The organism is Collinsella sp. AF05-9 (assembly GCF_003465595.1).
Taxonomy (GTDB): Bacteria; Actinomycetota; Coriobacteriia; order Coriobacteriales; family Coriobacteriaceae; genus Collinsella.
Genome location: NZ_QSBB01000017.1, coordinates 1 through 44397, shown reverse-complemented (window position 1 = coordinate 44397; position 44397 = coordinate 1). Strand labels below are relative to the sequence as shown.

The following is a 44397-nucleotide window of genomic DNA, read 5'->3' as shown; positions in this document are numbered from 1 at the left end:
ACCGCCTCGCGGTGACATCGTTTTTATGTCAACCTTGGTCTAACAGAGCCAAACAAAAAAGCCCCCGTTTTCGGGAGCTTTCTCAACCAAAATGGCGGAGGAGGAGGGATTCGAACCCTCGTGACCTTATACAGGCCAAACGGTTTTCGAGACCGCCGCATTCAACCACTCTGCCACCCCTCCGCGTGGGGTAAAAACAAAGCAGGCTCGAAGGCCTGCTTTGGAATTAACTGGCGGAGAGTCAGGGATTTGAACCCTGGAGACGCTTTTGACGCCTACACGATTTCCAATCGTGCTCCTTCGGCCACTCGGACAACTCTCCGTTAAATGCGAAAGTCAGTATACACGAGGAATCGCAAAGTGCAAACAGAAAAGTTGGCATTTTTTAAAACGCTTGGCCGTGCTTGGCGCTGCAGTGGGGCTTGAGGTCCCAAAAAACGGCTTCCGACCAGCGTGGTTGATCAACTCAATTGTTCAAAAAAGGGTATTCATAAGCGACTTGGCAATGAATTTAAAAATCTTTGGGTGGTGCTGTGGGCCACTGGTATGCATTTTGCGACCACAGCCTTGTGCCCGCTGACCTGCGGCTTGGCTCAGCTTGTCCCCACGGCACCGTATCTTGAACACAGATCCGTCAAGCATTTGGTCAGCATTTGGTTGGAATGCGCATGAAGTGCCGTGTGAGCATGGACATATGTGGAGGTCATGAGGTTGTAGCTGCATATTCTTGCAGCCTAGGAGGTTGAAAGATATTATTACCAAGTCTTTTCCTGCTTCAGGCGCACCTTCACGACCTGAAGCCACATTTGCCCAGAGGAGGTGACAATATGAAGGCTTATGAACTGCTGTTCTTTGTTGACCCGTCGCTCGACCCCGAGACTCGTCTCGCTGTTATGAAGCGTATCGATACCACGATCGCTGAGGGCGCTGGCAAGGTCGACTCCGTTGACGAGTGGGGCAAGCGCAAGCTCGCCTACGAGATCAACGACCTCACCGATGGTGACTACACCCTCATCAACTTCCACGCAGATCCTACCCAGATCGCCGAGCTTGATCGCGTCCTGCGCATCACCGACGCTGTGGTCCGCCACATGATCGTCCGTCGCGACGACCAGGAGTAAGACTGTCGTTTTGGACTGGGCTTGTGCCCCAAGAGGAAGTAGTGAGTTATGAGCATCAATCGAGTGAACATCACCGGTAACCTCACCCGCGATCCCGAGCTGCGCGCCACCGCCGGCGGAACCCAGGTTCTGTCCTTTGGCGTCGCCGTGAACGATCGTCGCCGCAACGCGCAGACTGGCGAGTGGGAGGACTATCCCAACTTTGTCGACTGCACCATGTTCGGCACCCGCGCCGAGGCCGTGAGCCGTTTCCTGGCAAAGGGAAACAAGGTCGCGATCGAGGGCAAGCTGCGCTACAGCTCTTGGGAGCGCGACGGCCAGCGCCGGAGCAAGCTTGAGGTCATCGTCGATGAGATCGAGTTTATGAGCTCCCGTGGTGGCCAGGGTGGCTACGACCAGGGCGGTTACGCCCCCGCAGCTCCCGCGCCCGCAGCACGTCCTGCCGCACCGGTGGCTACGCCGCCCGCGGTCGACGTCTACGATGAGGACATCCCGTTCTAAGGGTTGTTCACCTATTTTTGAGTGAGAGGCGGCTTCGGTTCGCCGAAGTTGCCAAACGAAAGGTATTTTGACATGGCTAATGATTTTTCTGCACGTCAGCCGCGTCGTAAGTACTGCCAGTTCTGCAAGGAGAACACTGAGTTCATCGACTATAAGGACACTCAGCTTCTCCGTAAGTACATGACCGACCGTGGCAAGATTAAGCCCCGTCGCGTCACTGGCGCTTGCACGCAGCATCAGCATGACATCGCCAACGCCATCAAGCGCGCCCGCGAGATGGCTCTCCTGCCGTACACCGTCCCCGTGGTTTCCTCTCGTGGCAACCGCGACCGCGGCTAAGAAGGGAGACGCATCATGAAGGTTATTCTTCTCGATGAGATCAAGGGCAAGGGCGGCGAGGGTGACGTCGTAGAGGTCGCTCAGGGTTACGCTGAGAACTTCCTGTTCCCCAAGAAGCTCGCTGTTGCCGCCACCAAGGGCAACCTCAAGCAGCTTGACGAGCGTCGCAACAACATCGCCAAGCGCGAGGCCGTCCGTCTGGCTACCGCCAACGAGACCAAGGCTGCCTTCGAGGGCAAGACGGTCACCGTTGACGTCAAGGTCGGCGACGAGGGCATCCTCTTTGGCTCCGTTACCGCCGCTATGATCGCTGACGCCATCAAGGCTCAGCTCGGTATGGACATCGACCGCAAGCGCGTCGAGCTCGGTAAGCCCATCAAGGTTGCCGGTGCCCACACCGTTGCCATCTCGCTGTACCGCGAGATCAAGGCCGAGGTTGTCGTTCTCGTCGGCGTTACCGCCGAGGAGCTCGCTGCCGAGGCTGAGGTCGAGGAGGCCGCTGAGGTCGCCGAGGCCGAGACCGCCGAGGTCGAGACTGAGGCTGCTGCCGAGTAGCATTTGCTGCAACGCAACAATCTTGTTCTAAGAAGGGCGCTCTGGGAAACCAGGGCGCCCTTTTGTTTTTTGCGCTGAGTGAGTGTCATGGTGAACGTTGCGTCGAAGTCCTATATACAGGACCGTTCATCCGTTTGGTTCGGTGATGATTGGCGGCGCGCGGCGCGTTTTGGGACCGTGGCTGATACTATGGATGCTCGCAAGCGATATGAATGAGGATGCTCATGGCATATGACGATAGGGAGACCGGGCTGACGGTTGAGGACCGCGGCCCCAAGTTGGGTCTTCCCCAAAACCAAGATGCAGAGGCCAATGTACTGGCCGCTATGCTGCTATCGCCCGAGGTGGTCGAAGAGGCCCAGGTCGAGCTGCAGCCCGATGACTTCTACCGGCCCATTCATAAGACCATCTATACCGCGATGGTCGATATGTACAACAGCCGCATTCCCATCGACTCCATCTCGCTGATCGATTACCTGCGAAGCATCAACAAGCTTGATGCCGTGGGCGGCGAGGCCTACATTTTGGAGTTGATGGGTCAGACCCTATCGCTCGTGAACTGGCAGCATCATGCCGCCATCGTTCGCCGCGATTCGATGCTGCGTGAGCTGATCGGCGCCACCAACGAGATCAACGCGCTGGCATATAACGCCCCCACCGATACCAAAGAGGTTGTCGAGCTGGCCGAGAGTAAGCTGCTCAAGGTCACGGCACGCGAGGTCAAGTCGAGCTACAAGACGCTGACCGAGTTTATGGTCGAGGCCTATAACGAGGCCGAGGAAGTGTGCCAGGCCGGTGGCCAGGCTGCGGGCGTGCCCACGGGCTTCCCGTCGCTCGACCGCATGCTCATGGGTTTTCGCGAGGGCCAGCTCATCATTATCGGCGCCCGTCCTGCTGTAGGTAAGACGTCGTTCGCCCTGAATCTGGCGCTCAACGCTGCCGCTGCTGGTTATACCGTCGGCTTCTTCTCTCTGGAGATGTCGGGCAAGGAAATTGCCCAGCGTCTGATTTGCGCCTACGCCATGATCTCGATCAGTGACTTCCGCATGGGCCGCATTAGCCCCGAGCAGTGGGCCAATATCAACGAGGCCACGCAGACCTTGTCCAAGCTCGATATTCTGATTGACGATACGCCCGGCACCACAGTGACCGAGATTCGCGCCAAGAGCCGCCGCATGCTCCACAACAAGGAGAAGGCCATCATCATCCTGGACTACCTGCAGCTGGTGAGTCCTCCGCCGGGACGCCGCTCCGAGAGCCGTACCGTCGAGGTCTCCGAGATGTCGCGTGGTCTGAAGATCATGGCCAAGGAGCTCAAGATCCCGCTCATCGCGCTGTCGCAGCTCTCGCGTCAGGTCGAATCCCGTACCGGCAAGCGTCCGCAGCTTTCCGACCTTCGTGAATCGGGCTCCATCGAGCAAGACGCCGATATCGTTATGTTCTTGGACCGCTCCGCCGACGAGGCCGAGGCCTCGCGCGACGATCGACCCGACGAGGGCGTTACGCGTATCGTCGTGGCCAAGAACCGTTCGGGCCCGATCGGCGACGTCGACCTGATGTTCCTGCCGGCATCCACCAAGTTCTATGAGCTTGATGGGGCACATGCCGAGGAGTAGGACAGGCGCCCGTTGCACGGGTATACTGGGAATGTTTTGTGCTTCTGCGTGCCGGCGTGGCGCGTAGACAGTCCATGAATGTAAGGAGTAAACATGCCGTCAACCGTTTTGGTCGGTGCCCAGTGGGGCGATGAGGGCAAGGGTAAGATTTGCGACCTGGTCGCCGGCGACTTCGATGCCGTCGTGCGCTACTCGGGCGGCAATAACGCCGGCCACACCATCGTCGTCAACGGCAAGAAGTACGGCCTGCACCAGGTGCCCTCCGGCATCATGTATTCCGACCACGTGTCGGTGATCGGTAACGGCTGCGTCGTCAACCCCAAGGTTGTCCTTGAGGAGATCGACATGTTCGAGGCCGACGGCATCACCACCAAGAACCTCAAGATTAGCGGCAACGCGCATGTCATCATGCCGTACCACATCGACCTGGATGGCGCCTTTGAGCAGAAGCTCGGCAAGAAGAACATCGGTACCACCAAGCGCGGTATCGGTCCGTGCTATCAGGACAAGATGGCCCGCATTGGCCTGCGCATGCAGGATATGCTGGACGAGGCGCTGTTCCGCGACAAGCTGGAGACCGCTCTCGCCCGCGTGAACCCCGAGCTTGAGCTCATCTACAACCTGCCCACCTACACCGTGGACCAGATTTGCGACGAGTACCTGCCCATGGCCGAGCGCCTGCGTCCCTACATCACCGAGACGAGCCTGCTGCTCAACAACATGATCGATGAGGGCAAGGACCTGCTGTTTGAGGGCGCCCAGGCGACGCTGCTCGACATCGACCACGGCACCTATCCGTACGTGACGTCTTCCAACTGCACCGCCGGCGGCGCCATTACCGGCTCCGGCGTCGGCATGAAGAACGTCGATCGCGTGCTGGGCGTCATGAAGGCCTATATCACCCGCGTCGGTTCGGGCCCCATGCCCACCGAGCTTTCCTATGAGTCCGAGGCTGGCCACACGCTGACCGAGGAGGGCTATGAGTACGGCGTGACCACCGGTCGCCGTCGTCGTTGCGGCTGGTTTGACGGCCCTATCGCCAACTATGCCTCGTGCGTCAACGGCCTCACCGACATCGCCGTGACCAAGCTCGACGTGCTTTCGGCCTTCGACACCATCAAGGTGTGCGTGGCCTACGACGTCGATGGCGAGCGCTACACCAGCGTGCCCGAGCATCAGGTGCGCTTTGAGCATGCCAAGCCCATCTACGAGGAGCTCCCTGGCTGGAAGTGCGACATCACCGGTTGTCGCAGCTTTGACGAGCTGCCGCAGGAGGCTCAGGGCTACGTGGCGTTTATCGAGGATCTGGCACACACCCGCGTGACGTTCATTGGCGTTGGCGCTGGTCGCGAGCAGATTATCAACCGATTCTGGAAGTAATCGGGACTATTTGGTTATTGCGATATACCCCTTTGCAGCCCGGGTGGGCGGCCGAGGGGTATATTTGCTTGCAAGGGGCTCGCGCGGAGCGGGCCATTCATCCATAGAGGAGGCACCCTTGAAGGCGGACACTCAAACCATCGACATCCTGTTGTTGGGCAGCGGCGGCCGTGAGCATGCTTTGGCAGCCAAGCTCGCAGCATCACCGCGCGCCGGCAAGCTCTACATCGCGCCGGGCAACGGCGGCACCGCGAGCTGCGGCGAGAACGTTGTTCTCGACGACTGCGATCCTGCGGCCGTGGCGGCGTTTGCGCAGAGCCACGGATGCGGACTCGTGGTAATTGGCCCCGAGGCTCCGCTCGTGGCGGGCGTGGCCGACGCCGTGCGCGCGGCGGGTATTCCCTGCTTTGGCCCGGGTGCCGAGGGCGCCCAGATGGAGGGCTCCAAGCTGTTCTCCAAGCAGCTCATGGAGCGTGCGGGCATTCCGACGGCAGCCTACGGCTCGTTTACCGACGAGGCTTCGGCTCTCGCCTACGTACGCGAGCAAGGCGCCCCGCTGGTCGTCAAGGCCGACGGCCTTGCCGCAGGCAAGGGCGTTATCGTGGCGACCGAACTTGAGCAGGCCGAGGAGGCCGTGCGCGAGTGCTTTGGCGGCACCTTTGGCGATGCCGGCAACACCGTGGTTATCGAGGAGATGCTCGTTGGTCCCGAGTGCTCGCTGTTGGCCTTTACCGACGGCAAGACCGTGCGCCCCATGGCCACCTCGCAGGACCACAAGCGCGCGCTTGAGGGCGACCTTGGTCCCAACACCGGCGGCATGGGCGTCTACAGCCCGGTGCCCATCGTGACTGACGAGGAGCACGCCACCATGGTGAAGGTCATGGAGCAGACCGTGGCCGAGCTCGCTGCCGAGGGTATCGACTACCGCGGCTGCCTGTACGGCGGCTTTATGCTCACGCCTGCCGGCCCCAAGGTGCTGGAGTTCAATGCCCGCTTTGGCGACCCCGAGACGCAGGTCGTTCTGCCGCGCCTTAAGAACGACCTGGTCGAGGTCATGCTCGCCTGCGCCAACTGCGAGCTCGATCAGATTGAACTCGACTGGCGCGACGAGTGGGCCGTGGCCGTTGTCCTGACGAGTGCGGGTTATCCCGGCAGCTACGAGAAAGGCAAGGTCATTACCGGTATCGCCGATGCCGAGGCCATGGAGAACGTGACCGTGTACCACGCGGGCACTGCCGTGGTGGACGGCCAGCTCGTGACCAATGGTGGCCGCGTGCTTGCCGTGACCGCGCTGGGCGATACGTTTGAGAACGCCCGCAACCTTGCCTACGAGGCCTGCGAGAAGATTGATTTTGAGGGCAAGACCCTGCGTCACGACATCGGCCTGCGCGCGCTGCGCGGCCGCGACGCCTGGGATGCCTAAAATCCGAGAGGAATGAGACGGATGGACGAGAAGAACGAAGAGCTCGTGGACGCGCAGATCGTCGAAGAGGACAGCCGCGTGTATGGGCACGCCGAGGGCGAGCCTGGTGGCGAGGTCGCTGACGAGCCGGCGCTGGTGCTGGGCGATGACGACCCGCACGATGCCGAGCTGCACGAGAAGATTCTTTCGGAGGAGTGCGCCTGGAAGGGCAAGATCCTCGACGTCCACCGTCTTGAGGTTGAGCTGCCCAACGGTCGCCGCAGCGCCCGCGATATCGTTCGCCATCCGGGTGCGGCGGCTGTTGTGGCACTGACCGAGAGCGGCAAGATCGTACTGGTGCGTCAGTACCGCACCGCCATCGACCGCGTGACGGTCGAGATTCCCGCCGGCAAGCTCGATCCAGGCGAGGACCCGCTCGATTGCGCCAAGCGCGAGCTGCATGAGGAGACGGGCTTTAGGGCTGGTCGCATTCGCTTTTTGACGTCGATTGTCACGTCCTGTGGTTTTTGCGATGAGATTATCCACATCTACTTGGCTACCAAGCTCGAGTTTGATGCGCCCAACCCCGATGATGACGAGTTTGTCAACGTGGACCTGGTGCCGCTGCATGAGCTGATCGACGCCGTACTCGACGGCAAGATCGAAGACGCCAAGACCGTCGTGGGCGCCTTGGCCTGCGACAGCATCGCACACCGCCTTGGGGGCACGGAGCTTTAACGAGTGGGGATAGCCCTGGGACAAGTACTACTGATTGCTTTGTCCCAGGGCCTTACGTTGCTGATATTTCTTTGAGGATCACATGCTGAAGAGGTTTCTTTCGTATTACGAGCCCCAGATGGGGCTTTTTGTTGCTGATACTGTTTGTGCTCTGGTGCTTGCCGCCATTGACCTTGCTTTTCCTATTATTCTGCGTAATTTGACCGGTGGGCTATTTACTCAGGGTCAGGCTGCCATTATGCAGGCGCTCGGCATGATCGCGGTGGGCTTGGTGCTGATGTATGCCGTCCGCTGCGCCTGCCGCTACTTTGTGAGCTATTGGGGCCACGTGATGGGCGCGCGCATGGAGTCCAAAATGCGCGAGGACCTGTTCGACCAGTATGAGCGCTTTAGCTTTGCGTACTTCGACCGCAACAGCTCGGGTGACATGATGAGCCGCGTGGTCAACGACCTGTTCGATATCTGCGAGGCGGCGCATCACGTACCCGAGTGGATCATCATCTGCGGCATCGAGATTATCGGCTCGTTTGTGATCCTCTTTACCATCGCCCCGGTGCTCGCGCTCGCCATGGCCGTGGTGACGGCGGCGTTTGCGGTCGTCATGTTTTGGCAGAACATGCGCATGCGCGAGGTTTTTAGCGACAACCGCAAAAAGATCAGCGGCATCAATGCGCAGCTGCAGGATTCGCTGGCGGGCATGCGCGTGGTCAAGAGCTTTGCCAATGAGGAGACCGAACGCTTCAAGTTCCGCGCCTCCAACAATCGCTATCTTTCGTCCAAGGAGAACATGTATCACGCCATGGGCGTCTATACCGCGACGTATGGCCTGCTCTCGGGTGTGCTCTATGTGATCGTGGTGCTGCTGGGCGGCTGGCTGGTCGCCCAGGGACAGCTGCAGGCGGTCGATATGGCGACCTTTGCACTCTATATTTCGCTGTTCTGCACGCCGCTCGAGACGCTCGTCAATTCGGCCGAAACGTATCAGAAGGCCATCGCCGGCTTTAAGCGTATGGACGAGGTACTCTCGACTGCCCCGGATATCCAGGACAAGCCGGGCGCCACGGATCTGCGGGTGACCGCCGGCGCCGTGGAGTATCACGACGTGTGCTTTAGCTACGAGGATGTTGAGTTGGGCGAGGGCGGCGCCGACGGACGCCCTGTTATCGACCATATGAATCTGTCCATCAAGCCCGGCCAGACCATCGCGCTGGTTGGACCCTCGGGCGGCGGCAAGTCCACGACCTGTTCGCTGCTGCCGCGCTTTTATGACGTGGCTGCCGGATCCATTAGCATCGACGGTCAGGACGTGCGCGATGTGACGCAGCAGAGCCTGCGCCGCGCCATCGGCCTGGTGCAGCAGGATGTCTATCTGTTTGACGGTACGATTGGCGAGAACATCGCCTACGGCAAGCCGGGCGCTACGGCGGAAGAGATCGCCGAGGCCGCCCGTCGCGCCAACATCGATGCCTTTATCGAGTCGCTTCCACAGGGCTATGACACGGTCGTGGGCGAGCGCGGCAGCCGTCTTTCGGGCGGACAGAAGCAGCGTGTTGCCATCGCGCGCGTGTTTCTCAAGAATCCCAAGATCCTGATTTTAGACGAGGCGACGAGTGCTTTGGATAACGAGAGCGAGGAGGCGGTGCAGGAGTCGCTCGAAGAGCTGGCACGCGGCCGCACCACGATTATCATCGCCCACCGTCTTTCGACCATTAAGCATGCCGATGAGATTGCGACCGTTGAGCATGGTCGCGTTGTGGAGCGTGGCACGCACGAGGAGCTTCTCGCCCGTGGCGGCACCTATGCCCGTTACTATCGAATGCAGTTCGAAGGTGCGCGTGCGCACGAGCTCGACTGATTGATATGACAGGAAGTTTATGGCTGACAAGAACCCTTTGACTCCGGAAGAAGTGACGGAGTTATTCTCCGAAATCGATGCATCCGGCGTCTTGGATCCTACGCTCGCCAAAAAGCGTACCGAGCGCATGCGCGAGAAAGAGGCCGCCGTCAAGCGCGGTGACAAAGCGGCGCTAGCGCAGCTGCGCAGCGAGGACCGCGCGAGCCAGGCAAAACATATCGACCCGCTGTCCGAGGACGATCCTTCGGGCTCGCAGGTGAGCCATACCATTACGAAGACCGCGATGGCCGTGGTCATCGGTATTTTGGTGCTGATCGTGGGCATGCAGATTGGCTACGGCGTGATGCGTCGCCTGAACACCGCCAACCTGTCCGAGAGCGTTTCGGTCGATACCGTTTCGACCGCGCTGAAGGGCGGCCTTGAGTGGGGCAATGGCTTTACGCAGTTCCCGCTCGATTTTACCGTCGATGAAGCCGATGAACGCACGGGCACGGTCGAGGTGACGGTGTTGGACACATCGTCTGCCAACGAGCTCGAGCTGCTGTCCAACGGGCAGATTCAGGCCGCGGCGCTTGCGACCAACGCGTTGCTCAACGATAAGATCGACCGCGTGGTGTATAACGTTCACGCCTATATCGACGAGAATAGCAACATTCAGCACGATTCCTTCTTTGGCATGTTCCCCGCGCGCGGCCACCAGAGCGCCATTTTGACGTTCGTGTGGACCAAGAGCTCATCCAACGCCACGAGTATCGACTGGAAGATGCGCATCGTGAGTATGGATGACACCATCGCCGAGCGCATTCAGAAGCAGGTGAACTCGGTGTCGTCGTTGATTGAGGACCCGGTGGTGAGCCAGACCAAGATTGACGAGGAAAAGGCCGAACGTGACCTGGAGCATCGTCTGCATGGCCGCGAGATTTTCCGCGGCGGCAAGCCCGATCGCACACCGTCCAAACTGCTGGAGCAGGATAAGAAAAAGTAAGACGTCATCATCCCGCGTGAGCCACAAGCCCCGCGGGATGATTTTTAATCCTCGTCCTAGAAAAATCATTATGCATAGAAAGTCATAATTATCATTTCGTAAACATTTCGATGAAATTAACGCCATGAGGCATGCTTACGGTTACAATACCGCGAGGCCTAACTACACACCTTTAAGCCGGTCCTGTGAGACCGGGAAGGAGAACTATGGCGAACAACCATACCGCGGGCGCTGCCGCCCGCACCTTCGCGCCCAGCGAGCTTTGCCAGCGTATGCTGGCCAAAACCAGCAAGGGCACCTGTGGTCCCTGCATCCTGTATCTTGAGGATGGGACCATTTTTTATGGACGTGCATGCGGCGCCGAGGGCACCGCGACCGGCGAAGTCTGCTTCAACACCTCGCTCGAGGGCTACTTTGAGGTCATGACCGACCCGAGTTATGCCGGCCAAATCGTAACCATGACCTATCCGCAGATCGGCAATTACGGTATCGACGAGACCGACGTCCAGTCGGCCTTCCCCGGCGACGCCGTGCGCCCTGCGAGCGCTCCGGCTATGCGCGGCATGATCGTTCGCGACATGTGCGCCACGCCTTCTAACTGGCGCTCGGCCGTCAGCGTGCCGGAGTACCTGCGCGCTCACGGCATCGTCGCTATCGAGGGTGTCGACACCCGCGCCCTGGTGCGCCATCTGCGCGATAATGGTTCCAAGATGGGCATTATCTCGACCGAGATCTTCGACGTCGACGAGCTTGCCGAGCGTCTGGCCGCAGCGCCCACGCTGGTAGGCGAGAACCTGGTCAAGACCGTGAGCTGCCCTGAGCCCCACGCCTTTGCCGCCGTCGACCTGCCTGCCACGCATGACTTTGCACTTGCGGCTGCCGCTCCTGCCCGTCACAAGGTGGTCGCCTACGACTGCGGTGTGAAGCGCGGTATTCTGGAGGGGCTGGTCCGCGCCGGCTGCGACCTTACCGTCGTGCCGTGGGATACGCCCGCCCAGCAGGTGCTCGACATGAATCCCGACGGTGTCTTTTTGTCCAATGGCCCCGGCGACCCCGACGCCGTGGTGGAGACCTACGAGCAGGTGCAGCAGCTGATCGGCAAGGTGCCGGTCTTTGGTATTTGTCTTGGTCACCAGATGATCAGCCTGGCCTGCGGCGCCCAGATGGAAAAGCTTAAGTTCGGTCACCGCGGTGGCAACCAGCCGGTCATGAACCTGGTGAGCCGCCGCGTGGAGATCACCGCGCAAAACCACGGCTTTGGCCTGCTGTTCCCCAGTCTGGGCAAGCTTGTCCCCGAGCTTTCGGGCGGCGAGACCGAGCATGCGGCCGATGGAGATCTGCGCGCCTGGGTGCGCCGCGGAATCGCGCCGGTCGTGATGAACGAGCGCTTTGGTCGCATTCGCCTGACGCATGTGAACCTCAACGACGGCACCGCCGAGGGCATCCAGCTGCTCGACGCCCCGTGCTTCTCGGTCCAGTACCACCCCGAGGCTTCGCCTGGCCCCACCGATGCCCACTATCTCTTTACTGCCTTTACGCGACTCATGGACGGCGAGGAGAACTACCTGGACATCGATCCCGCGAAGGACCGCCTTGCCGGCTGGAACTTTGCTGAGTCCGAGACCGCTGAGACCGAGGAGAACTAACATGCCGAAACGTACTGACATCAAGCGTATCCTCGTCATTGGTTCGGGCCCCATCGTCATCGGCCAGGCCTGTGAGTTCGACTACTCCGGCGCCCAGGCCTGCAAGGTGCTCAAGGAGGATGGCTTTGAGGTCATCCTGGTCAACTCCAACCCGGCGACCATCATGACCGACCCGGGCTTGGCCGACCGCACCTATGTCGAGCCCATCACTGCCGAATTTATCGAGCGCGTAATCAAGAAAGAGCGCCCGGACGCGCTGCTGCCCACGCTGGGCGGCCAGACCGGTCTGAACGCCGCCGTCGAACTGGCAAAGGACGGCACGCTCGACAAGTACGGCGTCGAGATGATCGGCTGCGACCTGGCCGCTATCGAGCGCGGCGAGGACCGCAAGCTCTTTAACGAGGCCATGGCCGAGATCGGCCTGGAGGTCGCGCGCTCGGGCTATGCCTACAGCGTGGCAGACGCCGAGGCCATCGCCGAGCGCGTGGGATATCCTTGCGTACTGCGTCCGAGCTTTACCCTCGGCGGCGCCGGCGGCGGCATCGCTCACACCCACGAGGAGCTCGTCTCCATCGTGAGCCAGGGCCTGGAACTCTCGCCCGCCCACGAGGTGCTGGTCGAGGAGTCCATCGAGGGTTGGAAAGAGTACGAGATGGAGGTTATGCGTGACCACGCCGGCAACGGCATCATCGTGTGCTCCATCGAGAACCTCGACCCCATGGGCGTGCACACCGGCGACTCCATCACTGTGGCGCCGGCGCAGACGCTCTCCGACCTTGAGTATCAGCGCATGCGTGTCGCGTCGCTCGCCATCTTGGAGAAGATTGGCGTCGAGACCGGCGGCTCCAACGTGCAGTTTGCCGTGAACCCCCAGACCGGTCGCTTGATCGTCATCGAGATGAACCCGCGCGTGAGCCGTTCGTCCGCGCTGGCCTCCAAGGCCACGGGTTTCCCCATCGCTAAGGCCGCCGCGCGCCTGGCTGTGGGCTACACGCTCGACGAGATCGTCAACGACATTACCAAGGCAACGCCTGCCTGCTTTGAGCCCACGATTGACTACTGCGTTGTCAAGGTGCCGCGCTTTGCCTTCGAGAAGTTCAAGGGTACCGACCCCACGCTCACCACGCGCATGAAGGCAGTGGGCGAGATTATGGCGATTGGCCGCACCTTTGAGGAGGCCTTCGGCAAAGCCATGCGCTCGCTGGAGGACGGTCACCAGGGTATCTGCGCCGGTGGCAAGGAGGGTGCCGACAAGCTGAGCGACGACGAGCTCGCCCAGGCCGTGGGCACCCCGACCGAGCACCGCATCTTCTTTGTGGTCGAGGCCCTGCGCCGTGGCTGGGACATCACCCGCATCCATGCCATCTGCGGCATCGATCCGTGGTACCTCAACCGTATCAACGACATGGTGCAGGTCCAGGAAAGCATCCGCGGCCTGCGTGTGGAGGATATCGACGCCGACGCGATGCGCTTGCTCAAGCAGTACGGCACGAGCGACGCCGAGATCGCCGCGCTGACCGGCTCGGACGAGCGCTTTGTGCGCGCCTATCGCAAGGGCCTTGGCGTGGTTCCCAGCATGAAGACGGTCGATACCTGCGCTGCGGAGTTCTCGAGCGCCACGGAGTACCACTACAAGACGTACGAGAACATCTACCGCACGAGTCCGGATGCCAAGAAGTGCGTGGCTCCCGACGAGACCACGCCGGCGGACAAGCCCAAGGCGATGATCCTGGGCGCCGGCCCCAACCGTATCGGCCAGGGTATCGAGTTCGACTACTGCTGTGTGCATGCGAGCTATGCGCTGGCGGCCCGCGGATTTGAGACCATCATGGTCAACTGCAATCCCGAGACCGTCTCGACCGACTACGACACGTCCGACCGCCTTTACTTTGAGCCGCTTACCTACGAGGACGTCATGGACGTTATCGATGTTGAGCGCCCCGACGGCGTCGTGGTGACGCTTGGCGGCCAGACCCCGCTTAAGCTGGCGCGCATGCTCGAGGAGAGTGGCGTCAACATCATGGGCACCAAGCCCGATGCCATCGACTTTGCCGAGGACCGCGAGCGCTTTGCCGCCCTGCTCGACAAGCTGGGCATCATGTACCCGCCGGCGGGTCAGGCCACCTCGTTTGAGGAGGCCGAGGCCGTCGCCGCGCACATTGGCTACCCGCTGCTGGTACGTCCGAGCTACGTGCTGGGCGGCCGCGGCATGATGATCGCCTACGATGCCGAGCACCTGCGCGATTACATGGCCGAGGCTGCGCGCATTAGCCCCGACTACCCGGTGTATCTGGACCGCTTCTTGGAGGGCGCGATCGAGTCCGATGTCGACGCCCTGTGCGATGGCGAAGAGGTCTATATCGGCGGTATCCTGGAGCATATCGAGGAGGCCGGTATTCACTCCGGCGACTCTGCGACCTGCATCCCGCCGTTCAGCTTTAGCGAGAGCCTGCAGGCAAAGCTTCGCGAGACCACGCGCCGCATCGCGATGGCGCTGGGCGTACGCGGCCTGGTTAACGTGCAGTACGCCATCAAGGGCGAGACCGTTTACGTGATCGAGGCCAACCCGCGTGCCAGCCGCACCGTGCCGTTTATCTCCAAGGCCACCGGCGTGCCGCTGGCCAAGTGTGCGGCGCGTATCATGGCGGGCGATTCCATCGCCAGCCTGGGCCTGCCGAGCGACGAGCGTCAGCTCGATTGGTTCTGCATGAAGGAAGCCGTTATGCCCTGGGGTCGTTTCCCGGGCGCCGACGTTATCCTGGGTCCCGAGATGAAGTCGACGGGCGAGGTCATGGGTATCGCCAAGAGCTATCCCGAGGCATACGCCAAGACGCAGCTGGCGATCGACTACAAGCTGCCCGACCCGAGCGCCGGCAAGGTGTTCATTAGCGTGTGCGATCGCGACAAGCGCCACATCCTTTCGGTCGCGCGTATCCTGCGCTACCTGGGCTTTGACATCTGCTCCACCGAGGGTACGGCGCGCGTGCTGCGTGGCGGCAACGTGACGTGCGAGGTCGTGGAGAAGATTAGCGGCCCGCATGACGGCGAGCGCCCCAACATCGGCGACCTCATCGCCGATGGCAAGATTGCGGTGATCGTCAACACGCCGTACGGCCCAGGTTCGCGTGGCGACGGCTATCTGTTGCGTACCGAGGCAGTGCGCCGCGGCGTGACCTGCGTGACGGCGATGTCTGCCGCCAACACGCACGTGAGCGCCATCGAGGCGGTGCGTGAGGACCAGCAGGGTCACGGCAGCGCCAACGACATGGGCATGGACGTCATCGCCCTGCAGGACCTGCCGCAGTACACGGTGTAGTGTGACCTGTCCGGCCGGGGTGGGAGGGGCCGAGATTTCCCCCTTTCGCTCCGGCTGCAAGCAGAGTCGCTCAGGAGGAAACTCGGTCCCTCCCGCCCCGGCCTACGGTGACTCGGCTGCACCGTGTACTGCCGAAGGGACTTTGCGCGATGGCTAGGGCTGAAAAAGAAAGTGAGTGTGGGCGCCGTCGTTCGTTTGAACGACGGCGCCCACGTTTTGGATTTATTGGGCTGTGGCGGTGAAGGTTGTTTTGTCGGCGGCGATGTGCACGTGCAGCTTTGCCTGACCGTCGCAGCTGATGAGCACGCCTACCTCGAACGGGGTTCCCGTCTTGTCGTAGGTCGAACGCACGATGCGCATCGCCGCCTTACCGGTGTTCTGTCCCAAAAGGCGCGCCTCATGCTTGTCGAGGTTGACCGTCTCGTAGACGGCATCGACGCTTGCGGGCAGGATGCCGGTCTTTTCCGCGATGTAGGCGTAGAGCGAGTCATCCACGTCTTTGCGTGTGAGCTCGGGGCAAAGTGACACGGGGATATAGACGTAGTTGAGCTCCATGGGTTTGTCGTTGGCGAGACGCAGGCGGCGAATCTCCCAGACGGGTGTCCCTTCGGGCACTTTGAGCCCAGAGGCGATGCCGCGGACGGCCGGTATGCTTGAAAAGGCGAGAATCTGCGAGCTCGGAACCCGTCCCGCTTCGCGCATCCGCGCGCTGAAATTCAGGGCCAGGTCGATGCCGGGTGCTGAGGTTTGGGGTTTGATGAACGTGCCCTGCCCACGTTTGCGCACCACGCGCCCCTCGATGACGAGATCTTGGAAACAACGGCGCACGGTCGCGCGCGATAACTCCAGCCGCTCACAGATTTCGAGCTCGCGCGGCAGCGGCGTCTTGGTGTCGAACGCCTGGCTGGCGATAAGCAGGGCGATTCGATGTTTAAGTTGGACATAGAGCGGCGTATCACCGCTGCGGTCGAAGGGTTCGGAGGCGAGAAACGAGATCATGTCCATGGGGTACCTCCATGTCGTGAGCATACGTGACATGGTCTGACACTGCGGGGCAAACCGGAGATGCCAGGCCCGATTCTTGCTGGTATGTATGGTGCATAAGGAACATAAAACATTTATCAGGCAATCTACCTGCTATTTTAAAAATAATTAGAAGAAAAAATAATTTAGGCACAAAAATAGTTGCTACCGTTAACCGATGAATAGTTGCCGTTCGCAACTATTTTCTTGTACCGAACATGCCCCGGCGCAACAATAATCTCGGCAAAAAGCAAAGCCGTGCGACACACGGCGGGTCGAGAGGAGACCGCATGCGGTATCTGGTAATGGTCAGTCACGGAACGCTCGCTCCCGGACTGCACAGTGTCCTCAAGATGCTCGGCAATGACGCCCCGAACATCTTGTCGACGAGTCTCGTGGACGGCATGGGCGCTGACGAGTATGTCGAGAACGTCAAGGCGATGCTCGCTCCCGTTACCGCCGATGACGAGGTTGTCCTGCTTGGTGACATCCTGGGCGGATCTCCGCTCACCAATGCCATGAACACGCTGGCCGAGAAGGGTCTGCTCGCCCACACCATTGCCTTCGGCGGTATGAATCTGCCCATGGCTATGACCGCCATGATGGGGCTTGCCACCATGGACCTGGATTCCCTCAAGCAGATGATGCTGCAGGAGGGCAAGAACGGTATGTCCGAGCTCGTTGTCCCGACCGATGACGCCGACGACGAGGACGACGACATCTAGGCAGCGCATCCGCCCAAATTTTCGTGATGGAGCGGGGGTTAAGAGGAAAGACCCCCGGTGATAAAGAAAGGGAGAACGCATGATTTCGTTCATCCGTATTGACGACCGTATGATCCATGGACAGACCGTTACCCGTTGGGCCCTCGAGTATCCCTGCGACGGTCTTATCGCCGTCAACGACGCCGCGGCGTCCAACCCCGTGCTCAAGGAGGCCTACAAGAGTGCCTCGGGCAAGAAGACGTTCGTGTGGACCAAGGAGCACTTCAAGGAGGTCTCCGAGAAGGTTCTCAAGTCCAACACCAAGTACTTCCTGATCACCAAGAACCCGCTCGACATGAAGGAACTTCTCGTCGATTTTGGCTTTAAGCCCGGCATGGACCGCATCATCGTCGGTCCCTGCAACGATCGTCCCGGCACCACCAAGCTCGGCAACAACCAGTCGATCACGCAGGAAGAGGCCCAGGCGCTCGAGGATCTCACCAACGCCGGCTACACGGTCGAGTTCGCCCTTATCAAGGAGAAGTCCATCGGTGAGTGGCCCAAGTTCCGCGGTCAGTTTGGCTTCTAGTTAGGCGCCAGCCGCATTTTGGTACCTACAGCCCTGGGGGAAAGGGCTGAGGAATAAAGAAAGGGGAAAGCATGGCAATCAATGCATTCCAAGCCGCGCTGTTCGGCCTGTTCGCCTGCCTGGCATCACTGCCTGGCATGGGTGGCACGACGATCGGCAACTACACTCTGGGTCGTCCTCTGGTCGCCGGCCTCATCGTCGGCATCATCATGGGCGATATGCAGACGGGCATCCTCGTCGGCGCTGCCATCCAGGTTGTCTACATCGCTCTCGTGACCCCCGGCGGAACCGTCTCCGCCGACGTCCGCGCCGTGTCCTATATCGGCATCCCGCTGGCGATCCTCGCCATCAAGAACTCGGGCATCGATCCCGCCTCCGCTGAGGCTGCCGGCATGGCCGCATCCCTCGGTGCCGCCGTCGGCACGCTCGGCACTGTGCTCTTCTATGGCACCGCCACCATTAACCTGGTGTGGCAGGGCATGGGCTGGAAGTGGCTCGAGAAGGGCGACCTCCACAAGCTCTACCTGGTCAACAACGTTCTGCCTTGGATCGGTCACATCGTCTGCTCGTTCCTCCCGACGTTCATCATCACCATGGGCGGCACCGCCATGGTCGACCTTATGAAGACCTACATGCCCATGGACGGCATCGCGATGAAGACGCTGTTCACCGTCGGCTCGCTGCTGCCTACCGTCGGTATCGCCATCCTGCTCAAGCAGGTCATCTCCAAGACGACGGACTTCCTCACGTTCTTCTTCGGCTTCACCCTGTCCGCTGTCATGGGATGCAACCTGATTGCCGCCGCCGGCATCGGCTGCTTCTTCGCCCTGATCAACTATGAGATCGCTTCGCTCAAGATCGACCTCGCAAACGCTCCCAAGGCAGCTATCGCCTCGGGCTCCGATGATGAGGAAGAGGAGGACATCTAATGGCAGAGAAGAAGAAACTCTCTAAGAAAACGCTTGCCAAGTCGTTCCGCAACTGGTCCTATGGCAACCTGACTTGCTTCTCGCAGGAGCACATGCAGACCTTCGGTTACCTGTGCGCCATGCTTCCGATCGTCGAGGAGCTCTACGACACGCCCGAGGAGCAGAAGCAGGCCCTCCAGACCTACTCCGCGTTCTTCAACACCGAGCCGCAGATCGGCACCATGATTGTCGGCGTCACCGCCGGCCTCGAGGAGGCTCGCGCAAACGGCGAGGCCATCGACGACGACGCCATCAACGGCATCCGCGCCGGCCTCATGGGCCCGCTCGCCGGCCTTGGCGACTCGCTGATCGTCGGTACCCTGATCCCGATCCTGCTCGGTATCGCCCTCGGTCTCTCGACCGGCGGCTCTCCGCTCGGTGCCATCTTCTATATTGTCGTGTGGAACCTGCTCATGTTCCTTGGCATGCGCTTTGCCTACAACCAGGGCTATGAGCTCGGCGGCAAGGCGGTCGAGGCCCTCGTCGGCCCCAAGGCCAAGGCTCTGCGTGATTCCATCGTGATGGTCGGTACCATGGTCATCGGTGCAGTCGGTGCTACCTGGGTCTCCATCACCTGCAGCCCCAATCTGGTGCTGCCCGGCGGCGGTAAGTTCCAGGACACGCTCGACGGAATCTATCCGCACCTGCTGCCCATGGTCTTCATCATCTTCTGCTGGTACATGATGACCAAGAAGAAGGTCAACCCCATCGTTATGATGCTGATCCTCGTTGTGATCGCATTTGTGGGCGTTCTCATTGGCTTCTTCGACCCGGCACTGAGCTACTAGTCATCATCCCCTGGCCCCCTGTAAGGCCGTGCGGCCTCAACCGCACGGCCTTCTGATTTTGCGCCGCCCTTCAAGGGCAATATGGCCAGCGACCTCCATCGCCTACACGACACCCGCTATATTGCTCTTGAAAGATGACGTATTCGACAAACGATGCACTTGCGCATGATGCACACTTTGCACGAGGAGGACCATATGCACGAGAAACATGGACACGACCTTTCGCGCGACGACTTGATTCGCGAGGCAAAGATGCAGACCGATGCTATTCAGCGGCTCAATGTTTGGCTGCGCCTGGGCTATTCGCTCGTGGCGATTGGCTTTTTGATGGGGATGTGGGGTATGCAGGGCGGCCCCGGCTGGGGTGTCCCCGTGGGCATCGTGTGCCTGGTGGTGGGCACTCCGCTTTCGATCGTGCTTAAGGTCGGCACGACCAACGCCAAAAAGAATGTCGAGCGCATGCTCGAGGCCGCTGGTGTCGACGTTGAGGAGCTTATGCGACGCAAGAAGGACGAGCAATAGACTTCCGCGTTGGGGTATCATAAATAATTGTTGCGAATGTTAACTAATGTACGGCAAATGACGGTTTTATGGCCCTTCTAGAGTTGCAAAGGACAATATCCCCAGTGGATTACGATGACGTCGCTCGAAAACTGATTGTGTACTCACGTTCCCTTGCCAAGGGATCCTTGAGTGCTGCCGGCGGCGCCAGTGTGGGCGAGGCACCGGTTTTACAGTATCTATCGGGTATTGACGGTGATGTCATTCCCTCCGAGATTGCCAAGAAGCTGAAATTCTCCCGTGCGCGCATGTCGCATATCTTGGATTCACTCGAGAGTAAGGGTTACGTTCAGCGCAGGACTGATCCAAACGATCGTCGGCGTGTGCTGGTGAGCATTACCGAGGAAGGCCGTGATTTCGCGGCGAAAAAAAATGCCGAGAGTGTGGCATCGCTCTCGAAACAACTCTCAGCGCTCGGCGAGCACGATGCCCAGGAGCTCGTGCGCATCCTGAATAAAGCTTACAGCCTTACCTATGATGCCGACGACTACCTGGACAATCTATAAGGATAAAGACAGACATTTAGGTGCATCTTGAAATGCACCCGGGACAGTTGTGCCCATCAGCCACCGTCAACATCTCATTCCAAACCAAATCAGCCAACGTACGTCATGGCAATCCCCGGTAGGTTGCAGGATGGCGGCTGAGCCTTTCCCTCGGGAAACTTCGCGAAGCCCAGTTCCCGAGGGAAAGGTATGGTCTGTGTAATACCAGATAAACAGTACATTTTTGCTAGATTGGTATTTGACTGAAGAACCAATTGGTATGGCTTATTAAGCCCACCTTGCCGTTGACGCTTATTTTGCTGCCGCTGGGAGAATTCCGAACTTGGGTGCGCAAGTGCTCCCATATGTTGATATGACCTAGTAGGTGGCTATCTGGTTACTACCAGTTGGCCCCTTGGTAACGGGTGGCCCCATTGTGCGGAATGTACCGAACATCTCCGTTTGATACGTTTTCCCATGCTGCCGGGGGGGGGGCGTCCTCGGCACCTCAGCATGTCGGAAGAAAGGAGACCAGATGCGCAGGAATTCCATTTTTACGAAACGGTGGGTGAAGGGAAGCGCGGTCCTCGTTGCCACTGCAGCGACGCTCGTGTTTGCCAATCCCCAGCAGGCGATTGCCACGCCACTCAAGGGCGTCGACTCGGCGACCGTGTCCCAGTCTGCCTCGAATGTCGTCGACATCGATTTCGCTGACGGCATCAAGGGCCGTATTACGTTCCTCGAGGACGGTATTTTCCGTTATAACGTCGACCCCAAGGGTGAGTTTTCCGAGTACGCCACGCCGCGCAGTAAGTCCCACACGGCTAAGATCCAGGCTCAGCCCGATACCTCGGACACCTACAGCAAGCCGAGTGCGACGGTTGCCGACAAGGGCGACACTATCGAGATCACCGGCGGAAAGGCGACCGTGATCCTGGACAAGGCGACTGGCAAGATGAGTATCAAGTCAGGCGACCGTGTCGTGGTTTCCGAGTCCGCGTCCCTCGACCTTGATAAGAAGGGTACCGTCCAGACGCTCGCCAAGGAGAAGTCCGAGAACTTCTTTGGCGGCGGCACCCAGAACGGACGCTTCCTGCACACCAACCAGACCATCGCCATCTCCAACACGAACAACTGGACCGATGGCGGCGTTGCCTCGCCCAACCCGTTTTATTGGACGAGTGACGGCTACGGCGTGCTCCGAAACACGTTTGCAGAGGGTTCCTACGACTTCGGTTCCACGGACTCATCGACGGTCACGACTTTGCACAGCGAGAATGAGTTTGATGCCTACTACTTCGTGGCGACCAACGAGGGAGCTTCGAACGTGGCAACTGAGATGCTGCAGGACTACTACAAGGTGACCGGTAACCCGGTACTGCTGCCCGAGTACGGGTTCTACCTTGGTCATCTTAATGCCTATAACCGTGATGGCTGGTCAACGACCTCGGGTCAAAAGAAGTGGGAGACCAAGGGCAGCAAGTCCTCGAGCGAGAAGGGCGACGTTAAGTACGAGTCTGGCATGTCGACGGGCTACAAGCTCGACGGCACACTTGCGGCCGAGACGCTCAACGGTGAGGGCCCTACGGTTGATACCGAGAACATGAAAGCGACCGATTTCGACCGCCAGTTCTCTGCTCGGCAGGTTATCGATGACTACGAGGACAGCGACATGCCGCTCGGCTGGTTCCTGCCGAACGACGGCTACGGCGCCGGCTATGGCCAGAACGGTTACTACAAGACCGGCGGCGTCAACTCCGACGGAGCGAGCTCGGCCGACCGTCTTAACGCTGTGCGTGCCAACGTCGACAACCTTAAGAAGTTCACCGAGTATGCCAACTCAAAGGGTGTGAGCACGGGCTTGTGGACCCAGTCCAACCTTGAGCCCGACAGCAACCCTGAGACCCCGTGGCATCTGCTTCGCGACTTCGACGCCGAGGTCAAGACGGGAGGCATCACTACCCTTAAGACCGACGTTGCCTGGGTTGGATCTGGCTACTCCTTTGGTCTTAATGGCATCAAGACAGCTTATGACACGGTGACGACCGGCGCTAACAAGCGCCCCAACATCATCACGCTCGATGGTTGGGCCGGCACGCAGCGCTTTGGTGGCATTTGGACCGGCGACCAGTATGGCGGTAACTGGGAGTACATTCGCTTCCATATCCCCACGTATATCGGTCAGAGTCTTTCGGGCAACCCCAACATCGGCTCCGACATGGATGGCATTTTTGGCGGTGACCCCATCATCTCTGCGCGTGACTACCAGTGGAAGACGTTCACGCCCTCTATGCTCGACATGGACGGTTGGGGCACCTACCGTAAATCGCCCATGACGCACGGCGATCCCTACACAGGCATCTCGCGCTTCTACCTCAAGCTCAAGGCGCAGCTCATGCCCTATATCTACACGAGCGCGGCCTCGGCGGCCAACATCGACACGGGTAACGGCGATGCCGGCCTGCCCATGATCCGCGCCATGCTGCTTTCCGATAACTCCGAGTACGCCGCAAGCACCTCGACGCAGTACCAGTATATGTTCGGTGAGAACTTCCTAGTGGCACCGGTGTATCAGGATACCCAGGCAGACGAGAACGGCAACGACATTCGCAATGGGATTTACCTCCCCAACTACGGCACCGACGAGAATCCCACCATCTGGATCGATTACTTCTCGGGTAAGCAGTATCGCGGCGGCCAGGTTCTCAACAACTACGAGGCTCCGCTTTGGAAGCTGCCGCTGTTTGTGAAGGCCAACGCTATCGTGCCGATGTACGCCGAGAACAACAACCCCGAGGCCGTGAGCGACACCAACACCAAGGGTACCGACCGCAGCCAGCGTATCGTCGAGTTCTTCGCCACCGAGGGCGACGGCACCTTTACGCAGTACGAGGACGACGGCTCCTCCATCGAGAACAACACGACTGAGGACGATTCCTACGGTACGATCGACAATATCTCCTACGGTGAGCATGTGAGCACCGTCTACAGATCCAAGGCCGCAGGCGGCACCGCGACCTTTACCGCCGAAGCCTCGCAGGGTGGCTACAACGGCTACGACTCCAATCGCACCACGACCTTCGTGGCCAACGTGTCCGCCAAGCCCATGAGCGTCGTCGCCAAGAACGGCGGATCCGCGCTCAACGTGGTTGAGGTCGACTCGCAGGAGACCTTTGACACCGCGACCCCCGAGGCCGGCCAGGCGGTCTACTTCTACAGCGAGACCCCTAACCTCAACCACTACGGCAGCGATGTGGACGGCACCGAGGCCGAGCGGGGCGAGAGCTTTAACAACACCAAGATCACCACGAACCCCAAGGTCTACGTCAAGTTCGCGAAGACCGATGTTGCTGCGGCGGCGCAGACGCTCGAGCTGGGCGGTTTCGTGAACGCCGACGCCACGCTCACAGCCGATCGCCTCAACGAGAGCCTCTCCGCACCCACGAACCTTGCTGCCCCCGAGGACGTCACGACCCCAACGAGCATCAAGCTCACCTGGGGAAAGGTCGATGGTGCTACCTCCTACGACCTTAAGGTCGACGGCACCGTGTTCGCCGTGGGTGATGCGGCCGAGTTCACGCACACCGACCTCGCCTACAATAGCAAGCACACCTACCAGATTCGTTCGCGCAACGCCGAGGGCTACTCCGCCTGGAGCGATGTGCTCGAGGCGAACTCCGCACTCGATCCGTGGCGGAACGTCCCCGACGCCGAGCAAATCACCTGGGAGGGCTCACTTTACGGCAGCCATAAGGCCGAGCTCGCCTTCGACCATGAGTTCCAGTCGGGCGACGGCGGTTTCCACTCCGGTGGCAACGATCTGGGCAAGGCGCTTACCGTTGACTATGGACGCGCTTACAAGCTCGATAAGCTCGAGTACTATCCGCGCGATGACGCCGGCAACGGCACTGTGACCAAGATGCGTGTTGAGACGAGTCTCGATGGCGTCCACTGGACGAGCCAGGAGGTCGATTGGGCACGTTCCGCTGATTGTAAGACGGTAGCGTTTGACGGCACCGTGGCCGCCCGTTACGTGCGCATGACACCGCTCGCCTCGGTCGGCAATTTCTTCTCCGCGTCCGAGATTGCCATCTACAAGACCGACGGCACGGATGGCTTCGCCGTGGGCTCCAACCTCAACAAGGCCACGATCTCCGACGGAGACTACTCCAACATGAAGAACTATCTGGGCCTCGAGAATCGCGAGCCCGATACCCCGACGTTCGGTTCGCAGATCCGCGACCACTTCGCCGACCTCAACGATAACGGCGTTTACGACGTCTACGATTACTCGTTCACCATGGCGGGTCTTGACGGCGGCACTAAACAAAAGGGCAAGGTCGCAGGTTCGCTCGCGGTGATTCCGAGCAAGACCGAGGTCGAGGCCGGTGATGAGATCACCGTTGATGTCTATGCGGCCGACGCCAAGAACGTCAACGCCCTGGGCGCTCTCGTCAACTTCAAGAGCGACCAGTTCGAGTTTGTGTCCGAGAGCATCGCGCAGGACGGCTCGACTGCCGGCATGGAGAACCTGTCTCGCGAGAAGGTCCAGTTCGCGGACAGAACGCAGACTATCAATCTCGCCTTTGCCAACCGCGGCGATGGCAAGCTCTACAACGGTACCGGCGCGGTGGCGAGTTTCAAGCTCAAGGCCAAGACCGCCGGCAAGGTCGAACTGCCCTCGACATCTTGGCTCATCGGTCCGGCATGCGACGCACTTGAGTTTGCGAGCGACGGCACGGTGACGATGCCGGATGTTCCTCAGCCAACGGTCGCCGAGTACGGTCAGGACGCCTTCAACATCACGATGACCAACGATGAGCTCACGACCGACGACGGGACCAACGTCGAGAAACTTATCCAGCAGAAGAGCTATAACGCGCTGTTCGATAATAACGAGGGCGACAACGGCTTTGAGTTCCTATGGAACTGGAGCGGCAACTGGGACAGCGAGGGTAAGCTTCCGAGTTACGTGAAGCTTCCCACCACGATGACATTCGCATTTAAGACGCCGTCGAAACTCGATAGTGTCGAGGTCGTTAACCGCAACGGTGGCAACGGAACCGTGCAGAAGATCAAGGCTGTCGTGACGTTCGAGGATGGCTCGACCCAAGAGTTCGCGGGCGGGGAGTACGATTCCTTCCTGGCTCGCTACGCCTTTGACCTCTCTGCCGAGAACAAGGGCAAGAAGGCGACCAAGGTCGAGGTCACGCCGCTTGAGGCATCGGGTGACCAGATGCTCACACTGCGTGAGGTCAACTTCAACTACACGCAGGGTGTCGAGGCCATCGAGGGTGTCGAGCTAGGCAAGAACCAGACCGAGTTCTTTGAAGGCGACATTACGCCCGTCGACGCCAAGGCTACGCCTGAGAGCGCTGGCTACCCCTATGTGACGGTCGAGAGCTCCGACCCCTCTGTGGTAAGCGTCTCCGCTGTTCAGGCTGGCGATAGCGTGAGCTACTACCTGCGTGCCAACAAGGCCGGCAAGGCAAAGATCACGGTGGCGTCGGTACTCGACCCCTCCAAGACCGCATCCTATGAGGTCGAGGTCAAGGCTGGTGTCGATACCTCTGCGCTCGTAGCAGCGCTTTCCAAGGCCGCGGGCTACAGCGAGTCCGTCTACACCAAGGATTCCTATGCAGCTCTCACCACTGCGGTCGAGGCGGCTCAGAAGCTCCTCGACAGCGGCCAGGGCAGCTATAGCAAGAAGGATGTCGCAGACGCCACAGCCAAGATCGAGAAGGCAATCGACGGCCTCAAGATGCGCCCTGTTGATGAGAAGATTCTCATCAACACGCCCGAGAACCGCAAGAACGTCAAGGTGGCCGGCTTCTCGAGTGAGGCCGACTACGAGGGCAGCAACGCCGTCAACGCTCTCGACGGCGACGAGCGGACGCTTTGGCACAGCGACTGGGCCCATGGGACCGGTATGCCCCAGTATCTGAGTGTCGACCTGGGCCGCGACTACGATCTCACCGACGTTACATTCCTGCCGCGCCAGGACGGCGGCACTAACGGCGATATCTTCGAGGCCGAGATACTGGTCTCCGACACTGCCGACGGTTATGAGAAGGGCACCGCCGCGTCGATGGGTACGTTCGCCTTCGACAACGATGGCCGCGTGCTCACCGACCGTGGCGACTGGAAACAGATGAGCTTTGGCGCCGCGCGCGGTCGCTACGTGACCGTCAAGGTGATTCACGCCGGCGGGGGCGACGTTGATGCCTACTGCAGCATGGCGGAGCTCAAGTTCTACGGTACGGCCGTCCCCGATCCGGTGGCGAAGGATGATCTCACTGCCGCGATCGAAAAGGTTGATGCCGAGCTTGCCGCCGGCGACCTCAAGGCCGGCGACTACACCGAGGCCTCCTGGACGGCGCTCGAGAACGCCCTGGCGAGCGCCCGCGCCATCTTGAGCGACGAGGATGCCACGCAGGACGAGGTCGACCAGGCGCTCAGGGCGCTCGAGAGCGCCCGCGACGCGCTCGAGAAGACCCCGGTGGTCCCGGTCGAGAATCCGACTAAGAAGCAGCTCAAGGCCCTGGTCAAGCAGGCGAAGGAGACTGACACCAGGGGCAAGACGGCCGAGTCTGTCAAGGCCCTGACGGATGCCATTACCTACGCCGAGGACGTCTTGGGTGATGAGAATGCTTCCGACACCCAGATCCAGGCGGCCTATAGCCAGCTCAAGCTGGCCATTGAGAGCCTCAAGGATGCCGATTCCGGCAACCAGGGCGGCTCGGGCAACCAGGGTTCCGGCAATGGCTCGAACGGCGGCAACCAGGCGGGCAAGCCCGCAGGCGACAAGGCCCAGGGCAGCAAGAAGAACGGTTCGGCGATTCCCAATACCGGAGACCAGACGGCGGCGACCGTCGCGACCGTCGGTGGTCTTGGCGCCATCATCGCCGCGATCGGCGCTTTCTTCCATCGTCGCAGCAAGGCTAAGTAGCCCCAGCAACAGCTAAGCAAGTGTGCCCGCCGTCCCACCCAAGGACGGTGGGCACGCTTTTTGAATGTAGGCAGAAAGCTCCGACCCTTCGGCCTTAATCTCGCAAAGCGTTCCGTCTCCCGCCGAACACATCAGCATCGGCGGCTATACTTGAATTATTTGCAGTTAAGGGTCGCGGATTGGCCGCGTCACCGCTCTCAACAGGAGGTCTTTGTTTATGGCAGATCAAAAGCCGGTTGTCGGGATCATCATGGGTTCCAAGTCCGATCTGGGCGTTATGGAAGGTTGCACCGCCGAGCTCGAGGCGCTGGGCGTGCCCTATGAGCTCGTCATTGCGAGCGCACACCGCACACCGGCGAAGGTCCACGAGTGGGCTTCGACTGCCGCCGATCGCGGTATCAAAGTGATTATCGCCGCTGCCGGCAAGGCCGCCCACTTGGGTGGTGTCGTGGCTGCCTTTACGCCGCTGCCGGTTATCGGCGTGCCTATGAAGACGAGTGACCTGGGCGGCATGGATTCGCTGCTGTCGATGGTGCAGATGCCTTCGGGCGTGCCCGTGGCCTGCGTTGCCATCAACGGCGCCAAGAACGCCGCCATCTATGCCACACAGATTCTGGGTGCTTGCGACCCCGAGTACCGCAAGGTTATCGAGAAGATGAAGCAGGAGATGGCTGACGCCTAAGCGTCCCACCGTTTCACCGCAGTATAAGGAGAGCCATGTCCGATTATCAGGGAAAACGATTCAAGGCTTCTCAGATTCCCGATCCGTCGAAGCCGGGTGCTGCCCGTGCGGCACAGCAGGGTCGGACATCCTCTCCTCAGCAGCCGCGCGCGCCGCGCCCCGTGACACCGGCGACGCATCGTCGACAGGACGCGCCGGCCGCATATCGTCCTTCGTCTTATAGCTCCGCTAAGAAGCCGCCCCGGTCTTCATCGCATGCCGCGCCGTCGGATCGCACCGAGCCGCCGCGCAAAAAGCGCCACTCCATTATTCCCATTCTGCTCATCATCATCGGTATCGGTCTGATTGTCGCCGCCGCCGCTATTTTTATTAATGCCCAGATTGGCTATAAGCAGGCGAGCGATTCGTATCAGAAAATCGAGAAGCAATATGTAAGCGATAAGGACGCCAGCGGCGTGCCGATTATCGACTTTGATGCGCTTGCTCAGACGAACCCCGAGATTGTGGGTTGGATTTACGTGCCGGGAACCAACATCAACTATCCCGTGGTGCAGACCAACAACAACTCCAAATACCTCAACACGCTGTTCGATGGCACGTCTAACGCCTCGGGTGCCATCTTCTTGGATAGCGATGACACCGCGCCGGGAATGGTCGACCAGCAGACCACGATCTACGGCCACCATATGAACGATGGGTCGATGTTCAACGTGATTTCGGATACGACTGACCAGGCAACGTTCGATAGCATTGAATATGTGTACTACATCACGCGCGATGCGGCGTATAAGTTGCGTCCGCTGGCGACCAAGGTGGTCGAGGACACGTATGCCAAGGCGCGCACGACCAATTTTGAGGGCGACGACGGACTCAAGAACTACCTGTCCGAGATGCTCGACGGCGCTTCTGCCGTGGCGAGTGATGCCACCGATCGTGCCGCTTCGGCAACTAAGGTTGTAACGCTTGTGACCTGTCGTTCGCTGTCGCTGAGCAACACACGCGCCGTCATGGTGCTCACGCCGGTCGAGGAATAAGTTGTTCGAGAGTAGCTAAAAAGGCCCCGTCCCAAATTGGCTACTCGACGACGGTAAGGGAGAAATGATGCTCGAGAGTGGCAAATTGATGCCTTCGATTGATGCTTGGCTGCGCGAGGCCAAGGCCGATGCTTCGGCGGCAGGCTGTGGGATGTATCTGACGCATAACGGTGTGGTGCGCGCGACGCCCAAGGCTGAGGTGCGCGGAGTCGAGACCGATGGCGTGGCGCCAGGCCACAGGGTGGGCGGCATGGTCTTTGACTACGACGCCGAAAAGGTACGGTCTGCTATCGAGGCGACGCGTGCGATGCCGGGTATCGGCTATGTGCGTGTGTGGCTGGCAAGCGGCGAGCTTGCCGTAGGTGACGACATCATGCTCGTGCTCATCGGCGGGGACATTCGCCCGCACGTGGTCGATGCGCTGCAGGCGCTCGTTGGCACCATTAAGAACGAATGCGTGAGTGAGGTCGAGCGCGAGGCGTAGAGGCTTGCGTCGATAGAAGGATCGTTTATAAAAATGCCCACCGGTACGTGTGATACCGGCGGGCATTTTGCGTTTTGGGCGCGGTGGGCGCTACACGCGCGTCGCATCCTTGGGGCTCATGGTCATGCTCTGGAAGCGGTTTTCCATGTACTCGTTATCGAAGTGCTCTCCGTAGAACTGTGCGACGGGAATGTCCGGCTCCGTGCCGTTAACGCGCTGGTACCAGTAGTCGAGCGACTGCAGCGTCATGACGCCGTCGACCAGCATGATAACGGTAAAGATGACGGTGGCCGAGTAGCGGCTCTTCCAGGGGATCTTGTTGATAAGCTTAAGCAGCCTCGGCAGCAGCAGCTTGATCCAGATGAGGCCGCCCAGGCCCCACAGGCAGGCGAAGCCCGTGCAGGTGCGTCCGCCCGTGAGGACCACGAGCGGATCGGGCAAACCGAACAGCGTTATGTGCGAGTAGCTCCACGAGACCACGCCAAACGCGGTCTGCATAAACCAGCCCACGAACACCTCAAAGCTGGCGCCGAGCAGGGCGCTCACCAGGAAAATGATGATGGGGTTCTTTTTGTAGAAGCGGTTAAGCACCATGGTCATGAGCACGGCGCCAAATCCGTAGATGGGGCTGAAGGGGCCAAACAGCATGCCGGCGCGGTTCTGATAGACGCCCGGGTCGTCGACCGTCATGTGCCAGATGTCCTCGGCGATCAGGCCGAGTATGCAGCAGACAAAGAACACCCAGAACAGGTTGAAGTAGTTGAGCTTGATGTAGCCCTCGCCGGTTTCATCGCGGCCGAGCATGCCCTCGGCGGCAGCGTCGCGGTCGAGCATCTCCTGCAGGCGGCGCTGCAGTTCGCGCTCCTGACGCAGCGTGGGGTCGACGGTTGCCGAAAGTGCAACAAGGATGCCGAGCTGGATCGCGGGACGCAGCAGGAAGGGCCCGATGCCCTGGAGCATCACGTCGACCAAAAGCTCGACGACGGTGAATGCAATAAGGATGTAGGACAGGCGGGCGGCGTTGCGGCGCTGGTTTTTGATAAGGTCCAGGCCAAAGATGATTAGGATGACGGCACTTGCCGCAGAGAGCATGATGCCGGCGACGATAAGGCCGACTGCGACGAGCGTGTTGTCGCCGAGCTTTTCGGTGGCGTTGCCGTTAACAAGTGCCGTGATGACCTGCCACATAAAGGCAGCGACCGACGGGAGCGTGCCCACGCCGGAAAGGATGCACAGGACGGCGTACACCTTAATGATGAGGGGAATCTTCTTGACCTCTGTGGCGCTGGGGACGCTGGGGTCGAGTTCGTTTCGATCCATACAGAACCTTTCTCGCTTTGTTGTCGGTTATAAGGATACGCCGCAGACCTGCCAAAAGACAGGACGAACGTCCCAATTGCAACTTTGTAATCCCCAACGGTGGACGCGGCGGCCATCTGGGGCGCGGGCGCTTGCACTGGACGGACCGATAAAATGTTTGGCCACAAAACGGATTATCTGCTCGGTGGGCTTTTAAAAAGCGCTGCTCATGCGCTGGGGAGCGCGTCGCGCCGTGCGTATAATAAGGCGGGTAACGCCAAAATACGAGGCTCTGAGGGGATGCCATGTCTCAAGAAACCATCCGCGCGGCCGAGCGCGCCGCGGGACAGGTGAACGCCATGTCGACGTATGATCCGGACTCCGACCAGCTGCATGAGGAATGCGGCGTTTTTGGTGTTTGGGCGCCCGATCGCGACGTGGCTCGACTGACGTACTTTGGCCTGCGTGCACTGCAGCACCGTGGCCAAGAATCGGCGGGAATCGCCGTGGGTGACGGCGGTACGGTTATGGTCCGCAAGGATCTGGGCCTGCTCGACCGCGTGTTCTCCAATGCCGACCTGTCGACGCTCTCCGGTCAGCTGGCCGTGGGTCATGTGCGCTACGGCACCGCCGGCGCCAAGAGCTGGGAAGCCTCTCAGCCGCACCTCTCTACCATCAATAGCGTCATTATCGCGCTCGCGCACAACGGCACCCTCGTCAACACCGACGAGCTGCGCCGCCAGCTGATCGAGCTGGGCGTGCTGTTCCTCTCCAATTCGGATTCCGAGGTCGCGACCAAGCTCATCGGCTACTTTACCCAGCGTACGGGCCACCTGCGCGAGGGCATTCGCAAGACCATGGAGCTCGTGCGTGGCGGTTATGCCATGACGCTCATCAACGAGCAGGCGCTCTACGCCTTCCGCGATCCGCATGGCATTCGCCCACTGGTGTTGGGCAAGCTGGTGGACGAGGGCCTGGACCAGGCCGATGCCGCATCCGTTTCGCAGCTGCCGTCGCAGGACGGCGCCGCGACGGTTGACGTTGCCACCCATGTCACCCGCGCCGGCGGCTGGGTCGTCGCCTCCGAGACTTGTGCGCTCGATATTGTGGGCGCCGAGTACGTCCGCGACGTCCGTCCCGGTGAGATTTTGCGCATCAGCGCCGAGGGCCTTGTGTCCGAGCAGGGCGTGCCTGCTGCCGAAGAGCCTGCTAACTGCATCTTTGAGCAGGTCTACTTCGCTCGCCCCGATTCCATCATGAACGGCAAGAGCGTCTACGCCTGCCGTTATGACATGGGTCGTCAGCTGGCACATGAGGAGCCCGTCGAGGCCGACCTGGTCATCGGCGTGCCCGACTCCGGCCTGCCGCCCGCGGAGGGCTATTCGCACGAGAGCGGCATTCCCTTTGGTGAGGGCCTTATCAAGAACCGCTACGTGGGTCGTACGTTTATCGAGCCTACGCAGGAGCTGCGTGCCATGGGCGTGCGTATGAAACTCAACCCGCTGCGCGACAACATCGAGGGCAAGCGCCTGGTCGTCATCGACGACTCCATTGTGCGCGGCACCACCATGGTGCAGCTCGTCAAGATGCTGCGCAACGCCGGCGCCAAGGAGATTCACATTCGCATCAACTCGCCCGAGGTCATCTGGCCGTGCTTCTACGGTATCGATACCGACGTGCAGTCGCAGCTTATCAGCGCCAACAAGACGGTCGACGAGATTTGCGAGTATATCGGCGCCGATTCGCTGGCCTTCCTTTCGGTCGAGGGCCTGCTTAAGGTCATGCCCAAGGGCGGTTACTGCGATGCGTGCTTTACCGGCCGCTACCCCGTGGCGATTCCCGAGAGCTTTGGCCGCGACAAGTTTATGGAGGGCTTTAAGCCCCGCAACCTGGACAAGCCGCTGCACTTTGACGACGACGCCGTGATCGAGAAATACGACGACCGCAGCTGGGAAGAGGAGCACGGCGAGGCATAAAACCTGCCATATGGGGACAGGTTTATTTTGGTAGGTTTTACCTGCTGTTTTGTTGATATGACGGCGCGTGCTGTTATGGCGCGCGCCGAAATGAACGCAACTATGAGCACCGTTTGGCGCCCGTGCGGCGCCACGGTAGTGGGAGAGGAAGGCTCAGATGAGCGACAGCAAGCATGTGACGTACGAGGACGCCGGCGTCGACACCGCCGAGGGCGGCCGCGCCGTCGACGCGATTAAGCAGATGGTCAAGGACACTAACCGTTCCGAGGTTATCGGTGGCATCGGTGGCTTTGGCGGCCTGTTCTCGGCCGCTGCGCTCAAGGATATGGAAGACCCGATCCTGATTAGCGGTACCGACGGCGTGGGCACCAAGCTCGTGCTCGCCCAGATCATGGACCGTCACGAGACGGTTGGCCAGGACCTGGTCGCTATGTGCGTCAACGATATTCTGGCTTCGGGCGCCGAGCCGCTGTTCTTCCTGGACTACGTTGCCATCGGTCACATCGAGGCCGAGCACATGGCAAAGATTATCAAGGGTGTGGCCGACGGCTGCAAGCTCGCGGGCTGCGCGCTCGTGGGCGGTGAGATGGCCGAGCACCCGGGCGTCATGGCTCCCGCCGACTACGACCTTGCCGGATTTACCGTGGGCGTCGTCGACCGTCCCAAGATGCTCGACCCCGCAAACGTCCGCCCGGGCGATGTGATCCTGGGCCTGCCTTCCACCGGCGTGCACTCCAACGGCTACTCGCTCGTGCGTAAGGTCATTGGCGTCGACGGCGTTAAGCCGGGCACGCCCGAGGCCGTCGCTAAGGCCGAGGAGCTGAGCCGTCCGCTCGAGGAGCTCGGCGGTGCATCGCTGGCAGACGCTCTGTTGGCCCCCACGCGCATCTACGTCAAGCCGATCCTGGAGCTGCTGCGCGGCGGCGCCAACGTGCACGCCATCGCCCACATCACTGGCGGCGGTATTACCGAGAACCTCAACCGTGCGCTCGCCGATGACGTCGACGCCGTGGTCACCCGCAACGGTGCCGAGATGGGTTGGGACGTTCCGCCCGTCATCACCTACGTGTCGCGCCAGGCCGAGCTTGCGCCCAACGAGGCATGCAAGACCTTCAACATGGGCGTCGGCCTGTGTCTGATCGTCGCCCCCGAGGACGAGGCCGCCGTGACCGAGGCACTGGTCGCGCTGGGCGAGAAGCCGTTCCGCGTGGGCGAGTGCGTCGAGGGTTCCGGTAAGGTCGTGTACTCCGATGAGCGCTAACGAGCAGATGGCTGCTGCCGAGGGCCTGGACTTTGTGCCCTATACCCGTCCGACTGGCACCGATACGGCTGAGCCGCTCAAGATCGGTGTGCTCATCAGCGGTTCGGGTACCAACTTGCAAGCGCTGATCGATCTGATTGCCGCCGGCAAGCTCAACGCTTCTATTGAGCTTGTGGTGTCGAGCCGTCCTTCGGCCAAGGGTCTGCAACGTGCAGAGCGTGCGGGCATCCAGACGCTTACGCTGTCCAAGGATGTCTATGCCGACCCCATCGCCGCCGACGAGATCATCGCGCACGAGCTGCTCGAGCGCGGCTGCGAGTATGTGGTCATGGCCGGCTACATGCGCATGGTGCATACACCGCTGCTGGCGGCGTTCCCCAACCGTGTGGTCAACCTGCACCCGGCCCTGCTGCCGAGCTTTACCGGTGCCCACGCGATTGACGATGCGTTTGCCCGCGGCGTCAAGGTGACCGGCGTGACCGTGCACTTTGCCAACGAGATCTACGACAACGGCCCCATCATCGCCCAGCGTGCGCTGGCTGTTGAGGAGGGCTGGGACGTCGACACGCTCGAGGAGCACATCCACGCGATTGAGCACGTGCTGTATCCCGAGGTCGTGCAGATGCTCGCCGATGGCCGCGTCCACGTGCTGGAGAACGGCAAGGTCGCAATTGATGCGCCCCGCGGCTAGCGGTGCACAGTGCAATTTAGTTGAGTGGTTAGGGTGGTCATTGGCGCCAAGGCGCGTGTGGCCACCTTTTGTTTTGGGTAGTCATCGGGGACGTTCTTGAATGACTAGGTGAGAGAGGTGAGCGCATGGCGGATAACGAAGCGCTGTTTGCGCCTGAGCTGGTGTTTTTTGATTGGGAGTGTGCGACGCCGGATGAGGTGTTCGCGCGGCTTGAGGGCGAGCTTGTACCGCGTGGCTACATTGCCGACGGTTGGTTCGACGCCGTTCGCACGCGCGAGGATGCCTATCCCACGGGTCTTGCCATGCCGGCGGCAAACATTGCCATTCCGCATACCGATCCGGGGTTTGTGGCCAAGCCCTATATCGCGGTGGTGAAGCCCGCCGCGCCCGTGACATTTAACGCTATGGCTGGCATGGGCGCTCCGGTGCCGGCGCAGATCGTCATCAATCTGGGCATCGCCGAGCCGGGCGGCCAGGTCGAGGCCCTGCAGGCGCTCATGAACATCTTTATGGACGCCGATGCCGCAGCCGACGTGCTCGGCCAGACCACGTCCCAGGGCATGGTCGATGCCATCCGCCGTCACTTCTAAGGTGCCGGCTGCCAGAGCTGTCCCCTTTGCACCAAAATGGTGCAGATTAACCTGTCCCCAATGCACCAAGCGTGCCGCGGGGGCTGCGTTGTGACACAATGGCGTTTGTTCGATTCGTTATGCGAAAGGCCAACTATGGCAAATAAGAAAAAGAACCCCGCACCCGAGCCGACGCCCGAGCAGCAGGCTCGCGCCGCCTCCAGCTCTCGCAAGAAGCAGCGCAAGACCCGCGTGTCCAAGACCGTCAAGATCGTTCTGGTGGTCATCGGCGTGCTGGCAATGCTGCTTTCCGTCTCGGCCATGGCGTGCTCCGGCCTGATGTCGCAGGCAGAGGATACCTCGGGCTACAAGCTTACCGGCGGTGTAGCTGCCACTATCAACGGCACCAACCTCACCGAGGACACCGTGACCAAGCAGATCATGAGCATGCGCACGTCCTACGGCTACACCAATGACAAGGACTGGGCGCAGTACCTGGTCGACAACGACCTCACGCCCAAGAAGTACCGCAAGCAACTCATCGACTCCTACACGCAGCAGATTCTGCTTCAACAGGCACAGAAGGAGAACGGCGTGACGGTGTCGGACGAGGAGGTCGAGAAGGCTTGGAAGGACGCATGCAAGAGCGCGAGCGGTGCCAAGGCCTTTAAGAAGACCCTCAAGACCTACGGCTATACCGAGGACACCTACAAAGACTCGCTCAAGGAGAACCTGGCACAGCAAAAGCTTAAGGACGCCGTCGCGCCCACGAGCAAGCCCAAGGACAGCGAGATCGTCGATTACATCAACGAAAACCTGTCCAGCTACAACGACGCCCGCCGCTCGTCGAACATCCTGATCAAGGTTGATTCCGACGCTTCCGACGAGAACAAGGCTGCCGCCAAGGCCAAGGCGCAGGAGTGCCTGGACAAGATCAACTCCGGTGAGCTGAGCTTTGAGGACGCCGTTGAGCAGTACTCCGAGGACACCGGTTCCAAGGAGAAGAAGGGCGATGTGGGCTGGGATAAGCTCACCACCTTTGTCGACAGCTACCAGACGGCGCTCGAGGGGCTCAACAAGGGCGACGTGAGCGAAGTCATCGAGTCGACCTATGGCTACCACATCATCAAGTGCACCGACTACTTCCATGTCGATAATCAGGTTGATGACATCAACCAGGTGCCCAAGGCCATCAAAAAGTACGTCTCCAACGTGGTGAAGACGCAAGCGGCCAGCACTGCGTACAGCGAGTGGCTGGAGCAGTACAAGAAGGATGCCGACATCACCGTCAACCCCATGCCCAAGGACGTACCCTATAACGTGAGTCTGAAGGGCGTTACCAAGAGTTCGACCGACGATTCGTCGACGACTGAGTAATCATGGGGCGGTGCTCGCGCGAGTGCCGCCCACGCTATTAGAGAGGATTTGCAGATGACCAACGAAGAGCTGCAGAAGGAAATGATCGCGGCCATGAAGGCTAAGGACAAGGTTCGCCTGTCCATCATTCGCCAGGTCAAGGCCGAGGTGAAGAATATCGAGGTTAACGAGCGCCGCGATGTGACCGAGGAAGACGTCAACAGCATGATCAAGCGTCTGATTAAGCAGACGAGCGAGACGCTGGAGATGTCCATCAAGGCCGGCACCGACCAAGAGCGTACCGACAACCTGACCGAGCAGGTCAAGATTCTGGAGAGCCTTCTGCCCGCGCAGGTTTCGGGCGAGGAGCTCGAGGCCCTGATCGAGCAGGTCATCGCCGAGCTGGGCGCCACGTCCAAGAAGCAGATGGGCCAGGTCATGGGCGCTCTGGGTAAGGCCACTGGCGGCAACTTTGATAAGCCGGCAGCAGCAAAGATCGTTGGAGCCAAACTCGCGTAATTTGTTATGCGGTTTTACCAAACCGCGTAACGGCTCGACGCTGCAAACCCGTACACACGGCAATCTGACGTTCAATTTCAAGGGCGCGACCATAAGGTCTGCGCCCTTTCATTTCACGTCACCTTGCTCGCGTGTACGGGTTTTCGCTGACTTATGCTCAACAAGGGCGGTTGTATTATTTTCGGTGCTCATTGGGGACAGACTTAAATGAGTACCCACGGGGGGTACTCATTTAAGTCTGTGCCCAATGAGTGGGCGGAAGGTTGCGGGTTCTTTACGGGGATGTAGCGTGGGCTGCGGAAACGTGGTTCTTTCCGTACAATAGTTCAACTCGTGTAAACGCAGGGAAGGGACATTCATGGCAGACATGATCGAGATCAAGCATCTCAACAAGTACTTTGGCGACCTGCATGTGCTCAAAGATATCAACCTCACCGTCAAGCGCGGCGAGAAGCTCGTAATGATCGGGCCTTCTGGTTCGGGTAAGTCGACGCTCATCCGTTGCGTCGATTATCTGGAGGAGCCTACGTCGGGCGAGGTCGTCATCGACGGTACGCCGCTCACCAAAAAGAATCACCTGGAGATGGCTCGCAAGTACAGCTCCATGGTGTTTCAGCAGTTCAACCTGTATCCCAACATGACGGTGCTCGGCAATCTGACGCTCGCGCCCATCAAGCTGCAAAAGAAGAGCAAGGAGGAGGCGACCGAGATCGCCATCGCCGCACTCAAGCGCGTCGGCATGGCGCATAAGGCCGGCGAGTATCCGCAGAATCTCTCGGGTGGTCAGCAGCAGCGCATCGCCATCGCCCGTGCCCTGTGTACCAAGCAGCCCATCATCCTGTTTGACGAGCCGACCTCGGCGCTCGACCCCGAGATGGTCCAGGAGGTTCTGGACGTTATGATTGAGCTTGCGCAGGAGGACATCACCATGATCTGCGTGACGCATGAGATGGGCTTTGCGCGCCAGGTGGCCGACCGCGTCATCTTTATGGAGGACGGCCGCATCCTGGAGGAGGGCACGCCCGAGCACTTCTTCGATAACCCCGAGAACCCGCGCTGCCGCGAGTTCCTGTCCAAGATCCTGCACTAGGCGTGGTGATGGACATGACGGATATGACGAGGGCGGCCGTGTCGCGCCGTCACTTTTTGCAGCTGGCGGGCGCTGGCATGCTCGCGCTGACGGGGACCGCGCTCACCGGTTGCGGTAACTCCGCCGGCGGCGACGGCTCCGACAAGGGCTCCAAGCTTGCGACCATCAAGTCGCGTGGGCACCTGAATGCCGGCGTTAAGAAGGATGTTCCCGGCTACGGCTATTACGACACCGCCAAGGGTCGCTTTGAGGGCATGGAGGTCGATCTGTGCTACCAGATCGCCGCTGCCGTCTTTGGCGTGAGCTACAAGGAGGCCCGCGCCCAGGAGCTGGTCGAGTTTACCGACGTAACGCCCAAGACGCGCGGCCCGCTGATCGACAACGGCCAACTCGATGTGGTCGCGGCGACCTACACCATCACCGACGAGCGCAAGAAGAGCTGGGATTTCTCGACGCCGTATCGCACCGACTACGTGGGCCTCATGGTCAAGAAACGTTCGGGCTTTACCTCGATTGAGGACCTGGACGGCAAGGTCATCGGCGTGAGTCAGGGTGCCACCACGCAGGGCCTGATCGAGCAGATGATCAAGGATAACGGCTTTACCTGCGAGCCCGAATTTAGGGCCTTTAGCGGCTACCCCATCATAAAGAGTTCGCTCGACGCCGGCAATATCGACGTCTTTGCCATGGACCGCTCCACGCTGGCCGGCTACATGAACGAGACTGTCGAGCTACTGCAGCCCGAGGTCAAGTTTGGCGAGCAGGGCTACGGCGTGGCGACCAAGAAGGGCTGCGACCTCTCGGCCGTGGTCGATCAGGTGGTCTGCGATCGCTTGGCCGACGGCTGGCTCGATCAAGAGGTCAAGACCTGGGGTCTTGTATAGGCGTATCGTCCAAGGAAGGAATCAAATGCTCGAAGGATTATTTGACGCCGACCGTTGGTCGACGACATTTCAAAACATGGGGCCCTTCTGGGAGGGCTTTGGCGTGACGCTGCAGGTGGTTGTTGCCGGACTGCTGCTGTCGCTGGTGCTGGGCACGCTGCTGGGCGTGTTCTCGACCACCCGTTCGCGTGTGCTGCGTGGCATTAGCCGCGTGTACGTGGAGTTTTATCAGAACACCCCGTTGCCCGTGCAGGTGCTCTTTATGTACATGGCCGGCCCGCAGTTTTTGCAGGCCATGACCGGTGCCGACCAGCCGGTGCGCATCGCGCCGTTCGTGCTGGGTTTCTTGGGCGTGGGCCTGTATCACGCGGCCTATATCTCGGAGGTCATCCGTACCGGTATCGAGGCTGTCCCGCGCGGTCAGATGGAGGCGGCTCAGAGCCAGGGTTTCACCCGCGCGCAGGCCTACTGGTACATCGTGCTGCCTCAGACGTTCAAGATCATCCTGCCGCCGCTGTGTAACCAGGCGCTCAATCTGGTCAAGAACACGTCGGTACTGGCGCTCGTGGCCGGCGGCGACCTTATGTATCGTTCCGACAACTTTGTGAGTCTGTACGGCTACCTGCAGGGATACATCGTCTGCTGCCTTATGTACTTCATCATCTGCTTTCCGCTCGCCATGCTGGTGCAGTGGCTCGAGCGCCGCTCCAAGGAGCGTCCGCGCGGCGTGAGCCTGGCCGAGCTGGGGCTCGACAACGTAGAGGAGGCCTAGCGCATGGAAATCTTCAACGCGACCAACCTGCTCTACATTTGGGGCGGTTTTGTTAAGACCATCGAGATCTCGGCGCTGTCGATCTTTTTCTCGCTCATCTTTGGCACGGTGCTGGCGCTTGTTAAAAGCTATGCGCCCCGCCCGTTCCGTATTTTGGTGAGCGCCTATATCGAGCTGTTCCGCTGCACACCGAACCTGCTGTGGATCCTGTTTATCTACTTTACGGTGCAGGGCTTGGACATCGTGATCTCGACCATCGCCTTTACGCTGTTTACCAGCGCCGTTATGGCTGAGATCGTGCGCGGCGGTCTTAACTCGATTCCGCGCGGCCAGTTTGAGGCGGCGCAGAGCCAGGGCTTTGGCTTCTTTGCCACCATGCGCTACATCATTCTGCCGCAGACGTTTAAGACGATCATTCCGGCGCTGTTTAGCCAGTGCACGACCGTCATTAAGGACAGCTCGTATCTTTCGGGCATTAACGTGGCCGAGCTCATGTACACGGCAAACGTCGTGATGGCCCATGCGATCGACCTGTCGCAGGTGCTTATGCTCTACGGCCTGGTGTTTGCGATGTACTTTGTGCTCAACTTTGGTATCTCGCTGCTGGTTCGCGCATATCAGAGGCGAATGGTGGCAGCGTAGAATGTGACAAAGGGACTGTCCCTTTGTCACATAGAGAAAGGAATCGCGATGAGCGATCTGGAGAATAAGAAGAATCCTGTGGTCATTACCATCGCGCGCGACTTTGGCGCCGAGGGCCACGAGATTGGTCGCATGCTTGCCGACGAGTTGGGGATTCCGCTGTACGATAACGAGCTGCTGGTACGTGCGTCGCTGCGCGCGGGCGAGTCGCTCGACAAGATGGCCGCCTACGACGAGCGTCTGGCCGTGGAGAACATGGCGTTCCTGCCCGACCGCTACGACGCGCGTTCGTACTCGGACAAGTTGTTCCAGAAGATGAGCCAGGTGATTTTGGACCTGGGCGAGACCGAGAGCTGCATTATCGAAGGCCGCCTGTCCGATTACCTGCTGCGTAACAACCCCAACCACATTGCCGTATTGGTGACCGCTCCTTTTGAGGACCGCGTCGAGATTGTGCGCAAGAAGCGTGGCCTTAATAAAAAGAAGGGCGCCAAGCTGGTCAAGCAGCAGCAGAAGGCGCGCGAGGCGTTCTATAAGCGCTACAGTGCCGGAAAGTGGAAGATGACGAGCGGCAAGGATATCGTCGTCAACCGCGCCAAGCTGGGCCGCGAAGGCTGCAAAGACGTCATAGCCGCTGCCTACCGCTACAAAGTGGCTCAACTCGAAGGCTAGCCGACCAAAAACCACCGCAAAGGGCACCTTTGTGGTGGTTTTTGTTTTAGGCCGAGGGGAAGGCCTTGGCGGCAGTGCCTATCCTCGGCTTTTGCATAGTCTCGATCTGTAACACCAAGCCAGCGAAAATGGCTCTAACTGTTACAGATTGAGATGAACCGTTCGGCCGTCAGCCCAACGTCTTGATCTGTAACACCAGGCGGCATATTTGGTCTCTAACTGTTACAGATTGAGATGCAGCGTGGCCGGCCGGCACAATATCTCAATCTGTAACAACTGCAGGGCTCAACGGGCTCCAGGTGTTACAGATCGAGACAAACTAGTCGGTCAGGCTCCCAACCACCACAAAGGGGACAGGCACCTTTGTGGTGGTCTGGGCGGCCGTTATAAAAAGTCCCCGCCGGGCGTGTGCTCGACGGGGACTTTGCCGTTTGATGGCTAGCGCTGTGGGTGATTACTCGCCCAGCAGGCTCTTGGTGATGGAGGCAGCGGCCTTCTTGCCGGCGCCCATCGCCAGAATGACCGTAGCGGCACCGGTGACGATGTCGCCGCCGGCCCAGATGCGGGGATCGGTGGTCTGGCCGGTCTCCTCGTCGGCAACGATGTAGCCCCACTTGTTGAGCTCCATCTTGCCGCCGATCTTGGCAGCGAAGGGGTTGGCGTTGGTGCCGATAGCCGAGATCGCGACGTCGCAGGGGATCTCCTCGATGGCGCCCTCGATGGGCACCGGGCGACGACGGCCGGACTCGTCAGGCTCGCCGAGCTCCATCTTCTGGACCTTGACGGCGCACACGGAGCCGTCCTCGCCAGCGACAAACTCGAGCGGGGAGACGAGCGGCAGAACCTCGACGCCCTCGGCCTTGGCGTGGTGCAGCTCGGCGCGACGGCAGGGCATCTCGTCCTCGGTACGACGGTAGGCGATGATGGCGTGCTCGGCGCCCAGACGCTTGGCGGTACGGACGGCGTCCATAGCCACGTTGCCGCCACCAAAGACGACGACGTTCTTGCCGTGCTTGGTGGGGGTGTCGTACTCGGGGAACTTGTTGGCCTTCATCAGGTTCACGCGGGTGAGGTACTCGTTAGCGAAGAAGACGTTGGGCAGGTTCTCGCCGGGGACGTTGAGGAACTTGGGCAGGCCAGCGCCGGTCGCCACGTAGATGGCGTCGAAGCCCTGCTCGAACAGCTCCTCGGCCGTGGCCATGTTGCCCACGACGGAGTTGTACTCAAACTTGACGCCCATGTCCTCCAGGCCGTCAATCTCGCGCTTGACGACTGCCTTGGGCAGACGGAACTCGGGGATGCCGTAGACCAGCACGCCGCCGCCGGTGAAGAAGGCCTCAAAGACGGTAACGTCAAAGCCGTTGCGGGCGAGCTCGCCGGCGCAGGTGATGCCGGACGGGCCGGAGCCGACGACGGCGACCTTCTTGCCGTTCTTGGGGGCCATCTTGGGCGTGGAGGCGAGCTCGGGGCGGTCACCCAGGAAGCGCTCGAGCTGGCCGATGGCCACGGGCTCGGACTTCTTGCCACGGATGCACTTGCCCTCGCACTGGTTCTCCTGCGGGCAGACGCGGCCGCAGATGGCGGGAAGCATGGAGTCCTCGCGGATGGTATCGAGAGCGCCGCCGAAGTCCTTCGCGCGGATCTGCTCGATAAAGCGGGGGATGTTGATGTTGACGGGGCAACCCTCAACACAGAACGGCTTCTTGCAGTTGAGGCAGCGCTCGGCCTCGGCCAGCGCCATCTCCTCGGTGAAGCCCTTGTCGACGGGGCGGAAGTCGCAGGCGCGCTCGGCAGCCGGCTCCTCGTTATCGGGGGTGCGGGGCGACTTCATATCGGCAACGAAACGACCGTTAACTAGTGGCATGCGCAGCTCTTTTCCTCATAGGCCTTGAGGGACTCGCCCTCTTCGGAACGGTAAGCGGCCTGGCGGGCACGAAGGTCATCCCAGTCGACCAGGGTGGCATCGAAGTCGGGGCCGTCGACGCAAGCGAACTTGGTCACGCCGCCCACCTCGACGCGGCAGCAGCCGCACATGCCGGTGCCGTCAACCATGATGGGGTTGAGGGACGCGGTGATGGGGGTGTCGTACTTCTGGGCGGTGAGGGTCGAGAACTTCATCATCGGAACGGGGCCGACGCAGAAGACCTGGCTCACGGCCTTGTCCTGCAGCAGGCGCTCCAGCGGAGCGGTGACAACGCCCTGCTCGCCGTAGGAGCCGTCGTCAGTGGTGATGTGGATGTGGTCCTCGTCGAGGAGCTCGCGGAACTGGTCCTCCATGAGCAGGAGGTCCTTGGTGCGGGCGCCCATGATGGCGTGAACTTCGTGACCGGTCTCGACCAGGTGCTTGGCGACCGGGAAGGCAATTGCCAGGCCGACGCCGCCGCCAATGACGGCGCAGGGGCCCTCGGCCATCTCGGTGGGAACGCCCAGCGGGCCCACGACGTCGCGCAGTGACTCGCCGGCCTCGTAGGTGGAAAGCATCTCGGTGGTCTTGCCGATCACCATGAAGATGAACTCGACCCAGCCCTCGTCACCGTTCCAGCCGGCCAGGGTAAACGGGACGCGCTCGCCCGTCTCGTTGGCGCGAACCATGAGGAACTGTCCAGCGTGCGCATGCTTGGCGATTGCGGGCGCCTCGATGCGGAACTTGAACACCTTCTCCGAGAACTGCGTCTTCTCCAGGATCTTATACATAGAACCCCTCTCTTGTTAGGGCGGCCGAACCGTGCCTCCACGGAAATGGACGGCAGCCCGAATAAAACCGTACGCGCACAGGCGTTGTGCAGACATACAGTACGAATTATACCCTCATGGACATGCTGTTTACGTGTGTCTTCGGCGGTTGGGAAAAGGGTTTATCCGCTCCTTGATTGGCAACTTCATCCGAACACTTCCCACATTCATCCGTACATGTACGGATGAATGTGGGAATCCGATACCCTGAG

37 protein-coding genes and 2 tRNA genes are annotated in these 44397 nt (G+C 60.3%); 33 read left to right on the top strand and 6 right to left on the bottom strand.

Going from position 1 to position 44397, the window contains the following annotated elements:
* Window positions 1–92: 92 nt before the first annotated feature.
* Together DWV43_RS06435 and DWV43_RS06430 are read right to left on the bottom strand one after the other, a co-directional pair.
* Window positions 93–183: transfer RNA gene (locus tag DWV43_RS06435), tRNA-Ser, on the bottom strand.
* Window positions 184–231: 48 nt separating this feature from the next.
* Window positions 232–322: transfer RNA gene (locus tag DWV43_RS06430), tRNA-Ser, on the bottom strand.
* 505 nt (window positions 323–827) lie between these two features.
* Here DWV43_RS06430 and rpsF point away from each other — a divergent pair.
* The 12 genes from rpsF (at window position 828) to carB (ending at window position 15454) form a co-directional block, all read left to right on the top strand.
* Window positions 828–1121: a 30S ribosomal protein S6 gene (gene rpsF, locus DWV43_RS06425; protein ID WP_006235831.1), complete on the top strand. Its 294-nt coding sequence runs from the start codon at window positions 828–830 to the stop codon at window positions 1119–1121.
* 48 nt (window positions 1122–1169) lie between these two features.
* Window positions 1170–1622: a single-stranded DNA-binding protein gene (locus tag DWV43_RS06420; protein ID WP_006235830.1), complete on the top strand. Its 453-nt coding sequence runs from the start codon at window positions 1170–1172 to the stop codon at window positions 1620–1622.
* A 72-nt stretch (window positions 1623–1694) separates the two neighbouring features.
* The gene (gene rpsR, locus DWV43_RS06415) at window positions 1695–1961 is read left to right on the top strand and encodes a 30S ribosomal protein S18 (protein ID WP_006235829.1); all 267 of its coding nucleotides are present in this window, start codon (window positions 1695–1697) and stop codon (window positions 1959–1961) included.
* 15 nt (window positions 1962–1976) lie between these two features.
* Window positions 1977–2516, top strand: coding sequence for a 50S ribosomal protein L9 (gene rplI, locus DWV43_RS06410; protein WP_022094073.1), 540 nt, complete (start codon window positions 1977–1979; stop codon window positions 2514–2516).
* 218 nt (window positions 2517–2734) lie between these two features.
* Window positions 2735–4132, top strand: coding sequence for a replicative DNA helicase (gene dnaB / locus DWV43_RS06405; RefSeq protein ID WP_117817437.1), 1398 nt, complete (start codon window positions 2735–2737; stop codon window positions 4130–4132).
* Window positions 4133–4225: 93 nt separating this feature from the next.
* Complete coding sequence (locus tag DWV43_RS06400; RefSeq protein WP_117817439.1) at window positions 4226–5512, top strand: adenylosuccinate synthase; 1287 nt, start codon at window positions 4226–4228, stop codon at window positions 5510–5512.
* Between the two features lie 118 nt (window positions 5513–5630).
* Window positions 5631–6935: a phosphoribosylamine--glycine ligase gene (gene purD / locus DWV43_RS06395; protein WP_117817441.1), complete on the top strand. Its 1305-nt coding sequence runs from the start codon at window positions 5631–5633 to the stop codon at window positions 6933–6935.
* 21 nt (window positions 6936–6956) lie between these two features.
* On the top strand, window positions 6957–7652 hold the full coding sequence (locus tag DWV43_RS06390) for an NUDIX domain-containing protein (protein ID WP_195568396.1): 696 nt from the start codon (window positions 6957–6959) through the stop codon (window positions 7650–7652).
* A gap of 82 nt (window positions 7653–7734) precedes the next feature.
* The gene (locus tag DWV43_RS06385) at window positions 7735–9507 is read left to right on the top strand and encodes an ABC transporter ATP-binding protein (protein ID WP_117817443.1); all 1773 of its coding nucleotides are present in this window, start codon (window positions 7735–7737) and stop codon (window positions 9505–9507) included.
* A gap of 19 nt (window positions 9508–9526) precedes the next feature.
* Complete coding sequence (locus DWV43_RS06380) at window positions 9527–10492, top strand: hypothetical protein (protein WP_117817445.1); 966 nt, start codon at window positions 9527–9529, stop codon at window positions 10490–10492.
* A gap of 206 nt (window positions 10493–10698) precedes the next feature.
* Entirely contained in the window at window positions 10699–12138 is a 1440-nt protein-coding gene (carA, locus tag DWV43_RS06375) for a glutamine-hydrolyzing carbamoyl-phosphate synthase small subunit (protein ID WP_117817447.1), read from the top strand.
* 1 nt (window position 12139) lies between these two features.
* Window positions 12140–15454, top strand: a complete 3315-nt coding sequence (gene carB / locus DWV43_RS06370; RefSeq protein WP_117817449.1) for a carbamoyl-phosphate synthase large subunit — start codon at window positions 12140–12142, stop codon at window positions 15452–15454.
* Between the two features lie 222 nt (window positions 15455–15676).
* On the opposite strand, the gene DWV43_RS06365 is transcribed toward carB, so the two are convergent.
* Window positions 15677–16459, bottom strand: coding sequence for a GntR family transcriptional regulator (locus DWV43_RS06365; RefSeq protein ID WP_158569840.1), 783 nt, complete (start codon window positions 16457–16459; stop codon window positions 15677–15679).
* 308 nt (window positions 16460–16767) lie between these two features.
* On the opposite strand from DWV43_RS06365, the gene DWV43_RS06360 reads away from it, so the two are divergent.
* The 10 genes from DWV43_RS06360 to DWV43_RS06315 all read left to right on the top strand — a co-directional run bounded on the left by DWV43_RS06360 (window position 16768) and on the right by DWV43_RS06315 (window position 29721).
* Window positions 16768–17202, top strand: coding sequence for a PTS sugar transporter subunit IIA (locus tag DWV43_RS06360; protein WP_089572603.1), 435 nt, complete (start codon window positions 16768–16770; stop codon window positions 17200–17202).
* A gap of 79 nt (window positions 17203–17281) precedes the next feature.
* A complete protein-coding gene (locus DWV43_RS06355; protein ID WP_117716198.1) occupies window positions 17282–17770 on the top strand; it encodes a PTS sugar transporter subunit IIB in 489 nt (162 codons plus the stop codon).
* 71 nt (window positions 17771–17841) lie between these two features.
* Window positions 17842–18699 (top strand): PTS sugar transporter subunit IIC, encoded by an 858-nt coding sequence (locus DWV43_RS06350; RefSeq protein WP_117786175.1) that lies wholly within the window; start codon window positions 17842–17844, stop codon window positions 18697–18699.
* Complete coding sequence (locus tag DWV43_RS06345) at window positions 18699–19526, top strand: PTS system mannose/fructose/sorbose family transporter subunit IID (protein ID WP_117716197.1); 828 nt, start codon at window positions 18699–18701, stop codon at window positions 19524–19526. Before DWV43_RS06350 ends, DWV43_RS06345 begins: the two co-directional genes overlap by 1 nt.
* A gap of 195 nt (window positions 19527–19721) precedes the next feature.
* Window positions 19722–20048 carry a hypothetical protein gene (locus DWV43_RS06340; RefSeq protein WP_117646153.1) on the top strand — a complete coding sequence of 109 codons (327 nt, stop codon included), beginning with the start codon at window positions 19722–19724 and terminating at the stop codon, window positions 20046–20048.
* Between the two features lie 104 nt (window positions 20049–20152).
* A complete protein-coding gene (locus DWV43_RS06335; protein ID WP_158550938.1) occupies window positions 20153–20593 on the top strand; it encodes a MarR family winged helix-turn-helix transcriptional regulator in 441 nt (146 codons plus the stop codon).
* 514 nt (window positions 20594–21107) lie between these two features.
* The gene (locus DWV43_RS06330) at window positions 21108–27521 is read left to right on the top strand and encodes a discoidin domain-containing protein (RefSeq protein WP_117817453.1); all 6414 of its coding nucleotides are present in this window, start codon (window positions 21108–21110) and stop codon (window positions 27519–27521) included.
* A 217-nt stretch (window positions 27522–27738) separates the two neighbouring features.
* The gene (gene purE / locus DWV43_RS06325; protein ID WP_006235810.1) at window positions 27739–28203 is read left to right on the top strand and encodes a 5-(carboxyamino)imidazole ribonucleotide mutase; all 465 of its coding nucleotides are present in this window, start codon (window positions 27739–27741) and stop codon (window positions 28201–28203) included.
* Between the two features lie 35 nt (window positions 28204–28238).
* On the top strand, window positions 28239–29237 hold the full coding sequence (locus tag DWV43_RS06320) for a class B sortase (RefSeq protein WP_117817455.1): 999 nt from the start codon (window positions 28239–28241) through the stop codon (window positions 29235–29237).
* A gap of 64 nt (window positions 29238–29301) precedes the next feature.
* A complete protein-coding gene (locus DWV43_RS06315; protein ID WP_233542722.1) occupies window positions 29302–29721 on the top strand; it encodes a molybdenum cofactor biosynthesis protein MoaE in 420 nt (139 codons plus the stop codon).
* A gap of 90 nt (window positions 29722–29811) precedes the next feature.
* Here DWV43_RS06315 and DWV43_RS06310 read toward each other — a convergent pair whose 3' ends face one another.
* Window positions 29812–31041, bottom strand: a complete 1230-nt coding sequence (locus DWV43_RS06310) for a putative ABC transporter permease (RefSeq protein WP_117564037.1) — start codon at window positions 31039–31041, stop codon at window positions 29812–29814.
* Window positions 31042–31325: 284 nt separating this feature from the next.
* Here DWV43_RS06310 and DWV43_RS06305 point away from each other — a divergent pair, with 284 nt between their 5' ends.
* The 11 genes from DWV43_RS06305 to DWV43_RS06255 all read left to right on the top strand — a co-directional run bounded on the left by DWV43_RS06305 (window position 31326) and on the right by DWV43_RS06255 (window position 41452).
* Window positions 31326–32996: an amidophosphoribosyltransferase gene (locus DWV43_RS06305; protein ID WP_117817457.1), complete on the top strand. Its 1671-nt coding sequence runs from the start codon at window positions 31326–31328 to the stop codon at window positions 32994–32996.
* A gap of 157 nt (window positions 32997–33153) precedes the next feature.
* Window positions 33154–34257 (top strand): phosphoribosylformylglycinamidine cyclo-ligase, encoded by a 1104-nt coding sequence (gene purM / locus DWV43_RS06300; RefSeq protein WP_117646159.1) that lies wholly within the window; start codon window positions 33154–33156, stop codon window positions 34255–34257.
* Complete coding sequence (purN, locus tag DWV43_RS06295) at window positions 34247–34948, top strand: phosphoribosylglycinamide formyltransferase (protein WP_117817459.1); 702 nt, start codon at window positions 34247–34249, stop codon at window positions 34946–34948. Before purM ends, purN begins: the two co-directional genes overlap by 11 nt.
* Before the next feature lie 125 nt (window positions 34949–35073).
* Window positions 35074–35538 carry a PTS sugar transporter subunit IIA gene (locus DWV43_RS06290; RefSeq protein WP_117564041.1) on the top strand — a complete coding sequence of 155 codons (465 nt, stop codon included), beginning with the start codon at window positions 35074–35076 and terminating at the stop codon, window positions 35536–35538.
* A 135-nt stretch (window positions 35539–35673) separates the two neighbouring features.
* The gene (locus tag DWV43_RS06285; RefSeq protein ID WP_117817461.1) at window positions 35674–36894 is read left to right on the top strand and encodes a peptidylprolyl isomerase; all 1221 of its coding nucleotides are present in this window, start codon (window positions 35674–35676) and stop codon (window positions 36892–36894) included.
* Window positions 36895–36948: 54 nt separating this feature from the next.
* Window positions 36949–37392, top strand: a complete 444-nt coding sequence (locus tag DWV43_RS06280; protein ID WP_006235801.1) for a GatB/YqeY domain-containing protein — start codon at window positions 36949–36951, stop codon at window positions 37390–37392.
* A 358-nt stretch (window positions 37393–37750) separates the two neighbouring features.
* Entirely contained in the window at window positions 37751–38482 is a 732-nt protein-coding gene (locus DWV43_RS06275) for an amino acid ABC transporter ATP-binding protein (RefSeq protein WP_022094215.1), read from the top strand.
* Window positions 38483–38490: 8 nt separating this feature from the next.
* A complete protein-coding gene (locus DWV43_RS06270) occupies window positions 38491–39366 on the top strand; it encodes a transporter substrate-binding domain-containing protein (RefSeq protein WP_117634660.1) in 876 nt (291 codons plus the stop codon).
* A 25-nt stretch (window positions 39367–39391) separates the two neighbouring features.
* Entirely contained in the window at window positions 39392–40138 is a 747-nt protein-coding gene (locus tag DWV43_RS06265; protein ID WP_117817463.1) for an amino acid ABC transporter permease, read from the top strand.
* A gap of 3 nt (window positions 40139–40141) precedes the next feature.
* Window positions 40142–40780 (top strand): amino acid ABC transporter permease, encoded by a 639-nt coding sequence (locus tag DWV43_RS06260; RefSeq protein ID WP_006235796.1) that lies wholly within the window; start codon window positions 40142–40144, stop codon window positions 40778–40780.
* Between the two features lie 48 nt (window positions 40781–40828).
* On the top strand, window positions 40829–41452 hold the full coding sequence (locus tag DWV43_RS06255) for an AAA family ATPase (RefSeq protein ID WP_055251542.1): 624 nt from the start codon (window positions 40829–40831) through the stop codon (window positions 41450–41452).
* Between the two features lie 454 nt (window positions 41453–41906).
* On the opposite strand, the gene gltA is transcribed toward DWV43_RS06255, so the two are convergent.
* Together gltA and DWV43_RS06245 are read right to left on the bottom strand one after the other, a co-directional pair.
* The gene (gene gltA, locus DWV43_RS06250) at window positions 41907–43316 is read right to left on the bottom strand and encodes an NADPH-dependent glutamate synthase (RefSeq protein ID WP_089572633.1); all 1410 of its coding nucleotides are present in this window, start codon (window positions 43314–43316) and stop codon (window positions 41907–41909) included.
* Window positions 43307–44146 (bottom strand): sulfide/dihydroorotate dehydrogenase-like FAD/NAD-binding protein, encoded by an 840-nt coding sequence (locus tag DWV43_RS06245; protein WP_006235793.1) that lies wholly within the window; start codon window positions 44144–44146, stop codon window positions 43307–43309. The genes gltA and DWV43_RS06245 overlap by 10 nt, the downstream gene beginning before the upstream one ends.
* Between the last annotated feature and the right edge of the window lie 251 nt (window positions 44147–44397).

Excerpts from the sequence above, each read along its gene's own strand:
- purE (WP_006235810.1), top strand. The coding sequence starts at position 27,739 with ATGGCAGATCAAAAGCCGGTTGTCGGGATCATCATGGGTTCCAAGTCC.
- rpsR (WP_006235829.1), top strand. The coding sequence starts at position 1,695 with ATGGCTAATGATTTTTCTGCACGTCAGCCGCGTCGTAAGTACTGCCAG.
- DWV43_RS06390 (WP_195568396.1), top strand. The coding sequence starts at position 6,957 with ATGGACGAGAAGAACGAAGAGCTCGTGGACGCGCAGATCGTCGAAGAG.
- DWV43_RS06400 (WP_117817439.1), top strand. The coding sequence starts at position 4,226 with ATGCCGTCAACCGTTTTGGTCGGTGCCCAGTGGGGCGATGAGGGCAAG.
- DWV43_RS06355 (WP_117716198.1), top strand. The coding sequence starts at position 17,282 with ATGATTTCGTTCATCCGTATTGACGACCGTATGATCCATGGACAGACC.
- DWV43_RS06345 (WP_117716197.1), top strand. The coding sequence starts at position 18,699 with ATGGCAGAGAAGAAGAAACTCTCTAAGAAAACGCTTGCCAAGTCGTTC.
- DWV43_RS06255 (WP_055251542.1), top strand. The coding sequence starts at position 40,829 with ATGAGCGATCTGGAGAATAAGAAGAATCCTGTGGTCATTACCATCGCG.
- DWV43_RS06285 (WP_117817461.1), top strand. The coding sequence starts at position 35,674 with ATGGCAAATAAGAAAAAGAACCCCGCACCCGAGCCGACGCCCGAGCAG.
- rpsF (WP_006235831.1), top strand. The coding sequence starts at position 828 with ATGAAGGCTTATGAACTGCTGTTCTTTGTTGACCCGTCGCTCGACCCC.
- DWV43_RS06280 (WP_006235801.1), top strand. The coding sequence starts at position 36,949 with ATGACCAACGAAGAGCTGCAGAAGGAAATGATCGCGGCCATGAAGGCT.
- DWV43_RS06380 (WP_117817445.1), top strand. The coding sequence starts at position 9,527 with ATGGCTGACAAGAACCCTTTGACTCCGGAAGAAGTGACGGAGTTATTC.
- carB (WP_117817449.1), top strand. The coding sequence starts at position 12,140 with ATGCCGAAACGTACTGACATCAAGCGTATCCTCGTCATTGGTTCGGGC.
- DWV43_RS06275 (WP_022094215.1), top strand. The coding sequence starts at position 37,751 with ATGGCAGACATGATCGAGATCAAGCATCTCAACAAGTACTTTGGCGAC.
- rplI (WP_022094073.1), top strand. The coding sequence starts at position 1,977 with ATGAAGGTTATTCTTCTCGATGAGATCAAGGGCAAGGGCGGCGAGGGT.
- DWV43_RS06265 (WP_117817463.1), top strand. The coding sequence starts at position 39,392 with ATGCTCGAAGGATTATTTGACGCCGACCGTTGGTCGACGACATTTCAA.
- DWV43_RS06290 (WP_117564041.1), top strand. The coding sequence starts at position 35,074 with ATGGCGGATAACGAAGCGCTGTTTGCGCCTGAGCTGGTGTTTTTTGAT.
- DWV43_RS06305 (WP_117817457.1), top strand. The coding sequence starts at position 31,326 with ATGTCTCAAGAAACCATCCGCGCGGCCGAGCGCGCCGCGGGACAGGTG.
- DWV43_RS06385 (WP_117817443.1), top strand. The coding sequence starts at position 7,735 with ATGCTGAAGAGGTTTCTTTCGTATTACGAGCCCCAGATGGGGCTTTTT.
- DWV43_RS06350 (WP_117786175.1), top strand. The coding sequence starts at position 17,842 with ATGGCAATCAATGCATTCCAAGCCGCGCTGTTCGGCCTGTTCGCCTGC.
- carA (WP_117817447.1), top strand. The coding sequence starts at position 10,699 with ATGGCGAACAACCATACCGCGGGCGCTGCCGCCCGCACCTTCGCGCCC.
- DWV43_RS06245 (WP_006235793.1), bottom strand. The coding sequence starts at position 44,146 with ATGTATAAGATCCTGGAGAAGACGCAGTTCTCGGAGAAGGTGTTCAAG.
- DWV43_RS06320 (WP_117817455.1), top strand. The coding sequence starts at position 28,239 with ATGTCCGATTATCAGGGAAAACGATTCAAGGCTTCTCAGATTCCCGAT.
- DWV43_RS06340 (WP_117646153.1), top strand. The coding sequence starts at position 19,722 with ATGCACGAGAAACATGGACACGACCTTTCGCGCGACGACTTGATTCGC.
- purN (WP_117817459.1), top strand. The coding sequence starts at position 34,247 with ATGAGCGCTAACGAGCAGATGGCTGCTGCCGAGGGCCTGGACTTTGTG.
- DWV43_RS06365 (WP_158569840.1), bottom strand. The coding sequence starts at position 16,459 with ATGGACATGATCTCGTTTCTCGCCTCCGAACCCTTCGACCGCAGCGGT.
- purM (WP_117646159.1), top strand. The coding sequence starts at position 33,154 with ATGAGCGACAGCAAGCATGTGACGTACGAGGACGCCGGCGTCGACACC.
- DWV43_RS06270 (WP_117634660.1), top strand. The coding sequence starts at position 38,491 with ATGGACATGACGGATATGACGAGGGCGGCCGTGTCGCGCCGTCACTTT.
- dnaB (WP_117817437.1), top strand. The coding sequence starts at position 2,735 with ATGCTCATGGCATATGACGATAGGGAGACCGGGCTGACGGTTGAGGAC.
- DWV43_RS06420 (WP_006235830.1), top strand. The coding sequence starts at position 1,170 with ATGAGCATCAATCGAGTGAACATCACCGGTAACCTCACCCGCGATCCC.
- DWV43_RS06330 (WP_117817453.1), top strand. The coding sequence starts at position 21,108 with ATGCGCAGGAATTCCATTTTTACGAAACGGTGGGTGAAGGGAAGCGCG.
- DWV43_RS06310 (WP_117564037.1), bottom strand. The coding sequence starts at position 31,041 with ATGGATCGAAACGAACTCGACCCCAGCGTCCCCAGCGCCACAGAGGTC.
- DWV43_RS06260 (WP_006235796.1), top strand. The coding sequence starts at position 40,142 with ATGGAAATCTTCAACGCGACCAACCTGCTCTACATTTGGGGCGGTTTT.
- gltA (WP_089572633.1), bottom strand. The coding sequence starts at position 43,316 with ATGCCACTAGTTAACGGTCGTTTCGTTGCCGATATGAAGTCGCCCCGC.
- DWV43_RS06360 (WP_089572603.1), top strand. The coding sequence starts at position 16,768 with ATGCGGTATCTGGTAATGGTCAGTCACGGAACGCTCGCTCCCGGACTG.
- DWV43_RS06315 (WP_233542722.1), top strand. The coding sequence starts at position 29,302 with ATGATGCTCGAGAGTGGCAAATTGATGCCTTCGATTGATGCTTGGCTG.